This window comes from Streptomyces sp. A012304 (assembly GCF_026008495.1).
GTDB lineage: Bacteria > Actinomycetota > Actinomycetes > Streptomycetales > Streptomycetaceae > Streptomyces.
The window spans coordinates 174,166-230,427 of the sequence record NZ_BQUN01000182.1 but is presented as its reverse complement, the minus strand read 5'-3'; the positions used below and the strand labels follow the sequence as shown (position 1 = coordinate 230,427).

The following is a 56,262-nucleotide window of genomic DNA, read 5'->3' as shown; positions in this document are numbered from 1 at the left end:
CAGGACGGTTTGCGCTGCCCTCTCGCCGGCGGCCAGGGCGCCTTCGATGTGCCCGGCGTACTCGGTCGCTGTCTCGGTCGACGCCCAGTGCAGCCGCCCACCGAGCAGTGGTTGCTGGTAGAGGGGGTGGCCGAAGAGCGAGTAGTCGGTGAGGTGTTGCACGGTGGACGGGGCGGTCCACAGCTCTGCGCTCCAGTCCTGGACGTGCAGGGTCACCGGGGAGTCGGCGGGCGGGCCGAAGAGCCGGGCGAGCTGGGTGGTGACGGCCTGCTCGAAGCCGTGGCGGACGGTGCGGGCGGGCGCGAACCCGAAGAGCGCGGCGGGCTCGCCGCCGGGCCCGGACATGTCATGGATCTCCTGGAGCGGGCCGGTCCTGCTGAGCGCCGCACCGGCCAGCCCGTCCTCGCGCCAGAAGGCGGTCGGGTAGTGGGCGACGACCTTGGCGACGGCGCCCATCCAGACCGGGGTGGCGCGGGCGAGGCGTACGAGGTCGGTGGGGAGCGTGTCGCCGAAGTCGATGCGCTCCATGGCGAGGGCCGGGGGGACGGCCAGGACGATGTGCTCGGCGTGGAGCGTTCCGGCCGGGGTGAGGACGTCGAGGCCGTCTTGGCCGTTCGGGTGGATGGCGGTGACGGGCGTGTCCAGCTGAAGAGACCTGGGGGGCAGTGCGGCGGCGAGGGCGGCGGCGATGCTCTGGGCCCCGGCGGCGAAACGGCGGGAGGGGGCGTCGATCAGGTTGCCGGTGAGGCGGCGTACGCCGGTGGTTTCCTGGAGCATCGTGTCGCCGGCGAGGTGCTGGTCGAAGGTCTCTAGGCCGCTGCGGGCGGCCAGGGTTCGTACGCGCTCCTCGCCGTTCCAGAACCAGGTGGCTCCTAGGTCGAGGGCCCGCCCCGGGTGCTCGGCAGGGGCGGAGAGCAGGCGTCCGCCGATGCGGTTGCGGGCCTCAAGGGCGACGACGTCACGGCCGGCGGCACACAGCGCGGTGGCCGCGGCGAGTCCGGAGGCGCCGGCGCCGATCACGATGACGTCGTGGCTGTCCTGGTGGGACATGTGTGGCTCCATTCTGAGCAGGCTGAACCCCCGCTGCCGTCGGTGGCTGCGGCATAGGGCTTCTGAGATTCCGAGCCGGAGTGTCAGAGCAGGGCAGGGAGGCTGCCCGCCGGGCGACTGAGGCGTGCGGCGCGGCTAAGGGGCTGGCTACTCGCCGCTGGCGGCGGTGTCCAGGACGATGCGGAAACGTGGAGCTCCGGAACGCAGCCGGGTGACGGCATCGCCGGCCCTCTCCAGCGGCATCTGCTCGATCATCGGGTGCACACCCGTGGTGACGGCGAACGCCATGGCTTCCTCCGTCTCGCGCGGGCTGCCGGTGAGGTGTCCGGTGAGGGTGTGGCCGTTCATGACGAGCCGTGCCGCCGGGACGGTGACGGAGCCGGCGTCGACGCCGACGAGGGTGAGCTGCCCGTGGACGCCCAATCCGGTGAGGAGTTCATCGACAGAGGCGGTGGAGGAGGCGGTGCAGACGATGAGGTCGGCGCCGCCGAGCTCCTTCAGGGCGGCTCCGGGCGCTTGGGCGTCGCTGTCGATGTAGTGGTGGGCGCCGAGCCTGCGAGCGAGCTTCTCGCGGTCGCTGCCGCGGGCGATGGCCACGGTCTCGTATCCGAGCCTGGCCGCGAACTGCACGGCGAGGTGCCCCAGACCGCCGATCCCGAAGACAGCGACTCGTCCTCCGGCTCGGACGCCGGCCTTGCGGATCGCATTGAAGGTGGTCACGCCCGCGCAGCCGAAGGGGGCGGCGTCGAAGAGGTCGAGGCCGTCGGGGATGTGGGCGAGCGCATCGGCGGGCACGGTGATGCTCTGCGCCCACCCGCCCGGATACGACAGGCCGGGAATCTTCCGCTCGGCGCAGTGGACGACATCGCCCGTCCGGCAGTACTCGCAGTGTCCGCAGCTGCCACCGAACCAGCCGACGGCCACCCGGTCGCCGACTCCCCAGCCCTCGACACGATCGCCGATCTCGGCGATGACACCGGCGACCTCGTGGCCGGGGGTGACGGGGAAGGCGGTGCCCTTGCCGGTGGCCGCGGCCGTTCCGATGTCGGCGTTGCACACGCCGCTCGCCACGACCGATACGCGGACCCACCCGGCGGGTGGCGGGACCGTCTCGGCCATGGCGGAGTGCAGGGGCCCGCGGGCCTCGGTCACGACCATGGTCATGGCGCTGTCCGACATGGTGCCTTTCCGTTCCGAACGACCGATGCATATAGCTGCTGGTTATGCTGAATCAGCAGGAGCCCACCGTAGGCAGAGGCAATTCAGCCCGGTAGGGGATGTCAGTGAATGGAGCGATAAGCCGTGGCTATGACGACAGATCGCCTGAATCTGGAAGGGCTGCGGTACGCGCAGGCGGTCGCGGAGACCAAGTCGTTCAGCGCCGCCGCGAGGGCCTATGGGGTGACGCAGCCCGCGCTGTCGAACGGGATCGCCAAGCTGGAGGAGCGCCTCGGCGACAAGCTGTTCGAACGGTCGCCGCGCGGTGTGACGCAGACCGCGTTCGGCGTCCGGATCCTGCCGCTGATCGAGCGCGCACTGGCCGCGCTCGACGCCGTCGGGGCGGAGGCCAGGCGACTGACCGAACCCGGTGAGCAGAAGATCCGCATGGGCGTCTCGCCGCTGATCGGCTCGCACCTGGTCGCCCGGGCGTTCAGCATGGTCCAGGGCCTCCCCACACCCCGGGACCTCGTGCTGCGCGAGGCGAACATGCAGGAGCTGCGCGAGTGCCTGCTGGCCGGACAGCTCGACATCATCCTGATCCCGGCCGTGGCCGCGATGCCACGCTTCGAGCACCGGGTCATCGACGTCGAGCCGATCGTCGTCGTCAGTCCCGGCACGGCGGAGGCGACCCCCGTCGAACTCACGGAGGCCGGCAAGGAGCAGTTCATCCTCGTGCCGGACACCTGCGGTCTGACCACCTTCACCACGCAGCTCTTCCGGGCGCACGAGATGCCCTTGAACACCTATCCCGGTGAGGCCTCCAGCTACCGGGTCCTGGAGGACTGGACAAAGCTCGGCCTGGGCTCGGCGATGGTCCCCCGCTCCAAACTCACCTCGCCCGACGTCCGCCACCGCCCTCTGGTGGACCAGGGCCGCGAGGTGCAGATCTCCTTCGAAGCGGTCTGGAGCGCCGACTCCCCGCTCGGCCCGGATCTGCTCCGCCTCGCCGACAGCCTTGCTGCCGCCCGCCGCTAGCCATACGCATCGCTTATATCCTGATTCAGAGAGATCCTCTACCGGACCTTGCTGAGAATGCCTAACTTGGCAGGCACGTTGCGGCACTCACCGCTCCGTCCCCTCCCTGTCAATCGAGCGAGGCATAACCATGGCGTATCTTGAGATCACGCTGGAGATAGATCTGGCCCACCGCGCCGCGGCCGCAGGCGTGTACGACAAGTACAAGCAGCCGTTCCTGGACACCGTCACCGGCGCTCTCAGCAAGGAACTCCTCGTCCGCGACGAGGACGTCCAGGTCCTCCACGGCTTCCGGACCGTGGCCGACGCGCAGGCGTATCTGGCGAGCGAGCTGTTCTCCCGCGACGTCGTCGGAGGTCTGTCCCCGCTGCTGAAGGCCGACCCCGACGTGCGCGTCTACGACACCGTCTGAGGCCCCGGTCGTGCACGAGCTCACGGCGCTGCTGCGCGAATACGACCGCGCCCGCGCCTACACCGACGAGCTGTGGAAAGACCTCAGCCCGGACGAGGTCACCTGGCGTCCGCACGAGGACTCCAGCGCCATCGGCTGGCACCTCGGCCACCAGGCCCACGTCGCCCACTTCATGATCCGCAACCTCACCGCGGCCGAGCCCAGTCCCGACCCGGAACTGGACGGCCTCATGGACTCGGCGAACCCGGAGAAGTTCCGCGGCGCGCTGCCCACGGTCGAACGGCTCACCGTCTTCCGCGACACCGTCGCCGAACGCGTCCACGCCCGTATCGGCGCCATCGCCGCCGGCAAGGTCGGCGCCCCCACCCAACTGACCATCGTCGGGGCCCACTTGCTGACGGCGCTGATCAATCACGAGTACCAGCACGACCAGTGGATCAGCGAGGTCCGTGCCGACGACCTCGGCCACGCGCTGCCGCCCGATCCCGCCTCCGACCGGCTCAGCCGCATCGACGGCTACCTCGTCCTCAACCCCTACGCCTGACCAGAACCCCAGGAGCACCCCATGTCCAGCACCACTACCCTCGACTTCACCGGCCAGAAGGTCATCGTCATCGGCGGCACCAGCGGCATGGGCTACGCCGTCGCCCGCCACGTCCTGGAGGCCGGCGGCACCGCGGTGGTGACCGGCCGCTCGCAGGCGGGCGCCGAGGAGGCGGCGGCCGCACTGTCCATCCACGGCAAGGCCGTCGGCGTCGCAGCCGACCTGACCGACCCCGCGGCCCTCGACCGCCTGCGCGAGACGCTGACCCAGGACCACGCCGACGCCACCCTCCTGGTCAACGCGGCCGGTGTCTTCGCCCCGAAGTCCTTCCTGGAGCACACGGGCGCGGACTACGACCGCTACCAGGCCATCAACCGCGCGTTCTTCTTCATCACCCAGACCGTCGTCAGCAACATGATCGACCGTGGGGCAAAGGGTTCCGTCGTCAACATCGGCTCCATGTGGGCGCACCAGGCCATCGCCGCCACGCCCTCGTCGGCGTACTCGATGGCCAAGGCCGGCCTGCACGCCCTGACCCAGCACCTGGCGATGGAGCTCGCCTCGCACGGCATCCGGGTCAACGCCGTCGCCCCGGCGGTCGTGCGCACCCCGATCTACGAGGAGTTCATCCCCAAGTCGGACGTCGACTCCGCGCTCGACGGCTTCAACGACTTCCACCCCCTCGGCCGCACCGGCACCCCCGACGACATCGCGGCCACCGTGGCCTTCCTCCTGTCGAACCAGACCGACTGGGTCACCGGAGCCGTCTGGGACATCGACGGTGGCGTCATGGCCGGCCGCAACTGACCTTGGCCCGTGCCGCACGCGCTGCCGCGGCCCTGGGCACTGTCCGGTGGTTCATCCGACTGTCGGATTACTGACTCGTTGTTCCCTGCATGGGGCGGGTGATCTGACGAATGCCGAGTGGGGCCGGTTGGAGCCACGCTTGCCGGCGTCGGGGCAGCGTGGCATACCGTGGCGGGATCTAGCTCCACCGGGCGACGTGTCTCGACGTCGACGAGCACAGTTCCGTAGATCCGGCCCTTGCGCTGGGCGTATTCGTCCACACCGACCACGCGGGGTGTCGCGACCGGAGGGTCCGGCAGCGAGGCGATCAGCCTCAGCAGGGTGTTCCGGCTGACCGGTGCCCCGAGGACGTCCTTCATCCGGGCGCCGGCACGGCCCGCGAGCGCGAGACCGACCGAGACCGGAGTCGATCGCAACCGCTCGGTCCGCCGGCCGAACCGGCGGGTAAGCCCGGACACTTGCTCGGCAAAGGTCTTCCGCAGGCAGGACGTCTCCGCACAGACAAACCGACGCACCCGTAACGACACCACGACGAACTTGCCCACTGCTGGCAGATCACGGGGAAACCGCAAGTAGAGCCGTGTATTCGGCTCGACCAGCACCCGCATCCCGGGCAGGCCGCCCGGCTGGCGGTGGTCCGGGCCTCGACCCGGACGTCGGTATCGGTCACCTCGACCGATACCACGGACACACCCTCCACCGAGAAGAACAGCAGTTCATCCAGCTGCGGCCGTAGATCGTTCGCGGGGCAGCACTGTCGGCCACACCACGATCCCGCCGAGCGATTTTCGGTCGACCTTCACCGCCATCGCCCGAAGATCGACAGTCACACTGCGTACGCGACCACAAGAAGTGGACCAGAGCCGTTTTGGGTTCTGGCACAGATCTTGGGGAACGGTCGCGGAGGGTCACCCCGATGCTGATGCGCAGACATCAACAACAACGTCGGCTCGAACTGGGCACACAGCGACCGCGGTCCACACCGGAGGCGGTGCGGACCGCGGGTAGCTTCGGCGGACGGGGCCGGGGATTTCCTCAGTTCAGCTTGATCGCTTCGCTGGGAAGCCGTGGGTGCGGGTGCCGACGATGACGATCAAAGCCGGTACGAGAAGGGCCAGCACGCTCCACGGGAACGAAGTGGCACCAAGCAAGTCGAGCAGGACACCGCCGACGACACCGCCACCTGCCATGGCCACGTTCCACAAGGTGACGAGCATCGCCTGCGCCGTGTCGGCCTGGTCACGGCCGGCCTGCCCGGCAGCCGTCTGCAGGAGCGTCGGCACGCCGCCCCACCCAAGTCCCCACAGCAGCACGGCGAGGTAGACCAGAGCGGGGCTATCGGCCAGGACCGCGAGGATGGCGGCGGCCGCACCGACAAGCAGCGTGCTGGCGATGGTCAGACTGCGCAGCTGGCGGTTGATGAGGGCACCGGTGATCCAGATGCTCAGCAGTGACGCGCCGCCGAAGACCAGCAGTACCAGGTCGGTGCTGTCGGCCATGCGGACGTGGTCGAGGAAGGCTGCGATGTAGGCGTACAGGATGGTGTGGGCGAGGACGAAGACCAACGTCACGAAGAGAACCGGAGCGACACCGGGGACGCGCAGCGCCTGACGCATCGGGGCGCGATGCTCCTGGTGCTGCCCTGGGTAGTCCGGCACGACAGCCATGATCCACACAATCAGGGCGACAGCGAGAGCGCTCATGGCCAGGAAGGCCGTCTGCCAGGTGACCGCCTCGCCCAGGAAGGTGCCTGCGGGGACGCCCAAGGAGAGGGCAACCGGGATGCCGGCCATGGCAATGGCGATGGCCTTGCCCTCAAGGCCGACCGGGACCATGCGGCGGGCGTAGCCCGCCAGTAGGGCCCAGGCCAGGCCGGCGGCCACGCCAGCCAAGAAGCGGGCGACCATGGTGAGGGGGTAGCAGGTCGACAGGGCGGTGACGGTGTTGGCGACGGCGAATCCCGCGATGGCGGTCAGTAGCAGGTGTTTGCGGCGCCAGCCGGCGGTGGCCGCGGTGAGCGGAATGGCGGTGAGCGCGGTGCCGATCGCGTAGATCGTGACGGTCTGTCCCGTGACGGACTCGCTGACGTGCAGGTCGGCGCTCATCTCGGGCAGGAGTCCGGCAGGAAGCGTCTCCGTCAGACTGGTGATGAACACCGCCGTGGCCAACGCGAGCAGGGCCGCCATGGGCAGTTTCTGTTTCTGGCTCTGCGTGCCGGAACCAACGGGCAACTGCTGTGTCGTCATGCCGGTATGCTCAAACCCTCACATAGGTGTGAAGGTCAAGCCGACATGGTGTTAGGTGGAGCACATGCGCATTGGCGAGTTGTCGAAGCGGACGCACACCAGCCGCAGGCTGCTGCGTTACTACGAAGAACAGGGACTCATCGTCGCAGAGCGCTCCCCGAACGGTTACCGCGAATACGACGAGCGCTTTGTCGATCGCGTACTTCAGATCCGGGGGTTGCTCGATGCCGGGCTGCCGACCCGGATCATCAAGCAGATCCTGCCGTGTCTGGACAAGCCACGGGTGATCTACTTCCCCGACGCCACCCCGGAGATGATCGCAACCCTGGAAACCCAGCTGGAGCAGATGAACCAGCGCATCGAGTGCCTGACCCGCAACCGGGACGCGGTGGCTGAGTACTTGGAGTCGGTTCGGGACTACCGCAGCTCCGACGCCGCCTGAACGCCGCACCAGCACCGAGGGTCCGTTTCCTGCCAGCGTTGTCAGTTCTCGGTGCCGGCACAGAGCGGTTGCGGAGGGTGACCGGGGCGTTCGATTGTGAGGCTTCGTGTCGCGTGAGACCGCGTGCGCCCGGCCGCCTGACGGGCGGGAGTAGCGCTCCGTCAGGTACGTGTCCGGTCCCGCCATGAACCGTGTTGGCCGGTGACCGTGCTGGTCATGCAGGCCGACACGACGTTCTGGGATTCGCTCGTGTTCGACGGGATCGACGACGTGGACGTCGAAGCGGTGACCGCCGCCTTCGGCACGGTCGATGTCACGGCCAGAGGCCGGGCGGCCGGCGCTGCATGTCCGGACTGTGGCCGCTTCTCGAAGCGGGTGCACGACTCCTACCAGCGCAGACTGAAGGATCTGCCGCTCGCTGGGCAGCGCGTCGTGATCCATCTCGAGTTTTGATGTCACTGGCTCGCTGGGAGATGGGCGAGATGCGTGTTCGTCGCCAGCGAAGACGGTCGTGGGTCACGGCTGCTGCTGCCAGGGTGTGCTCATGAATACGACACCGGATGGACGGCCTGTCCCTCCCGCGCATGCCGACGAGCGCGCCATGCTGGAAGCATGGCTGGACTTTCACCGTGCGACTCTCGGCCTGAAGTGTTCGGGCCTCAAAGATGATCAATTACGGCTTGCGGCGGCGTCGCCCTCGTCGATGACGCTGCTCGGTCTCGTTCAGCACATGGCTGAGGTGGAGCGCAACTGGTTCCAGCGTGTATTCGCAGGTCAGGACTTGCCTCCTGTCTTCGGGGAGAACAACGTCGACGGCTTTGCCCTTCAGCCGGAACGCGGGCTCGACGAGGCGATGGCTGCGTGGCGAGCGCAGGTCGCTCGAGGCCGTGAGCTGATCGCTGAAGCATCGCTGGACGACTCCGGCCAGCTGTCCCAGCAGGAAGCGGTGCACGTCGGTGATCAGGGAGTCTCCCTGCGCTGGATCATGGTGCACATGATCGAGGAATACGCACGTCACAACGGTCATGCCGACCTCATCCGCGAGCAGATCGACGGAACTACCGGCGCATGAGACGTGCTTGCGCGGTCGGAAGGACCTCGCAAGCATCCGGCTCGCCTTCTCAGCCAGTGGCAGCCTGCTCGGCCAGGGCCTTGGTGTGGGCCAGGCGGTAGGACTCGGTGCCGGAGGTCGCGACCGGTCTGGATGATCGCGCCGTTGAAGGTGACGCCACTGATGTCGAGCAGGCCGGGACGCTGGCGTCGACGCCCTCGGCTATGCGCTTGTTCAGGTCGTCGATCTCGCCGGTCAGGTGCTGGATGCGGTGTGCTAGGAGTTTCAGGACGTGCCGGGCGGTGCCCACCGGCCCTGTGGCCTCCGTGTTGTCCAGCTCGGCGCACCGCTTTAACAGGTGCGGGTTGCTCAGCCCGGCCATCGACTCGCGCAGGGCGGCGTCGGCCGAGACCAGGACACTCTTGAGCTGGTTGATGGCCTGGGTCCTGGACTTGATCGCCGACCCCTTCGCCAACTTGAGCAGCCGCAGCATCTCGACCGGGCCGTCGCTCGCCTTCGCGGTGGCGGTCGCGCGTCCGGATAGCACAGCGCGGGCGGCTGGCTCGGCATCGATGGCGTCGGTCTTGCCACGACGCCGACGTGCGGCCTTGTCGGGCTGGCTGACCTCGGTCACCTTGATGCCCTCGGCGCGCAGGTGACGGGCCAGAGCGGCGCCGTAAGAGCCGGTGCACTCCGCTCCGCCCGCCGCAGGATTCCGAAGGAGCGTGCCCAGGCCGTGAGTTGGCGATAGCCCTCAGCGGTGGCCGGGAAGGTACGGCCGTCCAGGGCGACGCCGAGGACCGTGACGACGGCCGCCGCGTGGATGTCTTTGTGGGTGTCGACACCGAGCAGGACCTCCTCCGCGGCGTCGGCCGGGACGTGGCCGTGGGCAGCGGGCTGGGTGATGGTGGGCGCGGTCGCCAATCTCCTGATCGCCTCGGAACCGGTGGGGCCGGCGCCGGGCCAGGGGGGGGCAAGACTGTGACGGTGCCTGTTGCGAAGGCCCCTATGTCTGGCCGCCTCTCGCCCGGGAACGGCGGCCGACGGAGTGCGCACTCTGTCCGGCGATCGGGACCACGTCGGCCAAGGCTCGTGCGCTGTCGCGGGCTGGATCGCCACGAAGACCGGGCGGCCACGTTCGCGTCCAGGCCTTCAGGGCCGGCTGGCGGACTGACCTTGTGAACCGTCCGAAGGAAGCGACGCCACGGCACGAGCGATCTCCTGCCGGAGCCGGTCCATACCGAAGTCGCCGCCGAGCACCATGCGCCGCAGCTGCGGCATGGCGACGCTCCAGCTCGCCAGCGCGAGAGTGAAGAACACGCGCGTACGGGCGTCGGCGTCCGGTTCACCGGCCTGCGCGGCGGTCACCTTGTCGCCGTAGTGCCGAGTGCGCTCCTCCTCCGCGGGGACCGGTCCGTCGCCGATCTCCAACGCCTCCCACATCACCAGGCGAAGGGCCTCGGGGTGGGCTCGGTGGTACTCGAAGAGCCGTTCGGCATAGCCGGGCAGGTCCTCCGACGGGGGGACGGCCTCGGCCAGTTCGGCGAGGCGACGCTCCAGGACGATGGCGAAGAGCTTGTTCTTGTCGCCGAAGTAGTCATAGATCGCACGCTTGTTGGCCTTGGCCGCGGTGGCGATGCGGTCGACGCGGGCGCCCGCGACACCGTGCGCCGCGAACTCGGCGGTCGCCGCCGTGATGATGCGCTCTTTCGTCGCCGCGGAGTCATATGCCATGCGCCCATGGTAACGAACCAGTTCGTTTGACCCTCGCAAGGTGCCGTGCCACGCTGGTCCAGGAAATCGAACCAACTAGTTCGTTCGAGCGTGACGCGGACGGAACGTCGTCGAAAGGAGTGCTCGGCCGCATGTCCCGTACCACACCACCCGCGGCTCCCGCGCCAGCGGCCCTCGGCCGCGGGCTCCCCCTCGTCATGGCGCTGGCCTGCGGTGTCACCGTGGCCAACGCCTACTTCCCGCAGGCCATCACGCCTCTCATCGCCCGGGGTCTCGACGTCTCCGACGGCACGGCCACCACCCTCGCGACCCTGACCCAGCTCGGCTACGCCGTCGGGATCTTCCTGCTCGTCCCCCTCGGGGACCGCCTCCCCCGGCGGCCCCTGGTCACCGTGCTGCTCGCGGTGACCAGCCTGGCGCTGCTGACCGCGGGACTCGCCCCTGGGACCGGTCTGCTGCTCGCCGCCGGGACGCTGGTCGGCCTGGCCACCGTGGTGCCGCAGATCCTCCTTCCCATGGCGGCCGGGCTCGTCGAACCCGAGCGGCGCGGCAGCGTGATCGGCACGCTGCAGGCCGGGCTGATCGGCGGCATCCTGCTGGCCCGCGCCTTCGGCGGTGTTCTCGGCGAGCACCTGGGCTGGCGGGCCCCGTATCTGGTCGCCGCCGTGCTCACCGCACTGCTCGCCGTAGTGCTCGGCGCCGCGCTGCCCACGACCGTCCCCGCCGTCCGCGACGGCTATCCGGCACTCCTGGCGGACACCCTGCGCATGCTGCGTACGGAGAAGGAACTGCGCCGGTCCGTGCTCTTCCAGGTCACCGTCTTCGGAGGGTTCAGCGCCGCCTGGACCGCGGTCGCGCTGTTGGTCACCGGACCGCGCTACGGCATGGGCACGCAGGCCGTGGGCGTGCTCGCCCTGGTCGGCGCGGGCAGCATGTTCCTGGCCCCCTCCGCCGGGAAGTGGGTGGACCGCTACGGCGCCGACCGCGTCAACCTGTGGTGTGTCGGGGCCGGGCTCGCCGCGGCGGGCGTGCTGGTGGCCGGCTCGCTCGGCGGTGTCGCCGGGATCGTGGCTCTGGCCGCCGGACTGCTGCTGATCGACGTGGCGGTGCAGTGCGGACAGGTCGCCAACCAGGCCCGGATCTTCGCCCTGCGCCCGGAGATTCACAGCCGGCTCAACACGGGCTACATGACCTGCTCGTTCCTCGGCGCGAGCGCCGGGTCCTGGCTCGGCACCCGCGCCTATACGCACTTCGGCTGGTGGGCGGTCTGCGCGCTCATCGCACTCGCCGTGGCGTCGGCCGTCGTGACGTACATGGTCGGGGGCGGCGGGCGCTGTATCGCCGGAACCGGTGAGGAGAACGCCATCAAGTCGGCGGCGCCGGCCCGGTCCCGGTGAGCGACGTGGCCGGCCCACGTCAGCCCCCTCCATCCGTAGGACTCCTTTGTCCATCACCGCATCCCCCTCGAAGGACCCAAAGGACCCATCATGTCCATCCCCGTCATGCCGTCGGCTGTCCTCCAGTTCTTCCAGGCATCGCAGCACCGCGACGCCGACGCCTGGAGCGGCGCCTTCGCCGAGGACGCGCTCTTCCACGACCCGGTCGGCACGCCGCCCCTCGAAGGCCGCGCGGCCGTCCACGACCTCGTCGTCTCCGTCATCACGGGCTTCAGCCCCTTCCTCGGGCTGACTCCCACCGAGGCACACATGGCCGGTGACAGCGTCGCCGTCGCCTGGCGCGGTGCCGCGATCACCCGGGACCGCAGGCCGGTCGACTGGTCGGGCATCAGCGTCTTCGAACTCGACGACACCGGCCGCATCCGCGAGGCCAGGGCCTACTTCGACCGCGCCGCCTTCCAGGCCCAGGTCGACGGCCGCTGACCTGCGCACGGCTGGAAGCCCCTTCCCCACCACATCCAAGGACACCCGATGAACGACATCTCCCCCACCCCGCTCGCCGGCCGCACCGCACTGGTCACCGGAGGCTCCGGCGGCATCGGAACGGCCGTCGCCCTGCGTCTCGCGGACGCCGGAGCCCGTGTCGCTCTCGTCTACGGCAGCCACGGCGAGGACGCCGAGAACACCGCCACGCGGATCAACTCGCTCCACGGCTCCGGCCGGGCGCTCACCCTCCAGGCAGACCTGTCCGAGGCGACGGCCGCCGCCGAGCTGGTCGACCGGACCTCCCGCGCACTGGGCCCCGTCGACCTCCTCGTCGCGGGAGCGGGCATCGGAAGGCAGCTGGCCTGGGCCGACATCGACGTCGATACCTGGGACGCCACCATGGCCGTCAACGTGCGCGCACCCTTCCTCATGGCTCAGGCCGCCCTTCCCGGCATGGTCGACCGCGGCTGGGGCCGGATCCTGTTCGTCTCGTCGATCGCGGCCCTCAACGGCGGCATCATCGGCCCGCACTACGCGGCCAGCAAGGCTGCCCTGCACGGGCTGACCCATTCCCTGGCGGCCGGTGTCGCCGCCGTCGGCGTCACGGTCAACGCCCTTGCTCCGGCCCTCGTCGGAGGAACCCGGATCCTGCCCGCCGATGCCGGTAAGGACGGGAAACTGCCCGCGCCCATCCCGGTCGGACGCCTCGGCACGCCCGACGAGGTCGCCGCCATGGCCGTCTCCATGGTCACCAACGGCTACCTGACCAACAAGGTGATCACGCTCGACGGCGGCTTGTACCCCCGCTGAGCCCAGGGCGCCTCCGTCGCGGACCACTGTCCCCACACTTCGAACGATCGTATGCCGATCGGCGGCCGACGATCCGCTCTACGGGCGGCAGGCGTACTCGACGCACACCGGGCCGACCGCGGGCCGGAACATCGCGGACAACCACCTGTCCGTCGAGGTCGGCGGGCGGGACAGCGTACGGCGTCGCATCCATCCGCTGGGAGCGGGCGACGGTGACGGCTGGGCTGGGCCGCCTCCTGGCACCGGCCGGTCTTCACCGCGGGCCCGCCCACGGTGCCGGGACTGCGGGTGGAGAGCGGCACGGTCGCGAGGGACCCGTACGAACTGCGCGTCCACCGGGTGATCGGCGCACCGGCCAACTCCCGTGTCACTCAGATGGGTTGGGTCACCGGCCCCGACGACGCCGTCGTCTCGGCACTGCACGGTCTGCACGGCTGGGACGACGACTTCGATTCGCCGCGCGCCCCGCAGGACACTGCCTACCCCAGTGGGCCGAAACGCCCCGGCACGCCGGGGAACCACCGCGCAGGCCAGCCCGGCCGCCCTGACCGCCGAGCCAGTCCCGCTGCAGGAGACGGTCACCGAACTCGCCGTGGAGACCGACCGAGTGCGGTTGACCTGGGCGCTGGACGGGGCCCGATCGGTGATCGGGTTCGGACCGGTGCCGTGTCCTTGCTGGGGTGATGGGCCCTGAACTGTGGGGACGTCGCTTCAGCGATGCCGCTCGACGGCGCCCGCGTCAGGGCTGACAGCCAGGTCGGGCTCGGGTTCGGGCTGGGCTACGGCTCGGCGTTGGCTGCTTGACGGCGGGCTTTGGCGGGCTCGGCCAGGAGGAGGGTCGGCGGCGGGGTCCGCCGGTCCGGGCGGGACGCCGCGGCGAGCCTGAGCGTGGCGGGAGTCCTGGCCGGCCGCCTTGTCCGGTTGCGGCTGGGCGGTGTCCTTGCCCGCGGTGGCGGAATGGGGGGTGGACCGGGCGTACCAGCTGGCGAGGATCCGTAGTTTCTCGAGGTCGTCGTCGGTCTTGCCGGCGTAGACGAAGAGGATCTGGTCGGGGTCGCCCGGCAGGGAGAGGGCCTCGTAAGTGATGTCGAGGCGGCCGACGACGGGGTGGTCGAACCGTTTGGTGCCCCAGGTGCGTTCGACGACGGTCCGCTCGGCCCACCAGGTGCGGAACTCGGGGGACACCGAGCGCAGTTCGGCGACGAATGCGGCGATCTGCGGGTCGTCGGGGTTGCGTCCGGCCTCGGCGCGCAGGACGCCGACGACCTCGGAGGTGACCTGCGCCCAGTCGAGGTAGAGGGAGCGGGCGGCGGGGTCGAGGAGCATCCAGCGCAGCAGGTTGCGCTCGTCGGCCGGGCGGTGGTTGAACGGGGTGAACAGGGCGTCGAGGAGGTCGTTCGAGGCCAGGACCTCGTTGCGGCGGCCGAGGACGAAGGCGGGCTGGTCGTGCAGCCCGTTCAGCATGCGCAGCAGAGCGGGCCGCACCTGCTGGGGCGGCGCCGCCTCCGCGGACCGGCGGGGCTGGGGGCGCAGCAGGTCGCGCAGGTACTGGGTCTCGGCCTGGGTGAGTTGCAGGGCCTCGGCGATGGAGAGGATGACGCCTTCGGAGGCGCTGGTGAGCCGTCCCTGCTCGAGGCGGGTGTAGTAGTCCACGCTGACGCCGGCGAGCTGCGCGACCTCTTCGCGGCGCAGGCCGGGTACCCGCCGGCCCGGGTAGTTCGCCAGGCCGACCTGGGAGGGGCGGACCGCGTCGCGCCGGGTGCGCAGGAACTTCTTGATCTCCTCGGCATTGTTCGCCATGAGGATCAGTGTTCCCCGGCATGCGGCGGGGTTCCACCGACGTGGGGGGGGAAGGTTTTTCCCAGGCAGCAGTGGCCCCCGTTCATGGCTTGGCGTGCTGCTTTGCGGCGTGCATGAATGGTGGGGCGGCCATCGCAGTGACCTTCAGAAGGTCCGCGGCCCCCTGCCGTGTGCGTGGCACCGGCCGGGGCGGGCGCCGCTTTTCCCCGTACGCAGCACCCCGTGTCGGCGTCACTCGTTGTCGGTCGCCGTGGGAGGGGTGCGCCCGATCTGAGGAAGATCCGCATCGTGACTGCTTCGCAGAAGGTCTGGTTCATCACCGGCTGCTCGACCGGCTTCGGCCGTGCCCTGGCCCAGGAGGTCCTCGCCGCCGGCCACCAGGCGGTCGTCACCGCCCGCAACGTCGCTCAGGTCAGGGAGGCCGTCGAGGCTGGGGAGAAGCACTTCGGCGGCATCGATGTGCTGGTCAACAACGCCGGTATCGGCTACTTCGCCGCCGTGGAGGAGAGCACCGACGACGAGATCCGCCGGATCTTCGACATCAACGTCTTCGGCCTGTCCGACGTCACCCGGGCCGTCCTGCCTGGCATGCGCGCGCGTCGCTCGGGCACGATCGTGAACTTCTCCTCCATCGGAGGACTGCGCGCCTTCCCGGCCGTCGGCTACTACGCCGCCACCAAGTTCGCCGTCGAGGGCCTGACCGACGCCCTGCGCCAGGAGGTCGCCCCGCTGGGTATCACCACGCTGCTGGTCGAGCCCGGCCCGTTCCGCACCGACTGGGCCGGCCGTTCCGCCAGCGAGACGCTGCCCGAGCGGGAGATCGCCGACTACGCGGACACGGTCGGCGCGCAGCGTGCCGCGTTCCGCGCGGACACCGGCAAGGAGCCCGGCGACCCTCACGCCGCCGCCCGGGCGATCATCGCCGCCCTCTGCGCCGACACCCACCCGCAGCGCCTGCTGCTGGGCGCCCCGGCGTACGGCATGGCGATCGAGCAGCTGGAGTCGATGCTCGCCGAGATCCGCGCGAACGAGGCGCTGACGAAGTCGGCCGACTTCGACGCCCCGGCCGCCTGACCGTGCGTCAGGCGCCGTCGGCCGGTGACGACGCCGTATTACGGCCTGTCACCGGCCGGCGTGGCCCGGCGGTCGCGCTGCGCGATCACGGACGCCGATGTGGACGTCTACGCACGCGCCTTCCAGGCTCCCGGCGCCATGCGCGCCCTGTGCGAGGTCTACCGGGAACTCGACCACGACGCCCAGATCCACCGCGACGCCGTCGCCTCCGACGGCAAGCTCACCGTCCCCGTGCTCGCCTCCGGTGGCGCCACCCAGGCACTGGCCGCCAACTACCAGGGCATGTGCGAGGAGATCGCCCACCATGTCACCGGCCACCTCGTCGAGGACGCCGGCCACTGGGTGCCCGAGGAGAACCCGGAGGGGTTCCTGCGCGTGTTCCTCGACTTCGACCACCGCGCTCGCACCGCCTGAACAGCGTTACGCGTAAGGAGAGAGCCACCACCATGGCAGACAGCCACGACAACCACCTCCGCGGCCGCGTCAGCGTCATCACCGGCGCCTCCTCCGGCATCGGCGCGGCCACCGCCCGGGCTCTGGCCGCCCGTGGTGCCCGTGTCGTCCTCGCCGCCCGCAACGCGGACAGGCTCGACACCCTGGCCACCGAGATCCGCGACACCGACGGCACCGTGACCGCCCGCAGCACCGACGTCACCCGCCTGGACGACGTCGAGGGCCTGATGGACTTCGCCGCCAACGAGTACGGCCCCGTCGACCACCTGGTCAACAACGCCGGCCTGATGCTCTTCTCCAAGTGGTCCGACCGTGCCGTCGACGACTGGGACAAGATGATCGACACCAATCTCCGCGGCTACCTGCACGCCATCAGCGCCGTCCTGCCCTCCATGATCGCCCGCCGGTCCGGCCACATCCTCAACCTCGGCTCGGTGGCCGGTATCCGCGTCGGCGGCGCCAGTGGTGTCTACAGCGCCACCAAGTTCTTCATCCGCGGCATCACCGACAGCCTCCGCCAGGAAGTCGGCGTCACGCACGGCATCCAGGTATCCATGATCAGCCCCGGCGTCATCGACACCGGCTGGGCCGACAAGGTCTCCAACTCCGAGGGCAAGCAGATCGCCCAGGGCCTCAATGAGGGCGCCATCCACCCCGACCGGGTGGCCGGCGCCGTCGTCCACGCTCTCGACCAACCCTCCGACGTCACCGTCAACGACATCGTCATCCACCCCACCCGCCAGGACTGGTGAACCCGCCCCCAGCCCTCGCACAGACCCCGACGCGGCCGGCCACCGGCAGCACCGCACGACCGCCGCGCATGGAAAAGGAGCACCTCATGAGCAGCCCCGCCTCCCCCCGCCCGCTCGCCCTGGTGACCGGGGCCTCCGCGGGCATCGGCCACGAACTCGCCAAGCTGTTCGTCATCAACGGCTTCGACCTGATCGCCACCGGCCGCAGCGAGCACACCGACCAGGCAGCGGCCGACCTCGCACGGCACGGCGTCCACGTCACCCCCGTACGCGCCGACCTCTCCCACAGCGAGGGCGTCGAGACGGTGTGGCGGGCGGTGGAGCAGGCCGGACGGCCGCTGGAGGCCGCGGTCCTCAACGCCGGCCGCAGCATCGGCGGCGCCTTCCTCGACACCGACCTCGACGACGAACTCTCCCTCATCCAGCTGAACGTGGCCTCCGTCGTCCACCTGGCCAAGCACGTCGCCCGGCACATGGCCGGCAACGGCCGCGGCCGCATCCTGATCACCTCGTCTCTGTCGGCGACCCTGCCCACCCCTTACGAGACCGTCTACGGGCCCTCCCGCGCCTTCACCCGTATGTTCGCCCTCGGGCTGCGCGAGGAACTCAAGGAGCACGGCGTCTCCGTCACGTGCCTCATGCCCGGTGCCACCGACAGCGACTTCCACTCCCGCGCCGGCATGAACAACACCGCCTTCGGACCCGGCATGAAGAAGAACAGCCGCAAGGAAGTCGCCCGCCAGGGCTTCCTCGCCCTGATGCACGGGCGCGCCGAGGTCGTCGGAGGCGACGCGGCCACCAAGCGCACCGCCATCGAACACCGTTTCCTGCCCGAGACGTACAAGGCCGCCCGTCACGCCACCAAGGCCAAGCCGCGCCCCGAGCAGTAGGGCGACCACGGCAGCCCGTGGCCCGAAGTGCCCCGGGCTGCGTGCGGCATCCTCCCGCTTCAGGGACCGGCACACCTGGTCGCGGCTGAGCCACCCCGGCCCCGAAACCCCAGGCCCCGGGCGCCGCGCGCGCGGCCGGAGGCGGTCCGTTGCCGCGCGCCGTCGTCAAGAGCTTCGGCCCCAGTGCTGCACGATCGGCGCCCGGGCCTGGGGCTCGATCAGCGCGGCGTTCGCCGCGGCGATGGTGTCGGCGCGCAGGTAGTACTGGTCGACGTGGACGAGCCGTGCCCGGGTGAGCGCCTCGAGGTTCGGGTTGATGACCGGGGCCATGCCGATGTTGCACGCCTCGCTCACGAGCAGGGCGACGACCGAGGTGGTGAGGTCCTTCATACGGGCCCTGCCGTCGCCCCCTCCGGCAGGCCCGCGTTCGCGTGCACCGCCTTGCGCCGGTGCGGCGGCACCAGCTTGTCGTCGATCTCGCGCGGCAGCAGCGGATTCTCACTCACCTTCCGTCGCGACAGGGCCGGGAGCCGCCGCACCCCGGTCAAAATGCGCATCCCGCCGGCCACCGCGCCGAGCGCCGAGGTCTCACCCAGCAACGACAGGAACGTCGCAAGGCACCGGGATGCCCTCATAGCGCAGCTACTGGGGCATTTCAGCGACGCGCCGAACGTGCGTGCCGCGCTACGCGAAGCCCAGATCACAACTCCAGACAGACCCTGGCCAAGTTCGCGGTCGCGAGGCATCGCACGGCCTCGTCGGCGCCCCCGGCTCGGGAGCTATCTCACGGGCGGGGCCTGCCCTGCTCCACAGCGTTGACGAACGATCGCGCGCTCATGGCCATGCTCGGCACGTTCTCCTGCATCAGCCGCATCCGGTGGGGGGCGTCATGGAACCTGGGGTCGAGCTGAAACTCGGCCGCCAGCGAGAACCAGGTCACCGGTATGGCGCCGGCCTGGACCATGCGCTGCACCGCGGTCTGGTGGGCCTCGACCGTCAAGCTCGCGGAAGCGTCCACCGCCACATGCACCCGGTAGCCCTCGCGCAGACCGCCGAGCACGGTCTGCAGGACGCAGCCGTCGGTGGCGATACCGCCGATCACCAGGTTCTCCCGGCCCTCGGCGCGGACCGCCGCGGCGAACGGCTCGTACAGGAAGGCGTTGAAGTCGGTGGTGCGCTCGATGACGGGCTCGTCACCGATGACCTCGAGCAGCTCCGGGTAGAGCGGCCCGGACGGCTTGCTGGGCAGGCCGTTGGTGACAACCAGACCGCTCTCGTACCACTTCGCCGTCTTGGCCAGGCCGGTGGCGCTGCGGATGTGCGACGCCAGGTCGTGGGAGCCGAGGAGGTTCGCGAAACCGACGGCGTAGTCGACGAGAACGATGGTGGTGTTTGCGGGGCTCAGGGGTTCGGGGGTCATGACGGGACCTTCCCTCCATGCGTTAGTGACCGTGTGGTTACTAACGACAGTAAGCGCGAGCGTCGATAATGTCCAGCCGGTCACTAACGGATGCCGAACCTACCCACGTCAGAGGCGGCTGCGTCGATGATCGATCCTGCTTGTTGGCGCCTGATTGGGCCGTGGACAGTGACCGTATGTACACTTACTGCATGAGTGGATCACCAGAGGCCGCCAAGAAGCGCACCAGGGAACCGGAGGTACGCAGGGCGGCCATCCTGGAGGCGGCGCGTGACGCGTTCGCCGAGCGGGGCTTCGCCAGGACGACCATCCGAGACATCGCGCGCCGGGCCGGGGTGACGCACGGGCTCGTGATCCGTCACTTCGGGTCCAAGGAGCAGTTGTTCCTCGCCGCGGTCCCCAGTTCCCGGAATCTGATGGCCGAGGTGGCCGGCGATCCCAACTCGCTGCCCACACGCGTCGCCCGCTCCTATGTCCGCCGCATGTCGGAGAGCGGGGGCAGCGACCCATTCATCGCTCTGATCCGCGCGGCTGCCTCCGAGGAGGACGCGGCCAAGCGGCTGTTCGCCGCGATGCAGGACGAGAGCCTGGAGATGTACCGGCGGGTGATTCCGGGCCCGGCACTCGAAGAACGGGTCAGCTCCGTGGGCGCGTACCTGATCGGGGTTACCTTTTCGCGCTACGTCCTCAGAAGCGGCCCGCTGGCCGAGATGGCGGACGACGAACTCGTCCGCCATCTCGGCCCCAACATCCGTGCCATCCTGTTTGGTTGACACCTCGTCAACGCGACGTTCGGACGTTCCACCGTGCGCGCCCCGGTCGGGTACGCGGGCCGCACGTCGTGGGCACCGCCGGGTCAGGACGTTTTTCAGCTGACGGGGGCGGGCGGGTGCCACTGCTGTCCACCTCAAGCGCCTCTGGGGTCACCGGGCGCAGCGCCTGCGCGCGGTGATCGTCGATCAGCAGGTTCCGCACACGTGCTCGCGCCAGCGGCGGAAGGTCGAAGGCGTCCGGCAGGCTCACCGAGCGCAGGACGTGCCGTTGCCCGTCTTCCCCGGCCACCGGGGTGGACGGGGCCGCGGCGTCAGGCCGTTCCCATCGTGCGAGGCGCGGTGTCCAACGGGCAATCAGATTGCGCAAAGAACCTCTGGGCCGCCCGCGGCGGCCCGTCCGCCGCGCACCAGGGCTGAGGTGTGGCCTGGGGCGGGAACCGACTCAGCCACCTTGTCCGAAGCTGCTCGGAGAGTGGCTGAGGTCCGACAAGCGGAGATGAGCGTGCCGGACGGGACGCTCAGCAGCGTCCCAATCACCTGTCCGTCCCGGTCCTGGGCGACCAGGGGCAGGCAGCGCGCCGCCGTCGATCGGAGGCTTCCTGCCGACGCCGCCCGCACGAGCAGCTCGATCAGGTCGGCGCCCGCGAGGCCGTCCAGCAGCCACATCACGCACTTGTCCGGGACACAGGCGTTGTTCCAGGTGGGGAGGGGGTGGGTCGTCCCGGACAGGACGAGGGGCGTGTCGCCGCAGCGACGCCTGGCGGGGCACGCGTTCCGGTGGGACCCGAACGATTTCGCGGACAAACGCTGGCGGCCTCAGGGCATCACCCAGGACTACGACGGGGACGGCGCGAGCCCCGCGAAGACCTTGCTCGTGTCGTGGTACGCCCGTGGCAGCGCGCGTGACCAGGGCGCCAGGCTCACCGTCGTCAACTGGTCGCAGACCGGTGCGATCACCTACCGTCACGTGCTGCTGGTCGAGCCGTTCTCGGAACGAGACGACCAGGATGAGCTGCGGGACGCTATCGGCGCGACGGACATCCACGCTGGTGGCATCGCCTGGTACGGCGACCACCTGTACGTCGCCGACAGCGGCTACCTGGCGGCGGGCAGTATGAGGGTGGGGATCAGGGTCTTCGACCTGCGGAGGTTCTTCAAGGTCGCCCGGGGGCGCGGTATCGGGCGGCAGCCGGACGGGAGGACGTTCCACGCTCACGGTTACGAGTACGTCCTGCCGCAGATCTACGGCTACAACTGGAGCGGCAGTGCGCGGGACCTCACCTTCTCCCAGGTGTCCGTCGACCGGACGGCCAGCGGTCCCGGCCTGCTCGTCAGCGAGTACGCCACGGACGGCCGCCCCCGGCTCGTCCGCTGGCCCTTCCGGACGGCGGGCGGTCTGCGGGCGCAGGCGGAGTGGGCCGCCGCGGTGCCGCAGGGCGTGCGCACACAGGGCGCGGTCAAGGTGGGCTCCACGTATTACCTGACGACCAGCAACGGGTCTCGCAGGCCCGGCGCGCTGCGGGACGCCGCCGGCGCGGCTCCCCGGCACAGGTCCCGGCTGAACATCGGCTGTGAGGATTTGATTTACGACGGCAGCGGTTCCGGGGCGTTGTGGACACTCGGGGAGTACGCGAACGACGTGGGTGCAGACGACCCCAGGGCGCCCTTCAGCCGGTACGTGTACGCCGTGCGGCCCTAGGCACCGTCCGGCGGATCACGTGACTGGGAACCGGAAGCCCATCCTGACTGCACCGGTTGGCACGACAGCCCTTCAGTTCTTACGGATGCGGTGGGCCTTGGCAATGAGTCTCCGAGGCAGCCTCGGCCCTGCACATGCGTAGTCGATCAGCAGGTTCCGGTAGGTGGTGTCCGTGATCTCAGGCGCCAGAGTGATCAGGGCCCTCAGGTCGTCGGACGAGCCGGCAAGGCGTGTGCGGTAGGCGGCGCTCGCCGCGCGCAGGGTGACTTCGTGAGGTTCGTATTCCAGGCCCTGTTCAACGAGGTTCGCGGCTGCGGCGAAGTCGCCCTGCTCGGCACGCACGTCCGCTAGGTCCAGGTAGAGGGACCAGTTGGCGGAGTCCAGGAGCAGGGCGCATTCGAAGGCCGCAGCAGCCTGATCCAGGTCTCCCATCACACGCCAGGTGGCCGCTCGTGCGACTGCCGTCCACATGACCCGATCGACGGCATCGGCGCGGTCGCACAGCGCGAAGGACAGTTCGTACCGGCCGCAGGCCCGGGGCAGCCGGGCCATGGCGGCCAGCGACTCCGGCACGGGATCCCGTTCGGACACCACGTCGAGGGCATGGAACCAGGGCGCGAACCGCTCCCGCATCGCGTCGGTGTCCAGGTCGTGGCCGTAGTCCAACGTCCGCAGACACGCCTCGGCCAGCGCCGCAGCACTCACCGCGCCGAGAAAGCGCGCATCGCCGAACCAGGGGGCAGCACCCCATGCCACGTTGGGCCGCACACCCGTGACCGACCCAAGGGCCATCACCGCGTTGTCCATGTCCCCTTCAAGGAACAAGAAGTACGCCTGCGCCAGCACAGCGCTCAAGGAGCCGTCCTCTTCGAGACTCTCCTTCAGTTCCGAGCGCCGGTCCTGCCACAACTCGGCGAGGGCCGCATAGGGCTCCGGAGCCGCCGGTGCCGAGGCTATTGCCCCCACCAAAAGCTCCACGGCGCCCACCGGGCTTCCGCCGCAGTGCGCCATCACACCAGCGAGACTGACTCCCGCCGCCACTGACTGATCAGACATCGCCAGAGAATACCCGTGGCCACATGTTCTGTGAGCCATTCCGCACGGACGGCGGTATCGGCCTTCCGTGCGCTCGCCGAGGAGTACGCCATCGCCCGCCGCCTGGCCGACGTGGCCCTGCCCGAGGAAGAGGCCGACGCGCTGGCGCACCTGCTGGCAGGGTGCGGGGTGCCAGTCCGCATCGTCTGACCCTAGCTCTTCTTCCTGGTCAAACGTGGCGAATGAGGCCGACCGAAGCAGTGTGGTTGTCACCGACGAGGCACGCGGCCTGTCACATCTGCTCATTCAGCAGCCTTTGTGTCACCGGTCCCGCGACCAGCGGCTGGAGGGGTGCGCAGCCGTAGACGTTCTCCCTGAGGCCCGAACATGATCAGATACTCGACCGGTCCGGTGGATCCGGCGTTTGCGACTCCGTGAGGGATGCGGGTGTCGAACTCGACGACGTCCCCGGCAGTCAGGACGTAGGTCCTGGTCGCCGAGTGCGATCCACAACCGCCCGTACAGGACGCACAGCCACTCGTAGCCCTCGTGGGACACCTGCCGGGGCCGCCCAGGCGGCTCCGCGACGGCAGGCAGCACGTGCTTGTGGGCGTGCAGGCCGCCGACGTACTGGGTCAGCGGCAACACCGCCTTGTCATCGCCGAAGCTGTGCGGCGCCGCGCTGCGGGACTCGGCCGCAGGGGCGGGTGCGGTGCCGACCAGCTCGTCCAGGGCGACTCCGTATTCCTCCGCCAGTCGCAGCACCACCTCCAGGGTGGGCTTGCGCCGGCCGGTCTCGATCCGCGACAGCGTGCTGGGCGAGATGCCGGTCGCGCAGCTGACAGCGGCGAGTGTGACGCCGCGGCGTTCGCGCACGACCCGCAGCCGCGGCCCCATCGCCGCCAGCGTCTGGGTCACGTCGTCACCTGCCATCGTCCCCGTTCCTTCCCGCCATGCCGCTTCACCGCCCTGTCCTGCAACCTTGCCAGAATGGCAACGCTGATCGCGCCGAGTGGCCGCAGCGCCGCATGATCGATGGATTCCCGCCGGCCGCCCACGAACCGAGGAGAAGTCCCCCATGCGGTCCGAGCCGACTGCCGCACTCCGCCACCGCACCGTCCAGGCCCCAGCCGGGCGCCTGCACCTGGTGGAGCAGGGCACCGGCCCGTTGGTCCTGCTCGTGCACGGCTTCCCCGAGTCCTGGTACTCCTGGCGCCACCAGCTCCCGGCCCTCGCCGCGGCCGGGTACCGGGCAGTGGCGATCGACGTGCGCGGCTACGGCCGCTCCTCCAAGCCCGCCGCCACCGACGCCTACCGAATGCTCGACCTGGTGGAGGACAACGTCGCCGTCGTGCGCGCCCTCGGCGAGGAGAGCGCGGTGATCGTCGGCCACGACTGGGGCTCCAACATCGCCGCCGCCTCCGCCCTGCTCCACCCCGGAGTCTTCCGCGCGGTCGGCTTGCTGAGCGTCCCGTACGCGCCGCCCGGCGGCCCCCGCCCCACCGACATCTTCGGCCAGATGGGCGGCCCCGAGCAGGAGTTCTACGTCTCCTACTTCCAGGAGCCCGGCCGTGCCGAGGCGGAGATCGAGCCCGACGTCCGGGGCTGGCTCGCTGGCTTCTACGCGGCCCTGTCCGCCGACACCATGCCCGCCGAGGGCGAGCCCGACCCGCACTTCGTCGCCTACGGCGGCCGACTGCGCGACCGTTTCCCCGCCGGCCCGCTCCCGGCATGGTTGAGCGAGGAGGACCTCGAAATCTGCGCCGCGGAGTTCGAGCGCACCGGCCTGACCGGCGCCCTCAACCGCTACCGCAACATGGACCGCGACTGGGAAGACCTCGCCCCGCACCGCGGAGCCCCGATCAAGCAGCCATCCCTGTTCATCGGCGGCGCCCTGGACGCCTCCACCACCTGGATGTCCGACGCCATCCACGCCTTCCCCACCACCCTCCCCCGCCTGTCGGCCTCCCACCTCCTGGAAGGCTGCGGCCACTGGATCCAGCAGGAACGCCCCGACGAGGTCAACAGCCTGCTGACCGACTGGCTCGCCACGATTCAGAGCTGAACCAGGCCGAGTCACGCAGGAGGCCGGCCAGGGCGGCGCCGTCGCCATGCGGGAAGAGGCGAACCCAGTCCTGCCCGGCGAGGGTCTTGGTCAGGTGCGGGTCGTGGTGGAGACGATCAGCGGGACGCCCAGGCGTACGGCGTCGATGACGAGCCCGGACTCCTTGCCGGCCCCGGGCCGGCGGGCCACGAGCGTGGCGTCACGGGCGGCGCAGACGGCGCGGATCTTAGCCGCCGACCAAGCACACGGCCGCCTCGGCGGTCGGGATACCGAAGGCGAGGCGGGCCCGGCGCCGTTCGGCGTCGGTGAGCCGGTCGCCGTCGTCGGCGACAGCGAACGGCCGCACCGGGAGCGGCGGACGGGGGAAGACGGTGGTCAGCTCGTCGCGCACGGCGTCGGTGGGGGCGAGCACCCGCACCCGCCGCTCGGCGCGGCGGGCCAAGCGGCCGGCCAGCCGCAGCACGGCGTCCTCGGCGGTGACGAGCTCGTGGACGGACCGGGTGTGCGGCCCGTCGAGCAGCGCGGCGCGTCGTGCAGGGCCTCGCTGGCGCTGAGCACCACCACCGTGGCCGTGCCGCCGGTGAGGCGGCGGCCGGTGCGGATACAGGCGACCTCGGTCAGGCAGCGGGCGAAGCGTGGCCTGGTGCGGGAAGCGCCGTGCGGCCGTGGGCCGGCGACGGGAGGCGAACGCCCGCCGCCCGGCAGCGGCCACCGCCGCGGCGACGGCCCCGGACACCGCGAGCGCGACGGGCACCGCCCCGGCGGGCGCGGTGACGCGGGCCCCGGCAGCGGCCAGGGCGGCCCGGGCCTCGGCTGCGATGCCGGACGGGGCGACCTCCACGGCGTTGCGGGTACGCGGTGGCGAGCGCGGTCAGGGTGCGGTGGCGGTGCCCGCCGAGGCGGTGCACGTCCGGCCCGACGAGCGCCAGGGCCGGGGCCGGTCGTTGTGCCCACGCCAGGAAGTGGCGTACGCAGGTGAAATAGGCGCGGATGCTGGAGATCGTGATCGGCTCTTCGCCGGGCGGGGTCTCATCCTGCTGAACCGTGCGGTCAGGCCGAGGCGCGTGCGTACGCGAGCGCCTCGTCGTACAGGGCCACGAGGTCCTGCGAGTCGCCGGTCTGGATCCAGGTGGCGGTCGCTGAGTCGACGCAGGCGAAGGAGACGGCGATGACGGTCCGCGCCTCATGCTCGGCGGCGATGCCCTCGCGCCCGGCGGCGAGCAGCCTGGCCCGCATGGTCGGCAGCAGATCGGTCTGCCACTGCAGCCGTTTCTGCATGAGGGCGGCGCGCAGTACGGGCGTGCGGAAGATCAGTGTCGAGACCGCGCGTGTCCGCTCCAGGGAGTCATGGGTGCTCAGGAGCGTCACGAAACCGGCGCGCAGCGCCTGCCAAGCGGACACTTCGGCGGGCTGCTCCTCGACGGTGCGCCGCAACAGGGCGCCGAGTTCGTCCTGGTCGCCGCAGAGCAGGTCCTCCTTGGTGCCGAAGTAGCGGTACAGGGTGCGCTGGGAGACGCCGGCCTCGCGTGCGATCTGGGTGGTCGTCGTCTCCTCGTAGCCCTGGGTGGTGAACAGCCGCACAGCGGCGTCGAGAATCTCCTGGCTCGCCAGTTGTCGCGAGCGCTCCCACACGGTCATGCATCCACCGTATCAAGCGATGCCAAGAGGGCACACATAGGCAGTTTGGCAATCGTTGCCAGGCTGGCGTATGTTGACTGCCGTCGGGTCAAACGAATGAGGAGACATCACATGAGCAGCGAAAACACCCTCACGGGAAGTACGGCACTGGTCACCGGGGCCACGTCCGGGATCGGCCGGGCGATCGCGCTGCGGCTGGCTGCGGCAGGAGCCGAGGTCGTCCTGCACGGGCGGTCCCTGGAGCGGGGTGCGGCCCTGGTCGACGAGATCGTCGGCCAGGGTGGCCGGGCGCGGTTCGTGGCCGCCGACCTCACCGACGCCGACGAGGCCCTGCGGCTGGCGAGCGAGGCCGGCGAGGTGGACATCCTGGTGAACAACGCCGGGGTGTACGAGTTCGCGGCCACGCCCGCGACCGACGCGGCCGCCTTCGACAAGCACATCGCGATCAACACCCGCACCCCGTTCCTCCTGGTCGGCGCGCTCGCGCCGGGCATGGCCGGCCGCGGGAGCGGATCGATCATCACGATCACCTCGAACGTCGCGCGGATCACGCTGCCGGTGGGCGGGGCGTACGCCGCCTCCAAGGCGGGCGCCGAGACCCTGACCCGGTACTGGGCGTCGGAATTCGGCGGGCAGGGCGTTCGCGTCAACGCCATCTCGCCCGGCGCGGTCCTCACCGAAGGCACCCTGCCGATGTTCGGGGACAACGCCGAGGCGATGGGCAAGGCGGTCAACGCCCGGGGCAAGCTGGGCGAGCCCGAGGAGATCGCGGACATCGTGCTGTTCCTGGCGAGCCCCAACAGCAGCTACATCAACGGCGCGGTCCTCGCGGCCGACGGCGGCGACCTCGCCGTCTTCCCCGGCTGAACGGCAGCGCACCACGCGGATCCTCGTGCGGGAAAGCCACCGGCTTCGTCGGTGGCGGCCTCGCACGGCACTGCGCCGCCACCGGGCACGAGGTCACCGCCCCTGGCCCGGACGCCGGAAAAGGAACGCCGGGCCTGATCGAGCACATGCAAGAACACGTCAGTCACACAACGAAAGAGGAGCATTCATGACCGCGCTGCTGGTCGCACACCTGAAGGTCAAGTCACTGGACTGGGTCGAGGAGTACTCGGCGAACGTCGGACCCATCGCTCACCGGCACGGGGGACACTTCCTGGGCGTCTCGGACTCGCCTCCCAACGGGATCGAGCTCGTCGAGGGCGAGACGCTGCCGGTTCCGGACGCGATGGTCGTGGTGTCCTTCCCGACGAGGGAAGCGCTCGACAGCTTCATGGCCGACCCGGAGTACGCACCCCATCGCAAAGCGCGTGTCGAGGGCACCGACAGCAATCTCTGGGCCTTCGAGAACAACGATGACGCCCCGCACTTCATCGGCCAGTAAGAACGCCGGCAACCTCGCCGGAAGGTGGCCACGATGCCCGCCTGATCCCGAGGGTCGAAGGGACCGGGCCTCGTCGTGACCGCGGGCACCGGGTCGATCGGGGACTTGAACCTTTGAAAGCCATCAGCACATGGAGGTCGAACCTATGACGGACACGGCATCACACCTGGACGAGCGGCTGCGGCGACCGTCGGGCATCCGGTCCCTGACGCTCGGCGACACGAAGCTGAGCTACGTACCGGACGGCACGGCCCTGCTCGATGCCCGCGTCTGCCTGCCGGACGCCACCGAGGAGTTCTGGGCACAGCACCCCGAATACCTCGACGAGGCCGGGCACCTGGTGGCCGGCGTCGGAGGACTGCTCGTGGAACGCGACGGCCGCGCCCTGCTGATCGACGCCGGGTTCGGCCCGCAGACCATCGAGCCGCCGCTGAGCCCCGTCGGCACGCTCAGCGGCGGCGCACTGCTGGACAACCTCGCCAAGCTCGGACGCACCCCCGCGCAGATCGAGGCCGTCGCGTTCACCCACCTGCACCCCGACCACATCGGATGGGCCTACCACCCCGCCCCGGGCGGTGACCTGCCCGCCTTCACCAGCGCCGACTACGTGATCACCGACCCCGAGTGGACCCACCCTCCCCGCCCCGAAGACAGTGGCTTGACCAGCGAGATCCTCGACACGCTGCGACCGCGGGTGCGCACCGTGACCGACGGAGAGGAGATCTTCCCCGGCGTCCGCGTCATGCTCATGCCGGGCCACAGCGCCGGGCACACCGGCTACGTGATCAGTGCGGGCGGGAAACGGGTGGTCGTCTTCGGTGACGTCTTCCACTCCCCCGTCCAGATCGGTAACCCGGAACTCGCGTTCTCCTTCGACCACGACCGCGGACAGAACGAGAGCTTCCGTCGCACCCTGATCACCGAGCTGACCCAGCCCGACACCATCGGATTCGGCCAGCACTTCGCCGACGTGGTCTTCGGCCGAGTCCACTCCGACGGGGACCGACCAGCCTGGCGCCCGGTCGACGCCTGAGCCAGGACCCGCCTGCCGCCTACGATCCCACGGCCGGCCGCCCAGGCGCGGCAAGGAGTTCGGCCCGGCCAGGCCCGAGTCATGGCCAGAGCCGTCCGTGGTCACGGCGAATGACACACCCCCGTTAGCTCGTCCTTAGGTGAACGCCCCGAGAGGCACCTCCGGGTTCGGTTGTCCTCACGCACGACGCCCGGCCGGACCTTCGACGCGTCTGCTGGACGTATGGACTTCGACAGGCGTATGGCGATTGCGGCAGGACTCGGGGCAGCGGGGGCGTCCGTGGTGGGGGCGAGCCGGGCGGCCGGGGTGATGGGAAGCGGTGCGGCACCGGTGGTCATCACCGTGCAGGGTGAGTCCCCGATGCGGACGAACATCCCGGTGGCCCGGGACCGACGTGCCTCGCGGGGGCGGTACCTGGCGCTGCTGACGGCAGAGGAGGCGCCGGGTGGGAGCGGCTGGTTCGCCGCGTACCGCGTTCGTGCGCCCGAGGGCGGGGTGTACGCGCTGACCGCCGTCGCCACGGCTCCCGTCGAGACGCCGCACACGGAGGCGGCCGGCTCGTACCTGCGACTGCGCGTGAACGACGGGCCGTTCACCGAGGTCTCGCGCTCGCAGCCGTACTGGTACGAGTCGCGGCCCGCCTGGGGGGACCTGTCCGTGCTGGAGCTCGGTGAGGTCGAGTTGCGAGGCGGCGAGAACACGGTCACCCTTCGCGTCACCGAGCCGGTCGTGCTCGACGACACCACGGCGTACATGCTCTCCCTCGACCGTTTCACGCTCACCCTGCGGCGACGCCCGGCCGGGCAGCCCGTCCCGCGTGAGGTGTCGGTCCCCGTCCACCGCCACGGCGACCCCGCCCCGCCGCTGCGCGTGCGGTTCGATGGCCGCGCCACCCGCTCGCGCCACGTGCGCTACACGGTCACCGACCACCACGGGCAGCGTGTCGCCGCCGGGCGGGTGACCGTGCGCGCGGGGGACACGACGGCGACCGTGCGGCTTCCCCGGCTGCCACCCGGGCACTACCGGGTCGAGGTCGAGGGGGTCGGTGGGCGGTTCGCGTGCCTTCCGCAGCGGCCTCCCGTCATCGGTGCCGCGAGCCGGTTCGGGGTCAATCTGTGGGTGTCCTCCCTGGTGCCGCCGTCCCGGATCGACGAATTCGCCCGCGCGCTAGGGCAGATGGGCGCGGGCTGGGTGCGCGACGGCCAGTCCTGGCCCGCCGCCGAGCCGAAGCCCGGCGCGTACGACACCGCGCGCCACGACCGCGTGACCCGCGCCTTGGGCGCGCACGGACTGGCGGTCCTCGACGTGGTCTCGCCCGCACCGGAGTGGGCGATGACCGAGGCGTCGCTGCCGCTCCCGGCGGACCTGCGGCACGCCTACCGCTACGCCCGCCGCCTGGCGCAGGCCGCCCCGGACGCCCTCCAGCTTTCCAACGAACCCGACGTCGACACCACGCGCAGCACCGGCGACGCCCACGCCGCGTTCGTCAAGGCCGCCGCGCTCGGCATCAGGGACGCGGCCGAGGACACCGCAGGGCAGCCGCCTCTCGTCGTATTGCCCGGCATCGCGCAGAGCGGCACCTTCCAGGACCTGATGCTCGACAACGACGTCGTACGGTACGCCGACGCCTGGGCCTTCCACGGCTACCCGGACCCCGCCGAGCAGGATGACCCGCAGTTCCCGGGCGCGGCGGCCGAACAGCACGAACTGGCCCGCCGGTACGGGGCGTCCGGCATGCCGCTGTGGATGACCGAGTGCGGTGCCTTCCTCGACGCCCGCCCGCGCCTCGACCTGACGCCCGCCCAGGAAGTCGTACAGGCGCGGTACCTCGTCCGTTCCATGGTGGAGGGGCTGGCCGCCGGAAACGCGCGGCAGTTCTGGTTCGCGGGGCCTCCGCTCCACGACGACGGCGTGTACTTCGGCCTGTTCGACCGGGACTTCCAGCCCCTGCCCGCGTACGCCGCCTTCGCGGCCCTCACCTCGCTGCTCGGCGAGGCCCACTTCGTCGGGACCGCGCCCCGACTGCCCACCGACGTCTCCGGGTTCGTCTTCGACAGCGGGCGCGGCGAGCGGGTCACCGTCCTGTGGGCGCCGAGGTCGGTGCGGTTCGACCTGCCGGGGGCCGCGTACGACATGATGGGCCGCCGGATCGTCACGGGCACCTCCTCACCCGACCCGGTGTACGTCGTCGTACCGGCCGCTGCGTCACCGGCACCCGCCGTCCACAGGACGCCGCGCCGCCCCCTCTCCCCCGCCGAGCACATCGTCCTCAGCCAGCGCTACTCGGCGCGCGACGCCGCCCCCGGCAAGGACAACGGCGACGCCCCGCCCCCGCTGGGCTACCGTCTCAGCCGTCGTACGCGCATGACGGTCGACGTCTACAACTTCACCGGCTCGGCGCGGCACGTGACGCTCACTCCCCGCCCGGCGCCCGGCTGGTCGGTCCGGCCGCGGAGGGAGGCCTGTGCCCGTGTGCCCGCCCAGGGTCGTACGGGCGTCGGCTTCACGGTCACGGCCGACCGTTCCGTGCCCCGCCGGACCGACCACCGGCTGGCGTTCACCGCAGCCCTCGACGACGGCAGCGAGGTGCCCGCATCGGTGGCGCTGGTTCACGTGAAGTAACGCCCTCCCGTCCCGAGCGACCTCAACCGATCCGGCCGGGGTTTCGCTACTGCGGGATGTCGATCAGGAAGGAAGGCGCCCGGCTCGGGAAGGATGTGGCGTGCGGCGGTGCCCGCCGAACAGCGCATGCTGATCACCCGGCTGATCGAGAGCGCCGAGGAACAGCTGCTCCAGCTGCGCGGGATACAGACCGGGCCGACCCCGACGTCGCCCGGCAGCTTCTGCGCGACCTCCGCCGCAGCGCCGACCTGATGGAGAACGCCGCCCGGCTGATGATGCTGGACCGCGACCCGGACATGACCGCCCTGGCGGGGCGGCCGGTACAGCTGCTGTGGCCCCCTCAAAGACCGGCGGTTCCGGGGGCCGGGCCCGGACGTGGTCATGGACGGAGGCGGGCGAGCAAACCTTCGAAGTAGCTTCGGTGCACGGCGGTCAGGTCCACCTGCTCGGGGTCCAGCAGCCACAGCAGGTGCGCCCCCTCGATGAAGGCGGCCGCCTCCGCCGCCAGGACGGCCGGGTCCAGGTCCGCACGGGCCGAACCGTCGGCCACGGCACGCGTGAACAGGGAGACCAAGTGGTTCCGCAGCGCCCGGCCGCGGTCCCGGAACCAGGTGTGGAGCACGGAGCCGGGCTCCAGGTTCTCCGCGGTGAGGGTGGTGTGCAGGGCTGCGAGTTCGCGTTCGGCAGTGGCGGTGTGCTCGGCGTCCCGGAGGAACCAGTCGAACGCCTGGTCCAGGGTGGGTTCGTCGCCCGTCGTGGCGGAGAGCCGTTCCAAGGCGCGCCGGTCGGCCTCCTCCAGGACGGCTTGGACGAGTCGGTCCTTGCTGCCGAAGTGATGGATGAGCGCGGAGGGGGTGACGCCGGCGCGCTCGGCGATCGCAGCCACTCCGGTTCCGCGCACCCCCTGCCGTGCGAACAGCTCGATCGCGGCGTCGACCATGGCGCGGCGCCGCTCCACGCCCCGCTTCTGCACCTGTCCCTTGACTCCGGCCATGGGGATCAGGGTGCCCGCACGGGTGGGCGCCGTCCAACTCTTGGTTCCGGTTCCGGAAAAAGCCGGTGCGGTGCCGGACCTCCAGCCATTATCTTGAATGACCATGCAGGAAAATGAACTCACGAACAGCCGCTGGAGCCGGGAGCGGACCGTCCGCGCATACGATCTCGAACTGTGGGCGGAGGACTTCGGCGACCCCAGCCACCCGGCGGTATTGCTGGTGATGGGCGCGCAGGCCCAGGGCATCCAGTGGAACGACGGCTTCGTCGAGCGCCTGGTCGACGGGGGCCGCCGCGTCATCCGTTACGACCACCGCGACACCGGACGCTCCTCCACCGTCGACTTCGCCGCCCGGCCGTACACGGTCGCCGACATGGCCTCCGACGCGCTCGCCGTCCTGGACGCGTTCGGGGCTGAACGAGCCCATCTGGTGGGCGCGTCCCTCGGCGGCGTCATCGCCCAGCGTCTGGCCGTCACACACGCGCACCGGGTGCTGACCCTGACGAGCCTCTCGTCCCAGCCCCTCGGCACGGACACATCGGGGGCGGTGCGGCGCGCCATGGCCGGAGCTCCCCCGCTCCCCGGCGAACTGCCGCCGCCCTCAGCCGAGTTGCTGGCCGCCCTCGTCTCGTCCTTTCCCGAGCCCGACGCGGACGTGGAGGAGTACCTCGCCATCCGGCTGCCGCTGTGGCGGGTGCTGCACGGCCCGGTGCTGCCCTTCCACGAGGACGAGTACCGCGCGATGGAGCGGCGAGTGTACGAGCGGGCGCGCGATCCCCGGGCCTCGCTCAATCACACGTTCGCCGGGGCCGCCGGCACGGGGTCCACGGGGGAGCTGACCTCCGTCACCGTACCGACGCTGGTGCTGCACGGCAGCGAGGACCCGATGTTCCCACCCGCGCACGCCGAGGCCACCGCCGCGGCCATTCCCGGCGCCCGCCTGGTCATGATCGAGGGCATGGGCCACACCCTTCCCACGGCACTGGACGACCGCCTGGCCGATGAGATCCTGCGCCACACGGAGGGCCTCTAGGGTCCGTCTTCAACGCTCGCCCTGCCCCGCACCGACCCCGGCCCGCACCTTGGCACCGGCCACCGGCCCACCGGCCCGCGGCCGCCGTACCCGCTGATCGACGACCGGGACTCCTTCGGCTGTTCCCCGCGCAGCGGGCTACCCGAGCCGATGTTCAGCGGCGGCGCTCACCCCGCTGTCGCCGGCTGCTTCGCCGACGGCGGTGACACCGGGTCGCCGCACCCCGCCCCGGGGGACGTGCCGCCCAGCCCTGGGATCAGCACCGCCGCCACCGCCAGGTGCATCAGAGCGAGGGAGACCCGGGTGGCGCCGTCCATGCCGTCGCCGATGAACGGCAGGAAGGACACGGCCAGTACGGCGCCGGCCGCCCCGGCCCAGATGGTGCGGGCGCGCCGCACCCCGAACCGTTCCAGGGCGGCCAGCAGTCCCCAGCCGGAGAGCGACGCGAGCAGTGCGGCGACCGCCACGGGCACGGCGCCGATGTCGAGCGTCTGTTTGCCGTCGACGATCCGCAGCCGGTGCCCCAGCAGTGGGTCCGCGATCAGCCACACCAGGACGGGGGCCAGGAAGGCCAGGGCCGTAACACCCAAACGCCTTCTCCGCGCGCTCACTCGGCGCCCCCCGAGAGTGCCCCGTGCAGGAAGACCTCCACCAACTCCTGCGGGGTCAGGTCGGGCTCGTCCCCCGTGCGCGGCTGGGTGAAGAGCAGCCCGAAGAAGAGGGCCGCGATCTGCTCGGGCGGCCGGCGCAGGGCGGCCTTCTCGGGCTCCAGCAGCTCCGCGAGGGCCGCGCGGATACGGGTCGTCGACTCGTCGCGACCCGCGCCGCGTACCGTGCCGGGGTGCTTGCCGCCGCGATGCCCGAGCGAGCCGAGGATCGCGCCCATCCTGGACATGTGTGCCTGCAGTGCCTCGGCCGCCTCCGCGAGCCGGTCGGGCAGCGGCCGGGATACGTCGATCGCGTCGAGCTCGCGGACCGCGTGCTCGGGGGAGAGCGCCTCGGCGATGCAGGCCTGCAGCAGCTCGTCCTTGTCGGCGAAGACCCGGAAGATCGTGCCCTCGCCGATGCCCGCGGCGCGGGCGATCTTCGCGGTCGTCACCGCGGCGCCGTATTCGGCGATCAGCGGGATCGCGGTCTGGATGATCATCGCGCGCCGCTCCTCCGGTGACATACCGGGGGCACGGCGGCGTGTGGTCTGGTTCTCCTTCGGGGCTGTCATGACTACGAGCATACGGAGTGAGGACTCACTCCGTCAATGAGTGAGTCCTCACTCCGCACCTTCTCCCCCTACTCGCTGCTTGCCGGTGGCAGTCCGCCAAGGCCATCCCCCGAGAAGACCGATCGGCGACGGCGCCGGCTCAGACGCGGTTGCGAGAAGACCGCCACTTCGTACGAAGCGGCGGTCACCCTCGCGGCGTTCCTGCTCTGGGCAGGATCCGTTCGAAGACGGACCCTAGTCCAGCGGCAGCACCCGGTAGGTCAGGCTGTAGGCGTAGTCGGTCCCGTTGACGATCTTGGCGAGGTTGGTCGTGCCGACCCGGCTGTCGTTGAGCTCGAAGACGCCCAGCTTGTCGTCCGGGTCGATGATGTCGGGGTCCTGCTCCCACAGTTCGAGGGAAAGGATCGTGCCGCCCTCGAAGATGAACCGCTCGGGATCCACTCCGCTGTAGTCGACCGTGCCCCGTTCACGGCAGACCGACGTGGGGATCGCGACACCGCCGTCGAGTTTGATGTACACCTCGTCCTCGCCGCTCTCCGAAATGTTGGTGCAGCGCAGGGTCAGCAGTTGGACCTTGTACAGCTCCCCGGGCACAGGCGGCTGAGCGGCGGCGGCCGCCGGGACCGTCAGAGTGAGCACGGCCGCGAGACCCGCGGCCCCGGTGACGAGGCGACGGAGCGTTGTCGATCGCATCTGGTTTCCTTCCCCGTAGTGAATCAGTGGTCACGTCGTGGGCCGCACGGCCACTCGGCCCGCTGCCCCGACGTGGCAACACCTTCGCCCGTCCGCACACCGCGGCACAGAGCAGTCGACTACTCCATCGAGGCGAGGCCCTACTCCGTACCGGCCTGCCTTCCGGACGAACGAGCGGTCGCTTTCGGCCAACCGGGTGCCGCTCCGGCCGCTTCGACGGCCGGCGTGCCAGACTGCGGACCGCACGCCGTGGGCGAACCATCCGGCTGGGGGGCCGGATCGCCCCGGCGCCCGAGGGGGGACCCACGGTGGGCACGGGTATGGGGAGCGGCCGCCTGCATTTCGCCGGCCGGGACACGGAGCTGGCGGAGCTCCGCCGCGCGCTGCGCCGACCGGCCTGCAAAGCAGTGATGATCACAGGAGAGCACGGGGTGGGCAAGAGCCGCCTCGCCGAGGAGTTCTCGACCTGGGCGGGCGGTCGCGGCGGCCACCGTGTCGTACGCGTCCAGGCGACGCACAGCGCCCGGGCGCTGCCACTGTCGGCGCTGGCGCCGCTGCTGCCCTCGGACGTCTACGCGGAGGAACCGGCGGAGTTCTTCCGCCGGGTACGGCAGCGGATGGCCGCGCACCGCGCGTCCGCCACCACCCGCACCGTCCTGGTCGTCGACGACATCCAGCTGCTCGATCCCGCGTCACTGGCGCTGATCGCACTGCTGCTGGCGGACTCCTCGCTCTTCCTGGCCGTGACCCTCCCCGACGGCGCCGACTGGCCGGACGTGCTGCAGACCCTGTGGCGGGAGGACGCCTTGCACCACATCCCGCTGTCGGCGCTGGGTGAGGAAGAGAGCGCCCGGCTGCTGACCACCACGATGGGCGGGCCGGTCGCCGCATCCGCCCTGCGGGCCCTGTGGGAGGCCAGCGGCGGCAACGCGCTGTGCCTGAGGGAGCTGCTGCGAAGCGCCCTCGCCGACGGGCGGCTGAGCCCCGTGCACGGGGTGTGGTGCCTCACCCGGCCGCTCGCCGCGGTGCTGCCGGACGCCCTGCTCGACGTACGGCTCCGGGAACTGGCCGGCCCGCAGCGGACCCTGATGGAACTCCTCGCGGTGTGCGGGCCGATCGGGTTGCGGGACGGCCTGGCATACGTCGATGCGGACGCTCTGGCCGCACTGGAGCGGCAGCAACTCGTCGAATCTCGCCTCGACGGGCGCCGCGAACAGCTCACCCTCGCCCACCCGATGCACACACGGGTGCTGCGCGCCGGCATCACCCGACTTCGGGCCCGGACCCTGCTGCTGGACCAGGTCGGCCGGGTACGCGGGTACGGCGCCCGGCGCGCCGACGACCCCCTCGCTCTGGCGCGCTGGGAACTGGAGGCCACCGGCACCGCCGATCCCGCCCTGCTGGTGCGTGCCGCGGCGCAGGCCCTGCACGCGGATGACGTGGACACCATGTGCCGGCTCGCACGCGCCGCGCTGGTACACGGTCCCAACACCCGGGCCGGTCTGATGCTCGGCGAGGCCCTGGGACAGCGGGGCGAGTTCGGCGAAGGGATCACCGTCCTGGAAGACGCCTTCGCCGCGGCCAGGGAGCCGTACCTGCACACCGCCGCCCTGACCCTGGCCGTCCACCACTTCTACGGGCCCGGCAACATGACCCGCGCGCTGGCCGTACTCGACGAGGCCGGGCGTCGGGGCGGTCCGTGCGCCGAGATGGCCGGCTGGGAGGCCACCCTGCTGACCTCGGCGGGGCGGACCGCGCGGGCCCGCACCGTGCTCGAACCGTGGCTGCCGCTGTCGGACGGGGCCGAGCCGTCCGACTCCCATGTGCTGCTGCTCCAAGCCCGGATGAGGGTGGAAATGTCCTCGGGGCGGCCCGAGGACGCTGTCCGCAGCGGCCGCGCGGCCCACGCCGCGCACCGCGTGCTGGCGGACCGGTCGGCGGTCTTCTATCCGGCGCGCAGCCTCTACCTCGTCGCGGCGTCCCTGCTGGAGGCGGGGCGGTTCGATGAGGCGGAGCGGGCCGCGTCCGAGGGGCTCGAGGGACTGCTGCGCTCACCCGTGCCCGCGCTGGTCGTCTGGTTCGGCTGGGTGCGGGGACGGATCGCGCTCGACCGGGGACGGTGTGCGGAGGCGGCCGCCCATTTCCGTGAGGCCCGGGCGCAAGCCCATCTGTGCGGACACAGGTTCGCCGAGCAGCGTGCGCTCGCCGGGCTGGTGCTGGCCGAAGCATACGTCGGTCGCAGCGCCCCGGAGACAGCCGGACTCGCCTCCCGCTCCACCGATCCGCACTCCCCGCTCGCTCAGGCCGACACGCTGCGCGCCCAGGCCTGGTCGTTGCGGTGCCGGGGGCGACGCCACGAGGCGGCAGCCGCCCTGCGCGCCGGGGCCGAAGCGGCACGGGCGGAAGGGGAGTTCGCCGGCGCTTTGACGCTTGAACACGATCTGCTCCGCTGGGGCGACCGGGACGCGGCCCCTCGCGTACGCGAACTGGCCGAGGACGCCCAAGGGTCCTACGCGGCGGCTCGTGCCGCCCATGCGGGTGCGGTGGCCGACCGTGACCCGGACGCGCTGGTGGCCGTGGCCGACGCGTGGACGGCGATGGGCGCGTTGCTCCTCGCTGCCGAAAGCCTCGCCGGAGCGGCCGAACTGTGGCGCGCATCGGGCGGCGCGGCCCAGGAGGGGGCCCGTCGGCGGGCCACAGCCCGCGCCCACTCGTTGCGACGGCAGTGCGATGACGCGGCGACCCCTGCGCTGGCGGTCCTCTCGACGGCGGCGGAACTCAGTCCGCGCGAACGGGAGATCGCGCAACTGGCGGCCCATGGGCACACCAGCAGGGAGATCGCCGACCAGTGCGGTCTGTCGGTACGGACGGTCGACAACGCGCTCGGCCGGGTCTACCGCAAGCTCGGCATCCACGACAGGGGAGGTCTGGGGCGGGTATGGGCGCTCTGACGGCGTCGACGGCGGCGGGCGGTGCGGTGCCGGGCCGGTCGGTCGGCAAGGCGGCCGGCTACCGCGGACTCACCAGCTGAGCCGCCGACGTCAAAAATGTCTCGGCCACGATCCCCAGCCTCTGGCCCAGCCCCGATGGCGGGCAACAACCAAGCACGATTGCTTCCCTGCACTTTCGTGCCGCCGCACCAGCGCACCGCGCCGACGGCAACATTCCCGCGGTGAGTCGGGAACCTCCGGACACCCGACGGCGTTCGTGTCACTGACGGCCGGACTCGCCGAGCCGTCGGCTCACAGTTCCCAACTGCTGTTTTCCTACGACGACTTGACCGGGGGGCGAGAGGCGTGCAGCAGCACCGCGCACACCCCACGCGCCCGGCCGCCGTCGTGCTCTCCGCGCTGCTCGCGGTCCTGACCTTCCTCCTGCCGTTGTCGGCCAAGTCGGCGTCGGCCGCCCGCCCGTTCTCGACGGGCACGCCCGCGACCGCGTCCGCGCAGGCGCCCGCGACCGCCGACGCGCAGCGACCCGTCACCGTGGCGCACCCCGTACTCGGGCACGCCGACGCCGTGCCGTACCCGTTCCACGGCTTCCTGGGGCCTGGCGCCGGGGACGCGGCACCGCACCGCGCCGTAGGCGGCCCCGCCGTGGCCGTGGCGGTCGCGGCCGCAGGGTCCGGCCGCGGCGCCCACGCGTATCGTCCGCGCGGCCCGCCGTCCCGATGGAGCACCGAAGTCCGTATCGACGCCTGACCGTTCGCCTCCGCGCCCGGGGCAGACGTCGATTCCGTCTGCCTGCCCATCGTGGAGAACTCATGTCTCGCGCGCCCATGTGGCGGGCGATCGTCGCCCTAGGTGTGATCGCCGCCTCGCTCTTCTTCGCTCTCACCCAGTCCGCCCGCCTCGGCCTCGACCTGCGCGGCGGCACTCAGATCGTCCTGGAGGCCAAGGACTCACCCGTCGGCCGAGCCGATGCCGAATCGACCCAGCGGGCCCTGGAGGTGCTCCGTCAACGGGTCGACGCGCTCGGCGTGTCCGAGCCGAGCCTGTACCGGTCCGGACAGCAGCGGATCTTCGTCGAGCTGCCCGGTGTGCAGGACCCGCGCGAGGCCGCCGAAGTCATCGGCCGCACCGCGCAGTTGACCGTCCACCCGGTGCAGGGCGTGACGGACAAGCAGGACGCGAGCAAGGGGAAACCGGCCGAGGACGGCTCGCGCACCCTGGCCGACCCCGACCAGAAGGGGGCGTTCCTCAAGCTCGGGCCCACCGCCCTCACCGGCGAGGGCGTCAAGGACGCCGAAGCGGTGCTCGACCAGCAGACGATGTCGGGCTGGATGGTCAACCTCAGCTTCCGCGGCCAGGCGGGCAAGGACTGGGCACGGGTCACCGGGGCGGCGGCCTGTGCCCCGCAGGGCGCCCCCGAGCGGCGCGTCGCCATCGTCCTGGACGGCAAGGTCCTCTCGGCGCCCGGCGTCGACGCGGATGTGGCGTGCGAGGTCGGCATCTCCGGCGGCTCCACGCAGATCACCGGCGACTTCGGCCGGGAAGAGGCCCGCGAGCTGGCCGCGCTCGTCAAGGGCGGTGCGCTGCCGGTGCCCGTGGAGGTCGTGGAGCAGCGCACCGTCGGCCCCACGCTCGGTGCCGACGCCATCGCCGCCAGCACCCAGGCCGCGATCATCGGGCTCGCCCTGACCGGGCTGTTCATCCTCGTCGTCTACCGGCTGCTCGGTGCCCTGGCCACCATCGCGCTCGCGCTGTACGGACTGATCTCCTACGCCGCACTGGTCGCCCTGGGCGCGACCCTGACACTGCCCGGACTCGCCGGTTTCGTCCTGGCGATCGGCATGGCGGTGGACGCGAACGTTCTGGTCTTCGAGCGTGCCCGCGAGGAATATCTGGGAGCCCGCGCCCTGAAGTCGGGTCCGTCGCACCTGGACAAGCCGCTGCGCACCGGCTTCGCCAAGACCTGGAGCGCGGTCGTCGACTCGAACGTGACCACGCTGCTCGCGGCCGGGCTGCTCTTCTTCTTCGCCACCGGCCCCGTCAAGGGCTTCGGCGTCACGCTCTCCATCGGTGTCCTCGTCTCGATGATCTCGGCCCTGGTGATCACCCGGGTCCTCGCCGACTTCGCGATCCGGCGCCGCTTCGTGCGCGAGCGGCCCGGCCTGACCGGGATCACCTCCACCGGCCGGGTGCGTGCCTGGCTCGCGCACCGCAAACCCCGCCTGGTGCACCACCGGCGCCGCTGGCTCGGCGTCAGTGCGCTGCTGATCGTGGTCGCCGTCGTCGGAATCGGTCTGCGCGGCCTGGACTTCGGGGTGGAGTTCACCGGCGGGCGCCTGGTGGAGTACAGCACCAGCAGGCCCATGGACGTGGACGCGGCGCGGGCGGCGGTCACGGACGCCGGGTTCCCGCGCGCGGTGGTGCAGGAGTCGGGGGACGGAGACATCTCGGTACGCACCGGGGAGCTGAGCAACGACCAGCAGCACACGATCAAGACGGCGCTGGCGAAGGAGGGCGGCGAGGTCACCGTCGAGCGGGACGAGCTGATCGGGCCGAGCCTCGGCGCGGAACTGCGCCGGCACGCGCTCATCGCGCTCGGCATCGCCGTCGCGGCCCAGCTGATCTACCTCAGCGTGCGGTTCCGGTGGACGTTCGCCACCGCTGCGGTAGCGGCCATGGTGCACGACGTGCTGCTCGTGGTGGGCCTGTTCGCCTGGCTCGGCAAGCCCGTCGACAGCGTCTTCCTGGCGGCCCTGCTCACGGTCATCGGGTACTCCGTCAATGACACCGTCGTCGTCTTCGACCGGGTGCGCGAGGCGCGCCGCCGCGATCCGGCGGCGGAGCTGGAGACCACCGCGAACCAGGCGGTCATCCAGACGTTGCCGCGCACGGTGAACACCGGTATGGGCGCGCTGTTCATCCTGGCAGCCCTGGCCGTGCTCGGCGGTGACTCGCTCGCGGACTTCTCCGTCGCGCTGATCGCCGGCGTGGTGATCGGTATGGCGTCGACGGTGTTCACCGCCGTGCCGATCGCCGTGCAGCTCGAGGGCAGCCACCCGGCGCCTCCGGTGCGCCCCGAGCGCAGCCGGGACAGCGGGGCGCGCAGTCCGCTGGAGCGGCACGGGCGGGCGCGGGATTCGGGCGCTGTGGTGTGAGGGCGCGCCAAGGCTCGCGGAGAAGTCGCGGATGGCGCAGGGAAGACGCACGTATCCGGAGGGCGGCCACGGCGGGTGGCGGCTCCGGTTGCGAGGTCGGCCACCGACGATGCGCGTCGTGCGGACGATCAGAAGCCGCGCATCGATCCCGACGTGGATGATCCGAGTCGGCCGGTGGTACGCGAGCGCGATCGTCGGCGTTTCGGCCAATCACCTTCGTTCGCCATCCTCTTGCGGGGGCCGGGTCCATGCATCCTCCACGCGCCGCGACCCGCTCTATCTCGGGATTCCAGGGTCGACCGAAATACATGTGTTCGATATCCCCGCCGGGTCGTTGAGTGTCACGACCGCACTGGACGACCGTCAGGGGGACCCACGTTGACCTCGGCCGCTACGAACGCACAGCAGGCCACCGCGCCTCCTCCGCCACCGCCGGCGGAGATCACCTACAACGGGCAGTACTCCGTCAATCCGCTCGCTGAGGTCTCCTTCCGGCGGATGTGCGCTCAGATCCCGGCCGTCCTGGGACGCATCGCGCGGTTGTCGTGGCGGACCGACCGGCGTGCCGTGCAGCTGCTGCTGGGCTGCCAGGTGGTCACGGGCGTTTCAGCCGCCGTGGTGCTGGCCGCCACCGCCCGCGCCATGGCACCGGTCCTCGGGGACGGCACTGCCGGCGAGCGGCTGCGCGGCGCTCTTCCGGCGCTGGTGGTGGTGGCGCTCGCTGCCGCGCTGGGGCGCTCGGCGGGTGCGGTGGCCACGTACGCCGAACGGCGGATCACTCCACGGCTGACGACGGAGACGGACTCCGCGCTGGTCGAGGCGGTGTGCCGGGTGGAGGCGTCGGCCTACGCGCAGGACGGCTTCTCGGATCGGCACGAGGCGGCCGAGATGGGAGTGATCCGCACGCACGTCATGGTCACCGACGCTCAGCGGTTCCTGTCCGCGCTGATCCGCATGGTCACCGCCGGCGGCGTGCTGACGGTGCTGAACCCGCTGGTGCTGCCGCCCCTCCTGCTCGCGGTGCTGCCGGCCGGCGTCGGCGCCGTGCTGACCGCCCGGGTCGACTACGAGATCCACTACGCCAACATCGCCGAACGCAACGTGCGCGGCATGATGCGCTGGTGGGCGACCGAGTCGAAGTACGGCGACGAGGTCCGTGCCAATTCGATGACGGATTACATCATCTACTGGTACCGGGCCCTGTCCGACCGGTGCGACCGGCGCACCCTGGCCGCCGCCCCGCGCACCCTGCGGATCGCCCTGCTCTCCGCGCTGGCCGGCGGCGTCTTCCTCGTCGCGACCTGGGGCGCGCTGGCATGGCTGGCGGTGTCCGGCCGGATCGAACTCGCGGTCGCGGCCACGGCGGTCATCGCCGTGCAGACCACACTCGCCGCGCTGTCCCAGGTGGTCATCAACGGCGCCGCGGTCTTCCACACCAGCTTGTACCTCAGCGACATGCAGGCCTTCCTCGACGACGCCGCCGCCCGCGCCCCCAAGCGCGGCCCCCACGCACACGCCGCACCGACCGAGGAGATCCGACTCGAGGAGGTCGTCTACCAGTACCCGGGCAAGGACAAGCCCGCCGTGGAGGGTGTCTCCCTGGCCCTGCGGCGCGGCCAGATCCTCGCGATCGTCGGCGCGAACGGTTCGGGGAAGTCGACGCTCACCCGGCTGCTGACCGGGATCTACCTGCCGGACAAGGGTCGGGTCACGTGGAACGGCACCGACCTCGCCGAGGTGGACCCCGCCACGGTGTGGGCGAACACCGGCCTGGTACCGCAGATCTTCGCGCAGTGGCCGCTGCGGGTCCGCGAGAACGTCACGCTCGGCCAGCCTCGCACCCACGACGACACCCCCGTGTGGGAGGCCGTCGACGCGGTCGGTCTGCGCGAGGCCGTCGAGGACCTCCCCGCAGGCCTGGACACCCTGCTGGCCCGCGACGTCTTCGGCGGTTCGGAGCTCTCCGGCGGGCAGTGGCAGCGCGTGGCGTGTTCGAGGGCCCTGTACCGGCGCCCGGGGCTGCTGATCCTGGACGAGCCCACCTCCCAGATGGACCCGCGTGGCGAGCACCAGATCTTCGAGCAGATCAAGGCCATCGCGGCGGACCGCATCACGATCGTGGTCACGCACCGCCTGGAGAACACCAAGATCGCCGACCACATCGTCGTGATGGAGCACGGCCGGATCACCGAACAGGGACGGTACGAAGACCTCGTCCACGCCGGCGGAACCTTCGCCGAACTCCTGGAACTCTCCCAGGACCGCTGATCCGCCCCGCCCCCGTCCCGCCCCCGGCGGGACGGGCCCCATCACTTCGGACAGACCCAAGCTGCGCCCATCGACCGGCATGCTGGTAACGTCGCGCTCTTCGCCGGTGTCGGCCGCGCGGAGCCCCCTGGTAGGTCCCGGCATGTCCGAACCCCTCGCACTCGACCCGTACACGATGTGGCGCGACGCGCTCGCCGAGGTGGACGAGACCTTCGCATCGCCACCTGGGCTCGACCGTCCGGTCGGCGGGTGCACGTACTGCACTCCGGAGTCGGAGTTGCGCGTTCTCGGCGGTCACCCTGCCGATGTGCCGGATGATCTCCTCGTGCACTTCATACGTGAGGTCGCCAGCCATTGGGACGAGGACCAGTACCCCGTCCTGTGGCGCCGCTTCATCCCTCGTGTGCTGCGCCGCTGGGGCCCGGACGGGGACGGCACCGACCCGTCGGACGAGATGGGGCGCCTCGGTCGTCGCGGCGCCCGGCTCGCGGACTGGCCCGTGGCCGAGCAGGCCGCGGTCGAGCGGGCCTTGCGGGCGCTGCTGCACATCGCGGTGACCGACGGTCGGCCGTACTGGGAGATCACTGGTCTGATCGAGGGGATCGCTCATGCGACGGGTGACCTGGAGCCGTGGCTGGACCACATCGCCCGGCTCACCGGTCCCGAAGCGGACGCCGGCGTCGTCCGCCTCGCCTTCGGCTGGGCCACCGAACTTCTGTGGGAGGAGCTGAAGTTCACCTGGTGGTACGACGGCGACCCGCAGCTCGTCGCCGCCTGGCTGCCCACTCTGCGCGCCCGCATCGCGGCCTTCGCCGTGCGGCACCCCCGCTGCAAGAACTCATCCGACGCGCTGCTCGCGCTCGACGCGCTCGAGGCCGGCACCTGGGGCCCCTGGCTCTATCCCTACGACATGCGCGCACTCGGCGGCCCTGCGCTCATCTACCAGGGATGAGGCCAGCACAAGCGATGGTGACCTCCGCCTCCGGCCCGGTCGCGCTCCGCCGGTGCCAGGCCGGCGTCGGCGGCGGCCCGCGTCACGCTCTGCGGCAGCCTCAGCCGGGCCCGTACCGTGCAGGAGATTCGACCAGGCCAGCCCCTTGATCGATAAGCGAATGGCGTCTCAGGTCAGGTCACGTCCCCCAAGGGAATCGCGATAGATACCTTGACCGTCGAACTGGACGCGTACGATCACAATCCGATGTTGATGAGGTCGCTGATCGTGCTGGTGTTGGTGTTGTTGCTGGTGTTGGCGTTGTGGTTCTCGTTGTTGATGACGATGGGCGTGTCGTTGCTGGACTCCCCATCGAAGGCGTTGGCAGCAGAGGCGGATCCCGCGAAGAGCGCCACCGCAGCGAGGGTCGAGGCAGTAGCCAGCTTCGTATTCTTGCGCATTTCGTACCTCCGTTCTGTTTCTTCCTTGGTGGAAGAACAAAACCGATGTTGCCCCGACGCAGAAGCAGGCACCACTTGCGATGGCCCACGGCTCCGGAACTTCATCCGCACGGCCTTGTAGTGCGGGTAATGCGACACACAGATCGCCCAGTTCACGCCGCATCGATCACCCAATGGAGTAATGACGCGCTGTTAGCCTCGATCTTGCATGAGGGTCCGTCAGCTTGCTGGCGGACCTTTTCGGCTCGGTCGTGGTGGCTTTTTCTGCGTCACGTGGTGCCGTTGCGTAGATCCTTGGCCAGCTGTCGCAGGCCGATGCGCCCCGTCCCCTTGATCAGGACCACGTCCCTGGGCTCCAGAACCGATTCGAGTACCGCCCTGGCGTCGTGGCGCCCGGGGACCAGGACGCTGTCCGCACCGTGGGAGCGCGCTGCTTGGTCCAGCCATCGTGCTGCTTCGTCCAGCCATGGGGGCTCCTGCCCTCCGACGACGATCAGAGCGGTGATCCCCAGCTCTGCGACCAGTCGGCCGATGTCGAAGTGTGCCTCTCTGGCGGCGTCGCCCAGGTTGTGCATCGGGCCGAGGACCGCGATGGTGTCCCGGCCGTTCGCCATCGCGACCAAGGCCTTCAGGGACGCCTGCACCGCTTCGGGTGTCGTGTTGAAGGCATCGTCGATGACGATGACACCGTCCGGTCGTTCGAAGACCTCCATGCGGCCCGGGGACACGCCCTTGACGTCCCCGAGCGCGGTGGCGATCCGGTCGACCGACAGGCCGGCGTGGCGTGCGATGGCGGCACCGATGAGCGCGTTGGTGACAAAGTGCTCACCGGTCAACTGAAGGGCGACCGGTGCCGCCCCTTCAGGCGTGCACAGGGTGAAATGAGCATGGCCGAACTCATCCAGGCGGACACCCTCGGCTCGTACCTCGGCGTCCGGCGCGCGGCCGACGAGAACCACCCGGGCCTCGGTGTGGTCGGCCATGCCGCGCACCAGGGGGTCGTCGGCATTGAGGACCGCGAGTCCGTCAGCGGGCAGGGACTCGATCAGCTCACCTTTGCTCCGGGCGACGGCCTGCTTGCTGCCGAACCGGCCGATGTGGGCGGTGCCCACGTTGAGGACCGCGCCCACCGTCGGCCGGGCGATCTCAGCGAGGTACCGGATGTCGCCGGGGCCGCCATGGCCCATCTCCAGCACCAGGTACTTGGTGGCGGGATCGGTCGAGGTGATGGTCAGTGGCAGCCCGATGCGGTCGTTGCGGTTACCTGCGGTCGCCACCGTCGGTCCCGCGTGTCCGAGCAGGTGGGCTGTCATGTCCTTTGTGCTGGTCTTGCCTGACGAGCCCGTCACCCCGATCACCATGGTGTTGTCGAGCCGACCGACCACATATGCGGCCAGGGCTCCGAGGGCCGCCCGCGCATCCGGCACGACAATGGCGGGTTCCTCGGCCGGGCGCTCAGTAAGTACCGCCAAGGCGCCCGACCTGACGGCCAGGGCGGCGAACGGGTGGGAATCGGCGGCCAGCGAGCCGTCAGGGCGTTCCACGGCCAGGGGAACGAACAACCCCTTGCTGCTCTCTTCCGGGTCCACGGTGGGAGGCGCCGTAATCAGGGCACGGGGGCACGGCACGTTGTGGAGTCTGCCGCCGACGACGCTCGCGACGTCTTGCAGGCTCATCGGGATCATGGCTGGTCTCCCATCGAGGCAACGCCCAGTCTGCTCGGCTTTGACACCATTTCGGAACATCCGATTCGGATGGTAGAGACAGCCTCTTGCGCGGTGCGCCGGACACACCGGGCCAGGGCTGCACGCAGGGCCTCTTGGTCGTTCGTTCGAGGGTGCGACCAAACCCCCTGACGGCCGGCGGCGAATCGGCCAGAGGAACGCTGAGGTACTCCCCGGCGAGCCCGTCGGCCTCCCGAAGGTCGGCGAGCGCCCGGGCGTGCAGCTCGCCCAGCTCGTCGGAGTCGTCCGACGCCGTCGGTTCGAGTTCCTCGTACGCGCTCTGCTCCCGTTCCGCTGACGGGCTGAGCAAACCGCCCGCCCGACAGCATCCGCGGCGCTGGGGCGGACGCCCCCTCGAAGCGGCCGCTTGATCAACCTGACGGCCTTCCCAGGTACGACATCAGGTGAGTCGTGGTGCCACCTCGGCCGCGACCCACTCCAAGGACTTCTCGACATGCTCAGCCGCGACAGGCAGCCACAGGGTGCAAACGGCAAGCCCCGCCTCCGCGAGCCGCCCCAGGTCGTCGGCGACACTCGCCGCAGTGGGCGCGGCGCCTCCGAGCGGCCGTCCCGGTGGCGGAACCACCGCGGGGAGACTGGGCGGAGTGAGGAACGCGGCTGAAGCAAGCGTCAGACGGTCAGCGTTCTCTGCGCCGGCGAGGTCACGCAGGCGGCGCCGGACGTCGGTGACGTCCGTGGCGTCGGCGCCGGTGCCGTACCAGCCGTCGCCGAACCGCAGCGCACGGCGCAGGGCAGCGTCGCTGTGGCCGCCGACCCACACGGGCGGACCGCCGGCCGTGACCGGAGGCACGCCCAAGTGCGCGGCGTGCAGCGTTGTGAACGGCCCGTCGAAGTCTGCGGGTCGCCGGGCCCACAAGGCCCTGGCAGCGGCGAGGTGGTCGTCGGTGCGTGCACCGCGTTCACGGACGGGTACACCGACGGCATCGAATTCGTCAGGATTCCAGCCGGTGCCGACGCCGAGGATCAGGCGGCCGCCGGACACGACGTCCAGAGTCGCCGCCTGGTTGGCGAGCACCAGCGCCGGGTAGTACGGCGCGACGAGTACAGACGTCAGCAGCCGCAGGCGGGTCGTCGCCCCTGCGACGGCCGACAGCAGAACAAGCGGGTCCGTGTCGAGGCCGAAGCCGCTGTCCAGTAGACGGTTGCCGACCGCAACATGATCGAAGCCCAAGTCTTCAGCGTGGCGTGCGGCGCGGAGCACGCTGGCTCCGTCGTCGAGCGGCCAGCGCGGCTGAAGGGAAACACCGAGGCGCAGCAGGGGCATGAGGTTGCCTTTCGATGGCAGTCCGATGGCGACACGGCGACCACCGACCGCCCTGTCGCCACACCCAACTCCCGCACCGCCCCTATTTCATCCCCGGCCGGGGTGCAGGAGTTCGTGGTCGCGGCCCGAGGCGGGCTATGGCGGTCGTCTTCCCCGTCCCGTCCCGGCCCGGCCCGGCCCGGCCCTTTGACGATCAGCCCGCGGCGGCCGGAGATCTGGTGCCGGTTGAGCAGGCCGGACGCCGACCGGTGCCGCACACGTTGTGATGACGGTGATGGCGTACGACTCGTTCGGTGACAACGTCCGGCCGACCGGGTGGAGTTGCGCAGGCCCTCGTGCGGATGCTGCCGCCGGCCCCATCGTGCCCGGGCCTGAACAGGGCCGCGCAGATCCGGGGTGGGCCGAAGGGCGGTGGCCCCGGTCAGTACAGCGGCGACTGTGGCATGTGGTGGTCGGGCCAGAAGGGGTCGGGAGGAGGCGGGGGCGGGTTGGTCCGGGCCTCCTCGGCGGCGTTCGCGCGGCGGATCGGCCATTCCGCCACCCACATCAGGGCGACCGTCACGACGAGGAGCCAGAAGCCGTCGATATGCAGAAGACCTGTGAGCCACACGATGAGCCAGAGCACCAACGCGTTGACCGAGACGAGGACCAGCGACGCCACCCCGGGCACGGGCAGTGTCAGGGTCAGCGCGAACCGCAGATGGAACAGGGCGGCGACGACCGCGAGCGTCAGCCACGGGGTACCGGTCGCTTCCACCCCGTCCAGCCACACCGCCGCGAGCGCCAGACCCGTCAGACACGAGAGGTAGCCGGCCAGCGAACGCAGGGCCCCGGGGCGGCGACGCTTCACCGGCAGGGCGAGCACAAGCAGCAGAACCGTCTCCACGGCGGCGACGACGAGTCCGGCGGTGACGAGGTCCTTGAGCCCACCACCGAGTTCGACGTCCAGGCCGAGCCCGGCGCTCAGCTCCACGCCGGCCCACAGCGCCGCGGGCCCCACGACCGTCAGAACGAGGGCCGACAGCACCATGCCCAGTCCGACGTACAGGAAATGCCGGCGCATCGGCGCGAAGAACTCCCAGTCGGAGGTGCCCCAATCAGGCTCCTCCGCCATGCGCCGCTGATTGCTCACCGCGGCCCGTCCGAGCATCCGCCCCAGTGGCATGGGCACGAGCAGGACGACGGCGGTGAACACGACGGCGACGACGACCACGGCCGCCGCCCGCTCGGTCCCGGTGCCGCCGAGCCGTAAGGGGCCGACGACCTCGGAGGCCGCCCACACGCCGCCGGCCGCGCACGCCCACTTCCTGATGACCCGCCCCGTAGTCGTCATGGATGCAGGATCCCGCCGGGGAGTCGGCGGGGGAACCCCACCGGCAGAGAGTCGACGAGTCGCCGTCAGCGGTCACTGTGGGGCTGGTCGCAGGCGCGGGCCGGCGCGATGTCAGGTCAGCTCGTCACACGGAAGGTGGCGTCGGCGCGTCCCGTCGCGTTGGTGATCGCGCACGCCGCGTGTGCCCACCGTGGAACGCAGGGCCCTGCCGCCGCCGGTGAGGTTTCTGCGAGTGGCACCGTCGGGTGAAGGGCCACGGCGGGCAGCAGGAGCAGCTCTGTCTCGGTGTCGGCGCCACCGGATCGGCTACCGCGCGACACGGAACGCCACATTCTGCCGACGCGACAGGCCTACCCACGGGGCTCCTGCCAGTGGCGGGGAGCCCCGTGGGTAAGGGACGGATCAGCCCATGCCCTGGAGGCGCCAGATCTGGTTCCTCTTGTCGTTCAGGGCGCTGGCCGGGTCGCAGGTCCACTGGTGGATCTGCGCGCGGGGTTCGGCCGAGACCCCGCTGACGTCCACGCACTTGCCGCTGTGCACGGCCACCAACTGGTAGTCCTTGCTGTTGCCGAGCGCGGTGACGGGCTTGAGGGTGAACATCTGGTTCGTGGTACCGCTGCAGGTCCACTGGATGACGGCGGCACCGTCGGCCGTGGAAGCGCCCGAGACGTCCAGGCACTTGCCGCTGTGCTCATTCACGATGGTGTAGGTGTTCGCCCGGCCGGCGACCGGCTTGAAGTCGAGCATCTGCTGGTAGCCGCCCTCGCAGTGGTACTGCTGGTACTGCGTGCCGTCGGCGGTGCTGAGGTTGGTGTCGTCCAGGCACTGACCGCTGTGCTGGGCCACCGCGACCGTGGACACGGTGGTGTTGGACGGCGGCAGCAGGGTGACGGTGTAGCCGTCGGCGGCGTCCGTCCACGGCACGCTCACCGAAGCCGAGTTGCCGCTCACGGTCAGCGTCTGGTCGGAGACCGTCACCGGACCCGTCACCGCGCCGCCGCCGTTGTTCGGTATGCGCTGGACTATCGCGCGCACCCGGCCGTTCTCCACCACCGACGTGGTGTCGAGGCGGTTGAGGCCGACGGTGACGTTGCCGGTGTTGCCGTTGTTGCCCAGCAGGATCTTCGCGTTGCGCGCGGAGTTGTCCTTCGTCGCCAGCCCGTCGGTGTTCGTACCGGGCGTGAGGTTCACGATGTTTCCGGTCTGGGAGCCGTAGTACCGGTAGAGGAACCACTCGCCGAGCGGCAGGTACTGGCCGGAGCTGTTCTTGGTGAGCAGGTTGGCCGCGTAGTCGTGCAGGCTGGGGCCCCCTCCCCAGTTGGCGCGCATGCCGTCGGCGCCGGCCCGCTCCAGGCGGCTGATGAACCAGCCGCCGCCACCGGGGTTCTGCTGCTCGCGCCCGGCGTACTCGTTGATCTGGTACGGACGGGTGTTGGTCAGGCCCGCGGCGGCGAGGGTCGAGTTGGCGTTGCTGACGGCCGTGACGGGGTCGTGTGGAATGGCATGCCAGCTGTAGATGTCGGGGGCGACGTTGTTGGCCTTGACGTGGTTCAGGAAGGTGGTCCACCAGGTGTTGGAGGCGTTGGGCGGGTTGGCTGTGCTGGGGCCGACGATGAGCTGCCCGGGGAGGTTGGCCCGCACGGCGGCGTGGAACCGCGACCACATCTGCAGGTACTGGCTCTGGGACCGGCCCCAGAAGCCACTGAGATCCGGCTCGTTCCACAGGTCCCACTCCACCGTCATGTTGTTGGCCTTGACGTCGGAGATGAGCTGGTTGACGAAGTTGTCGAACAGCGTCCAGTTGCCGTTGTCGCCGGGAAAGCCCTGGCTGGTGGTGCCGTCGGCGCCCCACAGGTCGTGCGGCAGGATGACGAACGTACCGCCGAGCGCCTTGGTGCGCTTGTACTGGGCGAGGGTGGCGTTCCAGCGGGTCTGGTAGTGGGCGAGGCTGGTGGCGTAGCCGCCACCGTTGAGCTGGGCGCCGCCGGCCCGCATGAAGTGCCACTTGATGTCTCTGAAGAAGTGGTCCGGCGGCTGCGACCCGTCGGCGGTCAGCCCGTAGATCATGCCCGAGGCGCGGTAGCTGGGGGCGCCTGCGGCGGAGGCGAAGTCGACGGTGACGCCGGTGTCCGCGGCCTGCGACGGGCCGGCGGGCACCAGGGTCGTGGCCAGGGCGGCCAGGAGGACGGCCACGGACGAGGTCGCTCGGCGTCCGGTGCGGGTTGCGGGGCTGGAAGGTGTCCAGCGGGATTTCATGCTGCGGCTCCTACGTGAGCGGGAAGAGGATGGCCGGAGTCGGAACGTTTTCGGGACCGTGGGGAGACGGCCGGTCAGCGGCTGTCTCGGTGCGCGTGTGCGTCGGCCAGCAGAAGGTAGCTGCTGGCCGTCCAGGTGTAGGCGCGGTCGCGCAGGCCGGTGCCGGTGAGGGCGTCGAAGTTCTCGGCGAAGCCGTGGGTTTCGCACAGGGCGCGGAAGCGGGCGCTGATCTCGTCGGCGAGGCGGTGGTGGCCGGCGCGGCGCAGGCCGTCCTCGATGAGGACGGTGGCGGGCGCCCAGATCGGGCCGCGCCAGTAGCCGTCGGCGAGGTAGTGGGGGGAGGTGGGGAGTTCGGTGGCCAGGCCGTACGGGGTCAGGTGGGTCTCGATCCGGGCGGCCAGGGTTTTGCCGATGTGCTCGGGCAGGTGCTCACCCAGTGCCATCGGCATCAGGTCCAGCAGGCTGGAGCTGTCCCAGGTCGCGGCGGTGTCGAGGCCACGGGCCACGAACCGCTCTCCCGTCCACAGCTCGTCGAGCATCGCCGTCTGGGTGGTCTCGGCGGTACGGGTCCAGCGGCGGGCCTCGTCGGGCAGGTCCAGTTCGGTGGCCAGTCGGGCGAGTTCGCGGAGCTGGAGTACGAGGAAGGCGGCGAGGTCGGCGGTGACGACCACGCGCTCGGGGTCGAACGTCGTGGCGTTGTCCCAGCCGCTGTCGTTGCCGTGCTGGTAGTGGGGCAGGGCGGCGCCGGGGGCACGGCGGGCGGTGAGCCAGAAGTTCGTCCACCGTGCCAACCTGCCGTAGATCTCGGCGAGTTCGGTCCGGCTGAGGGGTTCGGGGAGTCTTCGGCGCAGGTGGGACAGGGTCCAGCCGTGGATGGGTGGTTTGACGAAGTTGTAGAGGACCTCGGAGTGGGTCACCGAGTCGGGCAGGGCGCCGGTCTCGTCCTGGTGGTCGAACGGCAGGGAGAACTGGTCCCAGGCCAGGGCGGGTGCCCCGGGCGCCAGGGCGAGGGCGTTGAAGCAGTGGTCCCAGCTCCAGACCTTGTCCATCCAGTGCTTGGACATCAGCACCGCTGGCCGGGTGACGAGGGCCGCCGGGCGGACCGTCGCCGACCACAGGACGTACGCGGCGAGTTCGGCGGCCGGGGTGCCGGACGAGCGCCAGGGGGCCACCGCGTCGACGAACGCGGTGAAGGCCTGCTCCGCGGTCGCCACGACGGCGTCGAACGTCTCCGAGGACGTGAAGGGCAGGCGTGCGCTGTCCAGTTCCTCGATCGCCGCATCCCAGACACCGCCGGGGCCCGCGGTGACGGTGACGCCTCGTTCTCCGGTACCGAGGGCCTGGCTGCCGGACACCTCGGCGACCGTGCCCGACAGCACGGTGATCCGGTAGCGGCGCCCGGTCCCGTAGGAGGTGAACACGTACGCCCCGTCCACCGGGTCGCGGTAGAAGTAGGTGCCCGTGAAAGGGGTCAGCGTGTCGGCTGCCGCGGTGACGCGCAGGCCGAGTCCCTCACCGCGCAGGCGGACGGTGTCCGGTGCGGCGTAGGCGAGGCCGATGCGCCCTCCCGCGCCGGTCCAGGTGAGCAGGCCGGGGGTCGCCTCGACGCGGGTCGCGGCCCGGTCGCCCGTCGTCGCGTCGAGGGGCGTGAAACGCAGGATCGCGTGCATGCCGTTCTGGTGCGAGACGAGGTGGAGGTCCTCGGAGCGTGTCTTCTCCGCGAGCACGGGAGAGATGCCGAACCAGGATCCGTACGTGCTGAACGGGATGTCGTGGAGGGAGAAGGCCGGGCCGGATCGGGCGGCGGTCATCAAGTGGTACTCGTTTCTTCAGCAGGGGTCACCGGCGGTGATGAAGTGGTCAGTCCTTGACGGCTCCGGCCGTCACGCCGGCGGCGACGTAACGCTGGGCGAGGACGAGGATCACCGTGGCGGGCAGGGAGGCCACGACGGCGGTGGCCATGATGGCGTTCCACTCCTGGTTGTTGTTGCCGATGTAGTGGTAGATGCCGAGGGTGATCGGCTCGTGGGCGCCGCCGTTGGCGAGGGTGCTCGCGAAGACGAAGTCGGACCACGACCACAGGAACGCGAACAGCGACACCGTGACGATCGCGTTGCGGCTCATCGGCAGCACCACGGACCGGAAGGTGCGCAGGGGCCCGGCTCCGTCCATCTGCGCGGCCTGAAGCAGTTCACCGGGGATGCCGGACATGAACGCGGTGAAGATCAGGACCGCGAAAGGAACGGCCAGGGTGGAGTCCGCGACGATCAGACCGGGCACGGACTGGAGCAAACCGAGCTGGAGGTAGATGGCGTAGAAGCCCATCGCCATGATGATGCCGGGGATCATCTGGGCGACCAGGAGCAGGAAGCTGAGCAGGCCCCCGCCGCGCGGGCGGAGTTTCGCCAGCGCGTAGCCGGCGGGCGCGGCCAGCGCCACGGTCAGCACGACCGTGCCCAAGCCGACGACCAGGCTCGTGCCGAGGTAGGGCAACTGCTGGTCCAGGACGGCGCGGTAGCCCTCCAGCGTGCCGTGGACGGGAAACAGGTCCGGCGGGCTCTTGCGCATGTCCTGGTCGCGGGTGAAGGACACGTTGAGCATCCAGTAGACCGGAAAGAGCATGACGGCGGTCAGTGCCAGGCCGACGACGGTCTTCCACCCCGTACGGCGGCGCCGATGCGGGTAGTTCATGCCAGTGCCTGCTTTCGCTGGACCCTCAGATACACCAGGCCGAACACCAGCGCGGCGACGACGAGCAGGTTCCCGACGGCCGCGCCGGGGCCGAAGGCGGGCAGCAGGTTGCCGAAGCCGAGCCGGTAGGACCAGGTGGCGAAGGTGGTGGACGAGTCCGCCGGACCGCCCTTGGTCATGATCCAGATGATGTCGAAGACCTTGAGCGTGTAGACCAGCCCCAGCAACAGGGTGATCGCGGACACCGGGCGCAGCAGCGGGAAGGTGATGCTCCAGAAGCGCCGCCAGGCACTCGCGCCGTCGAGGGCGGCCGCTTCATGGAGGCTGTGCGGGATGGACTGCAGGCCGCTGTAGAGCACGACCAGGTTGAACGGGACGCCGATCCAGACGTTCGCGACGATCACCGACGCCAGCGACCACTCCGGTGACGTCAGCCAGTTCACCGGACCGACGCCGACGGCGTGCAGAGCCGCGTTGACGATGCCGGAGTCGCTGTTGAGCATCCACGACCAGGTCGAGGCCGACACGATCAGCGGCAGCAGCCACGGCACGAGGAACAGGGCCCGCAGCGTCGCGGAGAGGCGGAAGTGCTGGTGGAAGAAGACCGCGAGGGCCAGGCCGATGGCGTACTGGAAGGCCAGGCACACGACGGTGAACACCACCGTGTGGGTGAGCGCCGGACCGAAGGTCGGATCGTCGAACACCTTCAGGTAGTTCTCCAGTCCGGTGAACGGCGCGTCGCCCTGGACGAAGGAGCGGACCGTGTAGTCGCGCAGGCTCAGATCGACGTTGCGGTAGAGCGGATAGGCGTAGAAGAGGACGAGGTACAGGGTCACCGGGGTGAGGAAGGCCCAGGCGGCCCACTGCTGTGTGGTGGGACGGCGTCGCCGGTGGGAGGCGCGGGCCGGGGGCGGGGCGGCGGTGGCCGCCCCGTTCCGGTCGCGCACCGGCCGCCGGTCCGGCAGATGGGTGGTGCGGTTCATCAAGGAGTCCCGAATGCGGTTGCCCGGCGGTTTACTTGACGGCGTTCTGCGCCGCGGTGAGCGCGTCCTTCGGCGACTGCGATCCGCTGAGGGCGGACTGCACGGCCTTCCACATCTGCTCGGAGATCTTCGGGTACTTGGTGCCCAGGTCGTCGCTGGTGCGTCCCTTGGCCGCCTTGACCGCCTCGACCCACGGCTTCAGCGCGGCGTTCGCCGCGACCTGCTTGTCCTGGACCTCGCTCGTGGGGGCCACATAGGACAGGGTGGTGTCGGTGGCGTTGAGGTTGTCGGTGCTGGTCAGGCAGGACACCAGCTTCCGCGTGGTGGCGTAGCGGGCGGTGTCACCCTGGACCGGGACGGTGACGAACTCACCGCCGGTCGGGGCCGCCGCGTTGCCGCCGTCGGACGCGGGGATGGGCAGCACACCGTAGTCGAAGCCCGCCTTCTCGGCATTGGCCAGCTGCCAGGT

General features: G+C 70.6%; 53 protein-coding genes and 2 pseudogenes (2 of these 55 cut by a window edge). 29 read left to right on the top strand and 26 right to left on the bottom strand.

Annotated features, from left to right (window positions below; translation table 11 throughout):
- Window positions 1-1,050 carry the 5' portion of an FAD-dependent oxidoreductase gene (locus tag ALMP_RS36965; protein WP_309299583.1) on the bottom strand. It extends 36 nt beyond the left edge of the window, so the window shows 1,050 of its 1,086 coding nt (coding positions 1-1,050); it begins with the start codon at window positions 1,048-1,050; its stop codon lies beyond the left edge, outside the window.
- A gap of 147 nt (window positions 1,051-1,197) precedes the next feature.
- A complete protein-coding gene (locus ALMP_RS36960) occupies window positions 1,198-2,229 on the bottom strand; it encodes an alcohol dehydrogenase catalytic domain-containing protein (protein ID WP_264936360.1) in 1,032 nt (343 codons plus the stop codon).
- 129 nt (window positions 2,230-2,358) lie between these two features.
- On the opposite strand from ALMP_RS36960, the gene ALMP_RS36955 reads away from it, so the two are divergent.
- From ALMP_RS36955 to ALMP_RS36940, 4 genes are all read left to right on the top strand, one after another.
- Entirely contained in the window at window positions 2,359-3,246 is an 888-nt protein-coding gene (locus tag ALMP_RS36955) for a LysR family transcriptional regulator (protein ID WP_264936358.1), read from the top strand.
- A gap of 130 nt (window positions 3,247-3,376) precedes the next feature.
- Window positions 3,377-3,658, top strand: coding sequence for a hypothetical protein (locus ALMP_RS36950; protein WP_264936356.1), 282 nt, complete (start codon window positions 3,377-3,379; stop codon window positions 3,656-3,658).
- A 10-nt stretch (window positions 3,659-3,668) separates the two neighbouring features.
- The gene (locus ALMP_RS36945; RefSeq protein ID WP_264936354.1) at window positions 3,669-4,202 is read left to right on the top strand and encodes a DinB family protein; all 534 of its coding nucleotides are present in this window, start codon (window positions 3,669-3,671) and stop codon (window positions 4,200-4,202) included.
- 21 nt (window positions 4,203-4,223) lie between these two features.
- A complete protein-coding gene (locus ALMP_RS36940; RefSeq protein WP_264936352.1) occupies window positions 4,224-5,009 on the top strand; it encodes an SDR family NAD(P)-dependent oxidoreductase in 786 nt (261 codons plus the stop codon).
- A 1,040-nt stretch (window positions 5,010-6,049) separates the two neighbouring features.
- On the opposite strand, the gene ALMP_RS36935 is transcribed toward ALMP_RS36940, so the two are convergent.
- Complete coding sequence (locus ALMP_RS36935; protein ID WP_264936349.1) at window positions 6,050-7,255, bottom strand: MFS transporter; 1,206 nt, start codon at window positions 7,253-7,255, stop codon at window positions 6,050-6,052.
- A 64-nt stretch (window positions 7,256-7,319) separates the two neighbouring features.
- Here ALMP_RS36935 and ALMP_RS36930 point away from each other — a divergent pair, with 64 nt between their 5' ends.
- The 3 genes from ALMP_RS36930 to ALMP_RS36920 all read left to right on the top strand — a co-directional run bounded on the left by ALMP_RS36930 (window position 7,320) and on the right by ALMP_RS36920 (window position 8,769).
- A complete protein-coding gene (locus ALMP_RS36930) occupies window positions 7,320-7,697 on the top strand; it encodes a MerR family transcriptional regulator (RefSeq protein ID WP_264936347.1) in 378 nt (125 codons plus the stop codon).
- Between the two features lie 201 nt (window positions 7,698-7,898).
- Window positions 7,899-8,150, top strand: a complete 252-nt coding sequence (locus ALMP_RS36925; RefSeq protein ID WP_264936345.1) for a transposase family protein — start codon at window positions 7,899-7,901, stop codon at window positions 8,148-8,150.
- A 91-nt stretch (window positions 8,151-8,241) separates the two neighbouring features.
- Window positions 8,242-8,769, top strand: a complete 528-nt coding sequence (locus ALMP_RS36920) for a DinB family protein (RefSeq protein ID WP_264936343.1) — start codon at window positions 8,242-8,244, stop codon at window positions 8,767-8,769.
- Window positions 8,770-8,818: 49 nt separating this feature from the next.
- On the opposite strand, the gene ALMP_RS36915 is transcribed toward ALMP_RS36920, so the two are convergent.
- The 3 genes from ALMP_RS36915 to ALMP_RS36905 form a co-directional block, all read right to left on the bottom strand.
- The gene (locus ALMP_RS36915; protein ID WP_264936480.1) at window positions 8,819-9,388 is read right to left on the bottom strand and encodes a transposase; all 570 of its coding nucleotides are present in this window, start codon (window positions 9,386-9,388) and stop codon (window positions 8,819-8,821) included.
- Entirely contained in the window at window positions 9,379-9,672 is a 294-nt protein-coding gene (locus ALMP_RS36910) for an IS110 family transposase (RefSeq protein ID WP_264936341.1), read from the bottom strand. Before ALMP_RS36910 ends, ALMP_RS36915 begins: the two co-directional genes overlap by 10 nt.
- 228 nt (window positions 9,673-9,900) lie before the next feature.
- Window positions 9,901-10,482 (bottom strand): TetR family transcriptional regulator, encoded by a 582-nt coding sequence (locus ALMP_RS36905; protein ID WP_264936338.1) that lies wholly within the window; start codon window positions 10,480-10,482, stop codon window positions 9,901-9,903.
- 131 nt (window positions 10,483-10,613) lie between these two features.
- Between ALMP_RS36905 and ALMP_RS36900 the strand changes: the two genes are divergently transcribed.
- From ALMP_RS36900 to ALMP_RS36890, 3 genes are all read left to right on the top strand, one after another.
- Entirely contained in the window at window positions 10,614-11,879 is a 1,266-nt protein-coding gene (locus ALMP_RS36900; RefSeq protein WP_264936336.1) for an MFS transporter, read from the top strand.
- Window positions 11,880-11,969: 90 nt separating this feature from the next.
- On the top strand, window positions 11,970-12,362 hold the full coding sequence (locus ALMP_RS36895; protein ID WP_264936333.1) for a nuclear transport factor 2 family protein: 393 nt from the start codon (window positions 11,970-11,972) through the stop codon (window positions 12,360-12,362).
- Window positions 12,363-12,410: 48 nt separating this feature from the next.
- Entirely contained in the window at window positions 12,411-13,175 is a 765-nt protein-coding gene (locus tag ALMP_RS36890; protein WP_264936331.1) for an SDR family NAD(P)-dependent oxidoreductase, read from the top strand.
- Between the two features lie 711 nt (window positions 13,176-13,886).
- Here ALMP_RS36890 and ALMP_RS36880 read toward each other — a convergent pair.
- Window positions 13,887-14,975, bottom strand: coding sequence for a helix-turn-helix transcriptional regulator (locus tag ALMP_RS36880; RefSeq protein WP_264936328.1), 1,089 nt, complete (start codon window positions 14,973-14,975; stop codon window positions 13,887-13,889).
- 288 nt (window positions 14,976-15,263) lie between these two features.
- On the opposite strand from ALMP_RS36880, the gene ALMP_RS36875 reads away from it, so the two are divergent.
- The 4 genes from ALMP_RS36875 (at window position 15,264) to ALMP_RS36860 (ending at window position 18,144) form a co-directional block, all read left to right on the top strand.
- The gene (locus ALMP_RS36875) at window positions 15,264-16,049 is read left to right on the top strand and encodes an SDR family NAD(P)-dependent oxidoreductase (protein ID WP_264936325.1); all 786 of its coding nucleotides are present in this window, start codon (window positions 15,264-15,266) and stop codon (window positions 16,047-16,049) included.
- A gap of 24 nt (window positions 16,050-16,073) precedes the next feature.
- A complete protein-coding gene (locus ALMP_RS36870) occupies window positions 16,074-16,463 on the top strand; it encodes an alpha/beta fold hydrolase (RefSeq protein ID WP_264936322.1) in 390 nt (129 codons plus the stop codon).
- Window positions 16,464-16,495: 32 nt separating this feature from the next.
- The gene (locus ALMP_RS36865) at window positions 16,496-17,254 is read left to right on the top strand and encodes an SDR family oxidoreductase (protein WP_264936319.1); all 759 of its coding nucleotides are present in this window, start codon (window positions 16,496-16,498) and stop codon (window positions 17,252-17,254) included.
- A gap of 86 nt (window positions 17,255-17,340) precedes the next feature.
- The gene (locus ALMP_RS36860; RefSeq protein WP_264936316.1) at window positions 17,341-18,144 is read left to right on the top strand and encodes an SDR family oxidoreductase; all 804 of its coding nucleotides are present in this window, start codon (window positions 17,341-17,343) and stop codon (window positions 18,142-18,144) included.
- A gap of 177 nt (window positions 18,145-18,321) precedes the next feature.
- Here the strand turns inward: ALMP_RS36860 and ALMP_RS44560 are convergent.
- Window positions 18,322-18,752, bottom strand: a pseudogene (locus ALMP_RS44560) (Tn3 family transposase); the annotation flags it as partial.
- A gap of 176 nt (window positions 18,753-18,928) precedes the next feature.
- A complete protein-coding gene (locus ALMP_RS36845; protein ID WP_264936308.1) occupies window positions 18,929-19,564 on the bottom strand; it encodes an isochorismatase family protein in 636 nt (211 codons plus the stop codon).
- A gap of 191 nt (window positions 19,565-19,755) precedes the next feature.
- Between ALMP_RS36845 and ALMP_RS36840 the strand changes: the two genes are divergently transcribed.
- Together ALMP_RS36840 and ALMP_RS36835 are read left to right on the top strand one after the other, a co-directional pair.
- Window positions 19,756-20,337 (top strand): TetR family transcriptional regulator, encoded by a 582-nt coding sequence (locus ALMP_RS36840; RefSeq protein WP_264936306.1) that lies wholly within the window; start codon window positions 19,756-19,758, stop codon window positions 20,335-20,337.
- A gap of 739 nt (window positions 20,338-21,076) precedes the next feature.
- Complete coding sequence (locus ALMP_RS36835; RefSeq protein ID WP_264936303.1) at window positions 21,077-22,036, top strand: hypothetical protein; 960 nt, start codon at window positions 21,077-21,079, stop codon at window positions 22,034-22,036.
- Between the two features lie 72 nt (window positions 22,037-22,108).
- Here ALMP_RS36835 and ALMP_RS36830 read toward each other — a convergent pair whose 3' ends face one another.
- Window positions 22,109-23,092 carry a tetratricopeptide repeat protein gene (locus tag ALMP_RS36830; protein ID WP_264936302.1) on the bottom strand — a complete coding sequence of 328 codons (984 nt, stop codon included), beginning with the start codon at window positions 23,090-23,092 and terminating at the stop codon, window positions 22,109-22,111.
- Between the two features lie 30 nt (window positions 23,093-23,122).
- Here ALMP_RS36830 and ALMP_RS36825 point away from each other — a divergent pair, with 30 nt between their 5' ends.
- Window positions 23,123-23,281, top strand: coding sequence for a hypothetical protein (locus tag ALMP_RS36825; RefSeq protein WP_264936300.1), 159 nt, complete (start codon window positions 23,123-23,125; stop codon window positions 23,279-23,281).
- A gap of 92 nt (window positions 23,282-23,373) precedes the next feature.
- On the opposite strand, the pseudogene ALMP_RS36820 reads toward ALMP_RS36825, so the two are convergent.
- Window positions 23,374-24,004: pseudogene (locus ALMP_RS36820) on the bottom strand (helix-turn-helix domain-containing protein).
- 145 nt (window positions 24,005-24,149) lie between these two features.
- Between ALMP_RS36820 and ALMP_RS36815 the strand changes: the two are divergent.
- On the top strand, window positions 24,150-25,136 hold the full coding sequence (locus tag ALMP_RS36815; protein ID WP_264936298.1) for an alpha/beta fold hydrolase: 987 nt from the start codon (window positions 24,150-24,152) through the stop codon (window positions 25,134-25,136).
- Window positions 25,137-25,362: 226 nt separating this feature from the next.
- Here ALMP_RS36815 and ALMP_RS36810 read toward each other — a convergent pair whose 3' ends face one another.
- Window positions 25,363-25,977: a hypothetical protein gene (locus tag ALMP_RS36810; RefSeq protein ID WP_264936295.1), complete on the bottom strand. Its 615-nt coding sequence runs from the start codon at window positions 25,975-25,977 to the stop codon at window positions 25,363-25,365.
- Window positions 25,978-26,186: 209 nt separating this feature from the next.
- The gene (locus ALMP_RS36805) at window positions 26,187-26,774 is read right to left on the bottom strand and encodes a TetR/AcrR family transcriptional regulator (RefSeq protein WP_264936293.1); all 588 of its coding nucleotides are present in this window, start codon (window positions 26,772-26,774) and stop codon (window positions 26,187-26,189) included.
- A 111-nt stretch (window positions 26,775-26,885) separates the two neighbouring features.
- On the opposite strand from ALMP_RS36805, the gene ALMP_RS36800 reads away from it, so the two are divergent.
- From ALMP_RS36800 to ALMP_RS36780, 5 genes are all read left to right on the top strand, one after another.
- Complete coding sequence (locus tag ALMP_RS36800; RefSeq protein WP_264936291.1) at window positions 26,886-27,641, top strand: SDR family NAD(P)-dependent oxidoreductase; 756 nt, start codon at window positions 26,886-26,888, stop codon at window positions 27,639-27,641.
- A gap of 187 nt (window positions 27,642-27,828) precedes the next feature.
- Window positions 27,829-28,161, top strand: coding sequence for a DUF1330 domain-containing protein (locus ALMP_RS36795; RefSeq protein WP_264936290.1), 333 nt, complete (start codon window positions 27,829-27,831; stop codon window positions 28,159-28,161).
- Between the two features lie 145 nt (window positions 28,162-28,306).
- The gene (locus ALMP_RS36790) at window positions 28,307-29,194 is read left to right on the top strand and encodes an MBL fold metallo-hydrolase (protein ID WP_264936288.1); all 888 of its coding nucleotides are present in this window, start codon (window positions 28,307-28,309) and stop codon (window positions 29,192-29,194) included.
- Between the two features lie 360 nt (window positions 29,195-29,554).
- Window positions 29,555-31,816, top strand: coding sequence for a carboxypeptidase-like regulatory domain-containing protein (locus ALMP_RS36785; RefSeq protein WP_264936287.1), 2,262 nt, complete (start codon window positions 29,555-29,557; stop codon window positions 31,814-31,816).
- Between the two features lie 108 nt (window positions 31,817-31,924).
- Complete coding sequence (locus ALMP_RS36780; RefSeq protein ID WP_264936286.1) at window positions 31,925-32,068, top strand: hypothetical protein; 144 nt, start codon at window positions 31,925-31,927, stop codon at window positions 32,066-32,068.
- A gap of 127 nt (window positions 32,069-32,195) precedes the next feature.
- On the opposite strand, the gene ALMP_RS36775 is transcribed toward ALMP_RS36780, so the two are convergent.
- Window positions 32,196-32,810: a TetR/AcrR family transcriptional regulator gene (locus ALMP_RS36775; protein WP_264936285.1), complete on the bottom strand. Its 615-nt coding sequence runs from the start codon at window positions 32,808-32,810 to the stop codon at window positions 32,196-32,198.
- Between the two features lie 97 nt (window positions 32,811-32,907).
- Here ALMP_RS36775 and ALMP_RS36770 point away from each other — a divergent pair, with 97 nt between their 5' ends.
- The gene (locus tag ALMP_RS36770; RefSeq protein WP_264936283.1) at window positions 32,908-33,843 is read left to right on the top strand and encodes an alpha/beta fold hydrolase; all 936 of its coding nucleotides are present in this window, start codon (window positions 32,908-32,910) and stop codon (window positions 33,841-33,843) included.
- A gap of 167 nt (window positions 33,844-34,010) precedes the next feature.
- On the opposite strand, the gene ALMP_RS36765 is transcribed toward ALMP_RS36770, so the two are convergent.
- From ALMP_RS36765 to ALMP_RS36755, 3 genes are all read right to left on the bottom strand, one after another.
- Window positions 34,011-34,433 (bottom strand): DUF6069 family protein, encoded by a 423-nt coding sequence (locus ALMP_RS36765; RefSeq protein WP_264936281.1) that lies wholly within the window; start codon window positions 34,431-34,433, stop codon window positions 34,011-34,013.
- A gap of 17 nt (window positions 34,434-34,450) precedes the next feature.
- Window positions 34,451-35,062 carry a TetR/AcrR family transcriptional regulator gene (locus ALMP_RS36760; RefSeq protein ID WP_264936278.1) on the bottom strand — a complete coding sequence of 204 codons (612 nt, stop codon included), beginning with the start codon at window positions 35,060-35,062 and terminating at the stop codon, window positions 34,451-34,453.
- A 234-nt stretch (window positions 35,063-35,296) separates the two neighbouring features.
- Window positions 35,297-35,755, bottom strand: a complete 459-nt coding sequence (locus tag ALMP_RS36755; protein WP_264936275.1) for a hypothetical protein — start codon at window positions 35,753-35,755, stop codon at window positions 35,297-35,299.
- A gap of 320 nt (window positions 35,756-36,075) precedes the next feature.
- Between ALMP_RS36755 and ALMP_RS36750 the strand changes: the two genes are divergently transcribed.
- The 5 genes from ALMP_RS36750 (at window position 36,076) to ALMP_RS36730 (ending at window position 45,081) form a co-directional block, all read left to right on the top strand.
- Window positions 36,076-38,706, top strand: a complete 2,631-nt coding sequence (locus ALMP_RS36750; RefSeq protein ID WP_264936273.1) for a LuxR family transcriptional regulator — start codon at window positions 36,076-36,078, stop codon at window positions 38,704-38,706.
- A gap of 345 nt (window positions 38,707-39,051) precedes the next feature.
- Window positions 39,052-39,456 carry a hypothetical protein gene (locus ALMP_RS36745; RefSeq protein WP_264936270.1) on the top strand — a complete coding sequence of 135 codons (405 nt, stop codon included), beginning with the start codon at window positions 39,052-39,054 and terminating at the stop codon, window positions 39,454-39,456.
- 62 nt (window positions 39,457-39,518) lie between these two features.
- On the top strand, window positions 39,519-41,861 hold the full coding sequence (gene secD, locus ALMP_RS36740) for a protein translocase subunit SecD (RefSeq protein ID WP_264936267.1): 2,343 nt from the start codon (window positions 39,519-39,521) through the stop codon (window positions 41,859-41,861).
- A 378-nt stretch (window positions 41,862-42,239) separates the two neighbouring features.
- Window positions 42,240-44,129, top strand: coding sequence for an ABC transporter ATP-binding protein (locus ALMP_RS36735; RefSeq protein WP_264936265.1), 1,890 nt, complete (start codon window positions 42,240-42,242; stop codon window positions 44,127-44,129).
- Between the two features lie 142 nt (window positions 44,130-44,271).
- A complete protein-coding gene (locus ALMP_RS36730) occupies window positions 44,272-45,081 on the top strand; it encodes a hypothetical protein (RefSeq protein ID WP_264936262.1) in 810 nt (269 codons plus the stop codon).
- A gap of 236 nt (window positions 45,082-45,317) precedes the next feature.
- Here ALMP_RS36730 and ALMP_RS36725 read toward each other — a convergent pair whose 3' ends face one another.
- The 9 genes from ALMP_RS36725 to ALMP_RS36685 form a co-directional block, all read right to left on the bottom strand.
- Window positions 45,318-45,677 carry a hypothetical protein gene (locus ALMP_RS36725; protein WP_264936260.1) on the bottom strand — a complete coding sequence of 120 codons (360 nt, stop codon included), beginning with the start codon at window positions 45,675-45,677 and terminating at the stop codon, window positions 45,318-45,320.
- Window positions 45,678-45,790: 113 nt separating this feature from the next.
- Complete coding sequence (murF, locus tag ALMP_RS36720) at window positions 45,791-47,206, bottom strand: UDP-N-acetylmuramoyl-tripeptide--D-alanyl-D-alanine ligase (protein ID WP_264936479.1); 1,416 nt, start codon at window positions 47,204-47,206, stop codon at window positions 45,791-45,793.
- Window positions 47,207-47,645: 439 nt separating this feature from the next.
- Window positions 47,646-48,530: a TIGR03619 family F420-dependent LLM class oxidoreductase gene (locus ALMP_RS36715; RefSeq protein WP_264936258.1), complete on the bottom strand. Its 885-nt coding sequence runs from the start codon at window positions 48,528-48,530 to the stop codon at window positions 47,646-47,648.
- A 421-nt stretch (window positions 48,531-48,951) separates the two neighbouring features.
- The gene (locus ALMP_RS36710) at window positions 48,952-49,863 is read right to left on the bottom strand and encodes a phage holin family protein (RefSeq protein WP_264936256.1); all 912 of its coding nucleotides are present in this window, start codon (window positions 49,861-49,863) and stop codon (window positions 48,952-48,954) included.
- 402 nt (window positions 49,864-50,265) lie between these two features.
- Window positions 50,266-52,056: an RICIN domain-containing protein gene (locus ALMP_RS36705; RefSeq protein ID WP_264936253.1), complete on the bottom strand. Its 1,791-nt coding sequence runs from the start codon at window positions 52,054-52,056 to the stop codon at window positions 50,266-50,268.
- A 137-nt stretch (window positions 52,057-52,193) separates the two neighbouring features.
- Entirely contained in the window at window positions 52,194-53,930 is a 1,737-nt protein-coding gene (locus ALMP_RS36700) for a trehalase family glycosidase (RefSeq protein WP_264936251.1), read from the bottom strand.
- A gap of 49 nt (window positions 53,931-53,979) precedes the next feature.
- A complete protein-coding gene (locus ALMP_RS36695; protein WP_264936249.1) occupies window positions 53,980-54,810 on the bottom strand; it encodes a carbohydrate ABC transporter permease in 831 nt (276 codons plus the stop codon).
- A complete protein-coding gene (locus tag ALMP_RS36690; RefSeq protein ID WP_264936247.1) occupies window positions 54,807-55,793 on the bottom strand; it encodes a carbohydrate ABC transporter permease in 987 nt (328 codons plus the stop codon). Before ALMP_RS36690 ends, ALMP_RS36695 begins: the two co-directional genes overlap by 4 nt.
- Window positions 55,794-55,824: 31 nt before the next feature.
- Window positions 55,825-56,262: the end of an extracellular solute-binding protein gene (locus ALMP_RS36685; RefSeq protein ID WP_264936245.1), read on the bottom strand. The gene runs 804 nt beyond the window's last position; the window shows 438 of its 1,242 coding nt (coding positions 805-1,242); the start codon falls outside the window, past its right edge — the gene reads right to left on this strand; the stop codon is at window positions 55,825-55,827.

Bases quoted from the DNA above. Each gene is read 5' to 3' on its own strand.
- ALMP_RS36960 (WP_264936360.1), bottom strand. From the start codon at position 2,229: ATGTCGGACAGCGCCATGACCATGGTCGTGACCGAGGCCCGCGGGCCC.
- ALMP_RS36955 (WP_264936358.1), top strand. From the start codon at position 2,359: ATGACGACAGATCGCCTGAATCTGGAAGGGCTGCGGTACGCGCAGGCG.
- ALMP_RS36950 (WP_264936356.1), top strand. From the start codon at position 3,377: ATGGCGTATCTTGAGATCACGCTGGAGATAGATCTGGCCCACCGCGCC.
- ALMP_RS36940 (WP_264936352.1), top strand. From the start codon at position 4,224: ATGTCCAGCACCACTACCCTCGACTTCACCGGCCAGAAGGTCATCGTC.
- ALMP_RS36935 (WP_264936349.1), bottom strand. From the start codon at position 7,255: ATGACGACACAGCAGTTGCCCGTTGGTTCCGGCACGCAGAGCCAGAAA.
- ALMP_RS36930 (WP_264936347.1), top strand. From the start codon at position 7,320: ATGCGCATTGGCGAGTTGTCGAAGCGGACGCACACCAGCCGCAGGCTG.
- ALMP_RS36920 (WP_264936343.1), top strand. From the start codon at position 8,242: ATGAATACGACACCGGATGGACGGCCTGTCCCTCCCGCGCATGCCGAC.
- ALMP_RS36905 (WP_264936338.1), bottom strand. From the start codon at position 10,482: ATGGCATATGACTCCGCGGCGACGAAAGAGCGCATCATCACGGCGGCG.
- ALMP_RS36900 (WP_264936336.1), top strand. From the start codon at position 10,614: ATGTCCCGTACCACACCACCCGCGGCTCCCGCGCCAGCGGCCCTCGGC.
- ALMP_RS36895 (WP_264936333.1), top strand. From the start codon at position 11,970: ATGTCCATCCCCGTCATGCCGTCGGCTGTCCTCCAGTTCTTCCAGGCA.
- ALMP_RS36890 (WP_264936331.1), top strand. From the start codon at position 12,411: ATGAACGACATCTCCCCCACCCCGCTCGCCGGCCGCACCGCACTGGTC.
- ALMP_RS36880 (WP_264936328.1), bottom strand. From the start codon at position 14,975: ATGGCGAACAATGCCGAGGAGATCAAGAAGTTCCTGCGCACCCGGCGC.
- ALMP_RS36865 (WP_264936319.1), top strand. From the start codon at position 16,496: ATGGCAGACAGCCACGACAACCACCTCCGCGGCCGCGTCAGCGTCATC.
- ALMP_RS36860 (WP_264936316.1), top strand. From the start codon at position 17,341: ATGAGCAGCCCCGCCTCCCCCCGCCCGCTCGCCCTGGTGACCGGGGCC.
- ALMP_RS36845 (WP_264936308.1), bottom strand. From the start codon at position 19,564: ATGACCCCCGAACCCCTGAGCCCCGCAAACACCACCATCGTTCTCGTC.
- ALMP_RS36840 (WP_264936306.1), top strand. From the start codon at position 19,756: ATGAGTGGATCACCAGAGGCCGCCAAGAAGCGCACCAGGGAACCGGAG.
- ALMP_RS36830 (WP_264936302.1), bottom strand. From the start codon at position 23,092: ATGTCTGATCAGTCAGTGGCGGCGGGAGTCAGTCTCGCTGGTGTGATG.
- ALMP_RS36815 (WP_264936298.1), top strand. From the start codon at position 24,150: ATGCGGTCCGAGCCGACTGCCGCACTCCGCCACCGCACCGTCCAGGCC.
- ALMP_RS36805 (WP_264936293.1), bottom strand. From the start codon at position 26,774: ATGACCGTGTGGGAGCGCTCGCGACAACTGGCGAGCCAGGAGATTCTC.
- ALMP_RS36800 (WP_264936291.1), top strand. From the start codon at position 26,886: ATGAGCAGCGAAAACACCCTCACGGGAAGTACGGCACTGGTCACCGGG.
- ALMP_RS36795 (WP_264936290.1), top strand. From the start codon at position 27,829: ATGACCGCGCTGCTGGTCGCACACCTGAAGGTCAAGTCACTGGACTGG.
- ALMP_RS36790 (WP_264936288.1), top strand. From the start codon at position 28,307: ATGACGGACACGGCATCACACCTGGACGAGCGGCTGCGGCGACCGTCG.
- ALMP_RS36785 (WP_264936287.1), top strand. From the start codon at position 29,555: ATGCGGACGAACATCCCGGTGGCCCGGGACCGACGTGCCTCGCGGGGG.
- ALMP_RS36775 (WP_264936285.1), bottom strand. From the start codon at position 32,810: ATGGCCGGAGTCAAGGGACAGGTGCAGAAGCGGGGCGTGGAGCGGCGC.
- ALMP_RS36770 (WP_264936283.1), top strand. From the start codon at position 32,908: ATGACCATGCAGGAAAATGAACTCACGAACAGCCGCTGGAGCCGGGAG.
- ALMP_RS36760 (WP_264936278.1), bottom strand. From the start codon at position 35,062: ATGACAGCCCCGAAGGAGAACCAGACCACACGCCGCCGTGCCCCCGGT.
- ALMP_RS36755 (WP_264936275.1), bottom strand. From the start codon at position 35,755: ATGCGATCGACAACGCTCCGTCGCCTCGTCACCGGGGCCGCGGGTCTC.
- ALMP_RS36750 (WP_264936273.1), top strand. From the start codon at position 36,076: ATGGGGAGCGGCCGCCTGCATTTCGCCGGCCGGGACACGGAGCTGGCG.
- secD (WP_264936267.1), top strand. From the start codon at position 39,519: ATGTCTCGCGCGCCCATGTGGCGGGCGATCGTCGCCCTAGGTGTGATC.
- ALMP_RS36730 (WP_264936262.1), top strand. From the start codon at position 44,272: ATGTCCGAACCCCTCGCACTCGACCCGTACACGATGTGGCGCGACGCG.
- murF (WP_264936479.1), bottom strand. From the start codon at position 47,206: ATGATCCCGATGAGCCTGCAAGACGTCGCGAGCGTCGTCGGCGGCAGA.
- ALMP_RS36715 (WP_264936258.1), bottom strand. From the start codon at position 48,530: ATGCCCCTGCTGCGCCTCGGTGTTTCCCTTCAGCCGCGCTGGCCGCTC.
- ALMP_RS36710 (WP_264936256.1), bottom strand. From the start codon at position 49,863: ATGACGACTACGGGGCGGGTCATCAGGAAGTGGGCGTGCGCGGCCGGC.
- ALMP_RS36700 (WP_264936251.1), bottom strand. From the start codon at position 53,930: ATGACCGCCGCCCGATCCGGCCCGGCCTTCTCCCTCCACGACATCCCG.
- ALMP_RS36695 (WP_264936249.1), bottom strand. From the start codon at position 54,810: ATGAACTACCCGCATCGGCGCCGCCGTACGGGGTGGAAGACCGTCGTC.
- ALMP_RS36690 (WP_264936247.1), bottom strand. From the start codon at position 55,793: ATGAACCGCACCACCCATCTGCCGGACCGGCGGCCGGTGCGCGACCGG.